Here is a 57,671-nt window from a genome sequence, read left to right as displayed (position 1 = left end):
CGGCTACAGCGTGCTGCTGGTCGACGAGCGCGACACCGGCAAGCCGATCGTCGGCAACTCCGATCTGGACACCTTCACGCTCGACAACGTGCCGCTGTCGCTGCAGAAGGCGGTCAACAAGAAGCAGCCGGTGGAGGCGGGCAACAAATACGAATACCACCTGTTCTGGCAGCGGGTCAGCATCCGCGGTACGCCGTATCTGGTGGGCGGTACGAAGATCATCGGTGGCGGGCCGGCCGGTTACATGCTGAAGTCGCTCGACCAGGAGCGGCAGGATCTGAACTCCCTGGCCTGGTCGCTGGGGATCGCCACCGGGCTCGCCCTGATCGGCTCGGCGCTGCTCGCGCAGGCCGCCGCGACGACCGTGCTGCGGCCCGTGCAACGGCTCGGTGACGCCGCGCGCAAGCTCGGCGAGGGCAAACTCGACACCAGGCTCGTGGTGTCCGGCACCGATGAACTCGCCGATCTCTCCCGTACGTTCAACAGGACCGCGAGTTCGCTGGAGAAGAAGGTCGCGGACATGAGCGCGCGGGACGAGGCGAGCCGGCGGTTCGTCGCCGACATGTCCCACGAACTGCGTACCCCGCTCACCGCGCTGACCGCCGTCACCGAAGTACTGGAGGACGAGGCGGACAGCCTGGACCCGATGATCGCGCCCGCGGTGCATCTCGTGGTGAGCGAGACCCGACGCCTCAACGACCTGGTGGAGAACCTGATGGAGGTCACCCGCTTCGACGCGGGTACGGCCCGGCTCGTCCTCGACACGGTCGATGTCGCCGACCAGGTCACCGCCTGCATCGACGCCCGCGCCTGGCTGGACGCGGTGGATCTGGACGCCGAGCGCGGCATGATGGTGCGTCTCGACCCGCGCCGGCTCGATGTGATCCTGGCGAATCTGATCGGCAACGCGCTCAAGCACGGCGGTTCGCCGGTACGGGTCTCGGTACGGACCGAGGGCGACGAACTCGTCATCGAGGTCCGCGACCACGGCCCCGGTATCCCCGAGGACGTCCTGCCGCACGTCTTCGACCGGTTCTACAAGGCCAGCGCCTCCCGGCCGCGCTCCGAGGGCAGTGGTCTCGGTCTGTCGATCGCCATGGAGAACGCGCACATCCACGGCGGTGACATCACGGCCGCGAACTCGCCGGACGGCGACGGCGCGGTGTTCGTACTGCGGCTGCCGCGCGATGCCGAGCCGCTCACCCGTTCCGCCGGGGATCACGACGCGGGGGTTCAGGACGAGGAGGGCGACGCGACGTGATGGGCAGCAACCGCCGGGCACACCGTTCGGCCGTCGCGCTGGCCGGTGCCGTGATCACGGCCGTGCTGGCCGCGGGCTGCGGGATCAGGACCACCTCCGTGCCGGTGGACGCCGGGGCCGCACCGTCCCAGGTGCCGTGCTCGATGTCCGCGGAGGACGTCACCACCCAGGCCCTCCAGGGCATCCCCGTACAGATCTATCTGGTCTGTTCCTCGCAGCTGGTCACGGTGGACCGCACGGTGCAGGTCGGCGATACGAAGTCGGACCGGGTCCGGATCGCGCAGGCGCTCCTGGACGAGCTGGAGCAGAAGCCGCCCGCCGACGAGCGTCAGGCCGGGTTCTCCACGGCCGTCCCGGCGACGCTGCAGATCAGCGCGGCCCGCCGCGGCGACCGGCAGGGCACGCTGCGGCTCAGCGAGCAGCCGGAGGACCTGCCGTCCGAGGCTCTGGCGCAGATCGTGTGTACGTACGCGGAGAGCGAGTCGCTCGCCCCGGACGGCACGGTGGTGCTGGGCGGGCCGGGGAACTATGCGCCGCGTGGGTATCTGTGCACCTCTGAGACGAAGGCCAGACCGAAGGCGGCACCGACGCTGGGGGCGGGGACGGGGGCCTGAGCGGGGTTCGGGGGCGGCCGGGCGGCCGGTCCTGCTGTCCTCAAGCGCCGGACGGACCGGGTTGTCGCGCGATCCCGGCTGAGTTGTCGCGCCGTTCCGGCCGAGTCTGTCGCCGTCACGGCCGAGTCTGTCGCCGTCACGGCTGAGATCCGGGTTCATCGGGCCGGGCGGAACCGATCCTGCCGCCCGGCGCGTCTTGGGGGGCGTGCGTCAAGGTTCGGGCAGTCAAACTGTCATCCGCTTCCGCGCGGCCGGGGTATCCCTCCTCCTCGCGCATCTGCTGCTTGTCGGGTGGCTGACGCTGCGCCCGCTCGATGTGCCGTGGACGACCGCCTCGAATCTTCAACCGCTCGCCGGCATCAGAGCGGACCTGTCCCTGGGCCCGGTCGAGGCCGCCCGCCGGATCGGTGAGGGGCTGCTGCTGCTCGCCCCGCTGGGCGTGCTGCTGCCGGTGGCCGGCGGCCGGCTGTTCGTCTCCCCCTGGGCCTCGCTGGCCCGTACCGTCGCGGCGGGGGCGCTGATCTCGCTGGCCATCGAACTGGCGCAGACCGGGGTGCCGGGCCAGGTCGTCGACGTCGACTCGCTGCTGCTGAACACCGCCGGTGTGGCACTCGCCCATCTGCTGGTCGTGCCCATGTGCCGGGCGCGGCTGCGCCGCAGGAACCAGCAGCGGGTCAGGGTGCTGCCCCATCCCAGGGACGAGGCGGCTCAGGGGCCGACCCCGACGATTCCCAGGGTCGGTATCGCACCGTAGAGCGACGCTTTGCCCCTGTTCGCCGGGCGACCATGGATGCATCGGGAGCACGAAGGAGCTGCTCCCTCAGCAACGGTTCACGAAGGAGCCCACCATGGCCGCACTTGCCCGCCCCCGTGACGGACGCATGATCGGCGGAGTGTGCGCAGCGCTGGCACGGCGTTTCGGCACCTCCGCGGGAACCATGCGCATCATCTTCCTGGTCTCCTGCCTGCTGCCGGGGCCGCAGTTCCTGCTCTACCTGGCGCTGTGGGTGCTGTTCCCGTCCGAGAAGACGTCGTCCGCCGCCTGGTGACCCGCGTACGCACCACACGCCTGTGGGGCGGACACCCGGTTCGGGTGTCCGCCCCACAGGCGTGTGTACGGGGGATCAGCCGCCGAGCGGGAGACCGTTGGACGACAGGCCGCTGGCGTTCAGGCCGCCCGCGGGCAGACCACCGATCAGACCCTTGACCGGGGTGGTGGCGTCGCCGACGACCTTCTGCCGGCCGGTGCCGAGCAGCTTGGTGGCCGTGTCCTGGGCCGGCAGGGTCCGGGTGGTGTTCTCCAGCGCCGAGCCGGCGACCGGCAGGGCGGTGGCCGCGGCGTCGGCCGGCAGCACGGTGGCGGATGCGGTCCCCGCGGCGGCAGCGGCGAAAGCGGCACCGAGAGCGGCGACGCCGAGAGTCCTGGCAGCAGACTGCTTCATGTGAAATTCATCCTTGGGGAAGGGGATGTGAGCAGCTCTGAAACGTAGTCAGCCCCCTACCCGTCCCGCAAACACGCCGACACGCGGAAGACGGCCGGGATCTCGCGGTCCCGGCCGTTTCCCGCGGAGGTGCGATTCAGCCCGCGGAAGCGGAAGGCACGCTGGTCGCAGCGGTCTGCTCGAAGAGCCACTCGGACTTCAGCTCGGCATATCCGGGCTTGATCACGTCATTGATCATCGCCAGACGTTCATCGAAAGGAATGAATGCCGACTTCATCGCATTGACGGTGAACCACTGCATGTCATCGAGCGTGTATCCGAAAGTCTCGGTCAGCTTCTCGAATTCATGACTCATGCTCGTACCGCTCATCAACCGGTTGTCCGTGTTCACGGTGGCCCGGAAATGCAGCTTCCGCAGCAGCCCGATGGGGTGGTCGGCGTACGAGGCGGCGGCGCCCGTCTGGAGGTTGGAGGTCGGGCACAGCTCCAGGGGGATGCGCTTGTCCCGTACGTAGGAGGCGAGGCGGCCGAGCTTCACACCGCCGTCCTCGGCGACCTCGATGTCGTCGATGATGCGGACGCCGTGGCCGAGCCGGTCGGCGCCGCACCACTGGAGCGCCTGCCAGATCGACGGCAGGCCGAAGGCCTCACCCGCGTGGATGGTGAAGTGGTTGTTCTCGCGCTTGAGGTACTCGAAGGCGTCGAGGTGCCGGGTGGGCGGGAAGCCGGCCTCCGCGCCCGCGATGTCGAAGCCGACGACACCCTGGTCCCGGTAGCGGTTGGCGAGCTCGGCGATCTCCAGGGAACGGGCGGCGTGCCGCATCGCGGTGAGGAGGGCACCCATACGGATGCGGTGCCCGTCCAGACGGGCCCGCTGCTCACCCTTGCGGAAGCCCTCGTTGACCGCCTCGACGACCTCTTCGAGGGTCAGCCCGGCTTCCAGGTGCTGCTCCGGGGCGTACCGCACCTCGGCGTACACGACACCGTCCGCGGCCAGGTCCTCAGCACATTCGGCAGCCACCCGGACCAGCGCGTCGCGGGTCTGCATGACGGCGCAGGTGTGGGCGAACGTCTCCAGGTAGCGCTCCAGCGATCCGGAGTCGGCCGCCTCGCGGAACCAGATGCCGAGCTTGTCGGGCTCGGTCTCGGGAAGTCCGTCGTAGCCGCTCGCGAGGGCGAGGTCGACGATCGTTCCCGGACGCAGGCCGCCGTCGAGATGGTCGTGGAGAAGAACCTTGGGGGCACGCCGGATCTGGTCCTGGCCGGGCACATGGAGGGTCGGGCTCATCATCTGGGCACTCTAACGCCTACGCGCGTAGATTGTCGCTTGCCGATACGTAACAGTGACCGCGAATACGGGTGGAGTACACCTGTCCTTCTGACACTGTTCTGTCGTGACTCCACCCACGCGTAAACGCGCACTCCCCCTGCCTGCTGCGAGGCTGGGACGGGCCGTCAGGACGGCCGGAGCACCATCTGCGGTCAGCGGCGTGGTTCTGCTGCTCCCGGACGGCGAGACCGACTCGCACCGCCGCCCCTCCCCTCTCTCGTACGCCCTGCAACTGCCACTGGCCCGCACCCTGGCCCGCGCGGGCCAGGAGGACGGGCTCACCGCGCATGTCGTGCGCTACCGCTGTCGCGGCTGGAACGCGACCGACGCACAGCTCGCGGCGGATGCCCGATGGGCGGTGGACGAGGTCGTACGACGCTACGGCGACATCCCCATCTGCCTCGCCGGCCACGGCATGGGCGGCCGGGCCGCACTCCGCGCGGGCGGCCATGATGCGGTCGGCTCCGTTCTGGCGATGGCCCCTTGGCTGCCCGACAGCTCGACGGACGAGCCGGAGCCGGTGAAGCATCTGCTCGGCCGGCAGGTTCTGCTCGTCCACGGCACGAACGACGCCCGCTCCGACCCCGAACTCTCCTTCCGCCTGGCCGAACGCGCCAAGAAGGCCAATCGCGACACCTGCCGCTTCGAGGTCCACTCGGACGGCCACGGCCTGCGCCAGCACCGGGCCGAAGTAGCGGCCCTGGCAACGGACTTCGTCCGCGGATCGCTCTTCGGCCGGGCATACGCCCGCCCGGTCGCCGACGCCCTGGCGGCGCCGCCACCACTGGGGCTGCGGATGCCGCTGGCTGCGGGGTTCGGGAAGTCGCTGCGGGGGTGAGGGGGCGACCCCGCGAGAAGGCTCCGTCGCAGGCGCCGCCCACCGTTGGCCGCCCGGACAAGTGAAAGCAGGAACTACCGAATGTTCTTTGAGCAGTCCGGCCCGTCCCGCCGTGCGTTGCTGTCAGCAGCAGCGCTCCTGCCGCTGGCGGGGTGCGACGCAGACGATCGCTCAACCTCCGGGTCGTCCCCGGCGCCGAGTCGCCGCTCTGCCGGCTCCCGGGACAGTGCGCAGTTCGCGGCTCTCGAACGCAAGCACGGTGCCCGTCTGGGCGTGTACGCCCTGGCAACCGGTAGCGGCCTCTCGGTGGCCTATCGTGCGGACGAGCGTTTCGCGTTCTGCTCCACCTTCAAGGCCCTCGCCGCGGCGGCGGTCCTGCACCGGAACCCGCTCAGTCACCTGGACACGCGCGTCACCTATACCAAGGCCGACGTCAACTCCATCTCGCCGATCACCAAGGATCACATCGCGACCGGAATGACCATCAGGCAACTGTGTGATGCCGCCATCCGCTACAGCGACGGCACGGCCGGCAACCTGCTGATGCGCGACATCGGCGGCCCGGCGCAGCTGACCGCCTACCTGCGCGAACTCGGAGACACCACCAGTCGCATGGACCAGTACGAGCCCGAACTGAACAGAGACCGCCCGGAAGACCCGCGCGACACCACCACTCCGCGGGCGATCGCAGCCGACTACCGGAAGCTCGTACTCGGCGACGCGCTGACCGCCGGCAGACGCGCGCTGCTCAAGGACTGGCTCGAACGCAACCTCACCGGCGCCAAACGCATCCGGGCCGGGCTTCCCGAGGGATGGGCAGTGGCCGACAAGACCGGAACCGGCGACTACGGCAGGGCCAACGACATCGCCATCGTGTGGCCGCCTCACACCACCCCGCTCGTGGTGGCCGTCATGTCCGACCGTCCTGGATACGACACCCCGCCCAAGGACGCCCTGATCGCCGAAGCCACCACGCAGATCGTCGCGGATCTCACCTGACCTGCTCCACCACCTCCCGGCAGGAAATGAATCCGGGCTGCGAGCCGGCCGCCTGGACCCCAATCGCACTCTGTGGCGGCCACCGTGACAGCAGAGGACCCCGGCGGGCACCGAACCGGATGTGCGGCAACCGGAGTTGAGTACGAACACTCATACCGCTTCGTCGCCGTGACTCATAGGTTGATCACACGATGAACAATCATGAACACCGACAGCGTGAGGGGGCTCATGGGCGCCGGGGTCTGCAGCGCGAGTGTCGGCGCTTCCGGGAGGTGGTCGACGGTCCACCCGGTGGCGGTGGCCGTGCCGGCCGCGTCGGGCCTCCTGATCAACGCGTTCGCGTTCGGCATGTCCGTCTTCGCGACGGACAGCTGCTCGGCCGGGGGTGCGGTGTACGCGGCTTCGCCCGGCGGGCCGTGGCTGGTGGGGCGGTCGTGACCGTGGTGCGGGTACGTGTGCTGGAGGGCCCGCTACTGGTGCAGTGGCTGTGCGCCGAAACGGCCTTCACCTGGGTTTCCGTCACCGTCGCGGGTGTCTTCGGTGCGTTGGGGGACCATCCGACGGCGTGGTACATCCCCGCGTGCCTGCTGCTGCCGGTCGTGCTGCACTTCGCGCTGCGGGGCCGGTTCGCCGTACGCCTGGACGACGCCGGGATCACGGTCGTCCGGCCCTGGAACCGCCGACGTGCGGCCTGGGCGGAGGTGGGCGGGGTCCGCTTCGCTCCGCTCCCAATCGGTGAGGACGACATCGCCAGGTGGGCGGTGACGATGACCGTGGGGACCTCGCGCACACTCCCCCTGACAATCGTCGACGACACCGACGACCCGCCCTTCGGCACACTGCTCCGGCACGGTCGGCTGTTCCGGCCGTTCGCCGACCGCGGCCTCGGTCTCCTCGGCGCGCCGGAAGGCTCGCGCGAACGCGAGTACTTCGAGCGGGCCGTACGCGCGGCCGGCGGCAGGGCGTACGGCGCACGGTGACGCCGCCGGCGATACCGAGGAGGGTGCCGAACGCGGCAACGCTCACCGCCGCGATCAGTGCTGGGGGTGCGGTTGAGAGCGGAACAGAGGCTGCCGCTCGGCAGCGGTGCCCGAAGCGAGACGGCCGACTTCGATGCGCATCCTGATGGCGTGGAACACCTCGATCACGCCGAGGACGATGGCCATGATGCCCGCCGTCAGGGTGAGCGCGCCGATCGAGGCGAACGGCGAGACGATCAGCACGATGCCCGCCAGCATGCCGATGATCCCGGTGAAGAGCATCCAGCCTCGCGCCGGCGTGTCCGGGGTTGAGGCCGCCGTGGCCGTCACCATGGTGCCGCGCAGCAGCCAGCTGAAGCCGATCCACAGGGCGAGCAGCAGGATCGACTGCATGGTGCCGCGGAAACAGATCAACCCGAGCAGTACGGAGAGCGCACCCGTGAGGAAATGCAGCGCCCGAAGATGCCCGGGGACATGCGTGCCGAAGGCGGCGGCCAGCTGGAGGACACCGATGACCAGCAGATAGATACCGAAGAGCACGCCGACGACACGCAGCGTCTCCGCCGGCCAGGCAAGGACCACGACGCCGAGGGCGATGGCAGCCAGGCCCGTGGTGAGAAGGATCTGCCAGCCCATGTTCGCCAAGGCCGCCATGCTTCCGCCGAGGGAGGCGTCCTGTGGCTCGGTGCCGTGCTGGGGCGCAGTGTCGGCACCTGATGGGGAATCGGAGGGAAATGTCATACCAGCTCACCCTTCCGGAACAGCGGGGGCGGATCGGTTTCCCCTCCATCGTCACCCCGCCCGGCCCCGTATCGCCTGGCGAGGACGGAGGTGGTCAGTGAGACCTGCTGTGTCGGTGCCGTCGCCGAGGGTGCCGCTTCGCGCGATCTCCGTGCGTTGCTGACGGCTTCGTTCGAGCAGGGAAGGCCCCACGCAAGACTTCCGGACACCTTGCGATCGCACGCACCCTGCCCCCGTGCCTTCGCCGGGCGAACTCCCGATTCCTCCCTCACTCTGGACAAGGACAAGGGGTGAGGCGACGAAGGGAACAGTGGAATGCGGACCGTTGTGGACCTCACGCGCTGCCAGGGCTATGCGCAGTGCGTGTTCCTCGCGCCGAAGGTGTTCCAGCTCCACGGGGAGGAGGGACTGCTGTACACCCCGGCCGTCCCTGACGACCAGTTGGAGCGCGTGCGCCAGGCCGCGGCGGCGTGCCCGGTCCAGGCCATCCTCGTGGGCGAGGAGGTGAGCACCGGTGGCCGGTGAGCTTCGGGACGGCCGGATCGTCATCGTCGGCGCGTCGCTGGCCGGGCTGCGGGCCGCCGAGAAGCTGCGCGAGGAGGGCTTCACCGGCTCACTGACCGTGGTGGGGGACGAGCCCCATCCGCCCTACGACCGGCCCCCGCTGTCCAAACAGGTTCTGCTCGGCCACGCGGCGGCGGACACCACCGGGCTGCCCATGCGCCGGGATCCGGACGCGGAGTGGCGGCTGGGTACCGCCGCCACCGGACTGGACCCGGTCGGGAAGCGGGTGGTGCTGGCCGACGGCGAGTCGCTGCCGTACGACCGGCTGCTGATCGCCACCGGGACCCGGGCGCGGCCCTGGCCCAATCCGGAGGAGGGGGCCTTGGACGGCGTGTTCACCCTGCGCACCCGGGAGGACGCCGCGGGGCTGGCCGAGCGGCTGGCCGCCGGGCCGCGAAGGGTGCTGGTGGTCGGTGGCGGCTTCACCGGCTCGGAAATCGCCTCGGGCTGCCGGGAGCGGGGCATCGAGGTCACGGTCGCCGAACGCGGCCCCGCACCCCTGGTGGGCGCGCTCGGCGGCACCCTGTCCAAGCTCGCCGCCGCCATGCATCGAAACCACGGCGTGGACCTGCGCTGCGGGGTGACGGTCACCGCCCTGCGCGGGGACGGCAACGGCCGGTTCACCGGCGCCGAGCTCTCCGACGGCAGCCGTGTCGAGGCGGATGTGTGCGTCGTGGCGCTGGGGGCGGTCCGCAACGTCGAGTGGCTGGCCGACGCGGGACTGGCGGCCGGCCCGCGCGGCATCACCTGCGACGCCGGGTGCCGGGCCTTCGACATGTACGGGATCGTCACCGACGACGTCTTCGTAGCCGGCGACGTCTCCCGCTTCCCCCACCCGCTCTTCGACTACCAGCTGCTCTCCCTGGAGCACTGGGGCAACGCGGTCGCCCAGGCCGAGGTGGCGGCCCACAACATGGTCAGCACCGGGCCGCTGCGCCGCCCGCACCTCGCCCTCCCTACATTCTGGTCGACCCAGTTCGGGCTCAACATCAAGTCGGTGGGCGTACCCACCTTCTCCGACCACGTCGTCCTCGCCCAGGGCTCACTGGAGGAGCGCCGGCTGGCGATGGTCTACGGCTACAAGGGCCGGGTCACCGCCGCGGTCACCGTCAACATGGCCAAGTCTCTGGAGTACTACCAGCACCTGATCGAAACCGCGGCCCCGTTCCCGCCCGTGCCCGGCGCGTCCGACCGCCCGCTCGCGGCCGAAGTCCCGGTTCCCTCCGATGTGCCGGACCCCAAGGGGCTCTCCCACGGCCCCACCGTGGCCCTCACCGGTCACCTGCCCGACCGCCGGCTGATCACGGTGGCGGCCACCGGCTGACCCGCTCACCCGCCCGACCCCGAGGAGCCGAACCCATGTCTGCCGAGACCCTGCTGCAACGGATCACCGACTACGCCAACCGTCCCAACCCCTACCCGCTGTACGCGGAACTCCGCGAAGCCGGTCCTGTCGTGCAGCAGGCGGACGGCAGCTACCTTGTCGGCAGCTACCACCACATCGCCGCTCTGCTCCACAACCCGCGGATCAGTGCCGATCCCGGCAGCCTCACCGACTCGACCGAGGAGGCTCCGAAGCCGCCGTTCCTGCGCCTCGACGACCCCGAGCACCACAGGCTGCGCACCCTCGCCATGCGGCCGTTCGGGCCGCCGCACAGCCCCGGCCGGATCGACGCCATGCGCGGCCAGATCACTGAAATCACCACAGAACTGCTCGACGGGCTCCAGGACCGCACACAAATCGACATCGTCGACGACTTCGCCTACCCACTGCCCGTCACCGCCATCTGCCGACTGCTCGGCGTCCCGCGCGAGGACGAGCCGCTGTTCCGGGAATGGTCCGACGCCGTGGTCGCCTCCGCCGACGTCAGGGCCGGCGAGGACATCACCGAGCAGGACCGGGCCGGCTACCAGGCACGCATCGAAATGGGCCAATACCTGGTGAACCTCGCCGAGCAGCGCCGCGGCCACCCCACCGGCGACATGCTCTCCGCCTTCATCAACGAACCGGACCCGCACAACCAGCTGACCCGCGAGGAACTGGCGGAAACCGGCGTGCTGCTGCTCATCGCCGGACACGAGACCACGGTCAACCTGATCACCAACGGCGTACTCACCCTGCTGCGCCACCCCGACCAGCTCGACCGACTGCGCCGCGACCCCGCCCTCCTCCCCAGCGCGGTAGAGGAACTGCTGCGCTACGAACCCCCGGTCCACATGCGCCAACGCATCCCCCTCGCCGACGTGGACATCGCCGGCACCACCCTCCCCAAGGGCACCTCCGTCGTCCTCGCGCTGGCCTCAGGCAATCGTGACCCCGAACGATTCCAGGACCCCGACCGATTCGACCCCGGCCGCACCGACAACCAGCACCTCGGTTTCGGCAGCGGCATCCACCTCTGCTACGGCGCACCGCTCGCCCGCATCGAAGCCCAGACCGCCCTCGGCGCACTGATCCCCCGCCTCACCACCGCAACCCTTCTCCAGGACCCGCCCCCCTACCGGCAGAACGCCATGCTGCGCGGACCCCGCCACCTCCCCATCGAGCTGCGACAACCGGCCTGACTCCTGCGGAGACCGAAGAATTTTCGAGCCGTTGCCGCTACAGTCCGCCCGCTTCACCTGGCCACTGGGCAACCAAGCACCACCTGATACCACCGGATACAAAACCCGCCGAGGCCGGCGCGGCGCTCCGGGATCACTGAACCTGACCGGACATCAGGCACCACACCGACTCAGGAGTCAACCCCCGAAGGACTTCCGAAGCCTGGAGCCCCGCCCCGCTCAGTCCGGCAGCAAATGCCCCCGCCTCGACAGCAGGAAGCGTTTGAAGGCGGCCACCGGCGGGGTGTCCGGGTGGCCGTCCAGCCAGGCGACGCCGATCTCGCGGGCCGCCCTCGGTGCCGTGACAGTGAGTTCCACGACGCCGGGGCGGGCCACCGCGGGTGGTGGCAGCAGGGCCACGCCGAGGCCGGCCGCGACCAGGCCGCGCAAGGTCTCCGCCTCCTCGCCCTCGAAGGCGACACGTGGCGCGAAGCCCGCCTCCGCACACAGGTCGTCGGTGATCCGCCGCAGGCCGTATCCGGGTTCGAGGGTGACGAACTTTTCGTCGGCGGCCTCCGCCAGCCGGATGCGGCGGCGCGAGGCCAGGCGGTGGTCCTCGGGGACGACGAGGCGCAGCCGCTGTTCGTCGAGGCGGCGGGCGACCAGATCGGGGGCGTCCGGGACGGGTGAGGTGAGGCAGAGGTCGAGGCCGCCGGACCGGAGGCGTTCGATCATCGCCTCGCCGTAGTTCTGCACGAGCTGGAAGCGGACCCGGGGGTGGTCGGCACGGAAGGCTCGGATCAGGGCGGGCACGGTCTCGGAGCCCATGGTGTGCAGAAAGCCGAAGGCGACCTTGCCGGTGGCCGGGTCGGCGTCCGCCCGTACCGAGTCGGCGGCCTTCTCGACCTCGGCGAGGGCCCGCTCGGCGGAGCCCAGGAAGGTGCGGCCCGCGGGGGTGAGGGAGACGGTTCGGCCCTTGCGGGCGAACAGGGCGACTCCCAGGTCCTGTTCGAGCCTGACCATCGCCCGCGAGAGCGTCGACTGCGGGACGCCGAGCTCGTGCGCGGCGCGGGTGACGTGCTCGTGGCGGGCCACCGCCTCGAAGTGGGCCAGCCTCGGCGCGAGGACTGCGCGAATGTCTTCTTCGTAACTACTGGGTGACAGCCGGGGCTGCGAGCTGCGTTCATGCACCATGGGAACGATTATGACGAGTTCATGCATTGGACGCATGAAACACGTGGTCCTACTTTTGAACCATGCCTCCTGCCAGTACCGGGGCGTCCACCCTCACCGTGGCCGCCTCGCCCCAGCCGTCCCCCGTCGCCGCCGCTGTCGCCACCGCCGCCCCTGCCGCGCCGGACCGTCTCGAACCCGGCCGCCCCGGCTACCGCCGGATGAGCTTCGCGCTCTTCGCCGCCGGTGTCGCGACCTTCGCTCTCCTCTACTCCACCCAGGCCCTGCTGCCCGCCGTCTCCGCCTCCCTCGGCGCCACGGCCGGACAGGCCAGCTGGACCGTTTCCGCCGCGACGGGCGCGCTGGCGCTGTGTGTGCTGCCGATGAGCGCGCTCTCCGAGCGGTTCGGGCGGCGGCAGATGATGACCGCTTCGCTGACGGTCGCGGTACTGGTCGGGCTGCTCGTGCCGTTCGCACCCTCGCTGGGCTGGCTGATCGCGCTGCGCGCCGTCCAGGGCGCGGCACTGGCCGGACTGCCCGCGTCCGCGATGGCGTATCTGGCCGAGGAGGTACGGCCGAAGGCGCTGGTCGCCGCGATCGGACTGTTCGTGGCAGGCAACAGCATCGGCGGGATGAGCGGCCGTATCCTCACCGGCTGGGTCGCCCAGCTGTGGGGCTGGCGGGCGGCGCTCGGCGCGGTCGGGCTGCTGGCCGTGGCCTGCGCAGTCGTCTTCCACTTCATGATCCCCCGGGCCCGGCACTTCACCCCCGGTTCGCTGAACCCGAAGGCACTCGCGAAGACCGTGGGCGGGCACCTCGCCGATCCGCTGCTGCGCCGGCTGTACGCGATCGGCGCGCTGTTCATGACGGTGTTCGGCGCCGTCTACACGGTGATCGGCTACCGCCTGGTGGAGGCGCCGTTCAACCTCCCGCAGGGGGTCGTCGGCTCGATCTTCCTGGTCTATCTCGTCGGTACGGTCTCCTCCGCCGCGGCCGGCCGGCTGGTCGCCCGGCTCGGCCGACGGGGCGCGCTGTACCTGGCCGTCTCCACCACGGCCGCCGGTCTGCTGCTCTCGCTCGCCGACCAGCTGGCCGCCGTACTCCTCGGGCTGGTCCTGATCACGGCGGGCTTCTTCGCCGGGCACGCGGTCGCCTCGTCGTCCGTGAGCCGTACGGCGACGAAGGGCCGTGCCCAGGCTTCGGCGCTCTACCAGTCCGCGTACTACCTGGGCTCCAGCGCGGGCGGCACGCTCGGCGCGGTCGCCTTCCACGCCGGTGGCTGGGCCGGAACCGTATCGCTGGGGCTGCTCGCGGTCCTCGGCGTCGTCTCGATCACGCTGTACGGCACGCGGGCCGCACGCGCCGAGCGCCGTCGGCTCGTACCGGTGGCGTCCCTGCAGAACTGAGCCGGGCGTCCGTACAGAACTGAGACATACGACGCACAACCATCCACTCCCCGACGCGCGTCTAGCAGGCGGAAGCACCTCACGGCGCGCGAAGGAGAGTTGGCGTACATGAGAGTCGCAGGGAACATACGAGGGGTCCGGGCGCGGCGCGCACTCGCGCTGTCCGTCGCCGGTCTGACGGCGGCGCCCGCCCTCGTCCTGGGCACCGGCGGATCCGCGCAGGCGGCGTCCTGCACGACGTCCACGGGGCCGTACCAGAAGCAGGTCGAGAACTATCTGCACCGGCCGGTCGACGGCAAGCAGTCGGCCGCCGACTGCAAGGCGATCCAGTCGTTCCAGCGCACCTACGGGGTCACCCCGGACATCGGTTACGCGGGGCCGGTCACCTGGCGCACGATGAAGACGCTCACGGCCCAGAAGGCGGCCGGCAAGAACCCGAACAAGGCCAAGAAGTGCCCTACCAACAAGGGGCGCATCGCGTGTGTGGACCTGACCCGGCAGCTGAGCTGGATCCAGGACGGCAGCAAGCTGAAGTTCGGTCCCGTGCCGGTACGGACCGGGCGGGACAAGTACGAGACCCGCACCGGGTCCAAGAAGATCTACATGCGGCACATCAACCACGTTTCGTCGATCTACCACGTGTCGATGCCGTACGCCCAGTTCTTCGACGGCGGACAGGCGTTCCACTCGGTGGGCCTGAAGATGTGGAACCCGCCGGGGTCGCACGGTTGCGTCAACATGCGGGACGCCGACGCGAAGGCATATTGGAATCTGCTGAAGAACGGCGACGACGTATACGTGTACGGACGCAAGCCCGGAACGTGACCGGAAGGTGTGCCGCTACGGCACTTCCCGCCTCCGTTGTCAGTGCCCTGCGGTAGCTTCCGAAGTGCTGAAGTGAGTGGCGTCACAGCGCAACAGGGGTGGAGCGATGAGTGATCAGACAGCGACGGCGGACATCGAGAGCCGGCTGGAGGGGCACCGCGTCGAGCTGACCGGCTACTGCTACCGGATGCTCGGCTCGGCCTTCGAAGCGGAGGACGCGGTACAGGACACGCTGGTGCGTGCCTGGCGCAACTTCGAGAAGTTCGAGGGGCGTTCCTCGTTGCGGTCCTGGTTGTACCGCATCGCCACCAACGTCTGTCTGGACATGCTGAACGCGGGCAACAAGCGGGCCCGTCCCGTCGATCTGACGGGCCCGACGCCGCTCGCCCGGGCGGCGCTCAACCCACTGCCGGAGAACACCTGGCTGGAGCCGATGCCGGACGGCCGGATCCTGCCGTCGGTGGCCGACCCGGCGGAGGCCGCGGTGGCCCGGGAGTCGGTGCGACTCGCGTTCGTCGCCGCGTTGCAGCATCTGCCGCCCAAGCAGCGGGCCGTACTGATCCTGCGCGAGGTGCTGGCCTGGAAGGCGAGCGAGGTCGCCGAGCTGCTCGAAACCTCGGTCGCCTCGGTGAACAGCGCCCTCCAGCGGGCGCGCGCGACCCTCGCGGACCGCGAGAATCCGACCGCCGTCACCGCCGATCCGCTCGACGAGGAGCAGCGCAAGCTCCTCGATCGGTACGTCGCGGCCTTCGAGGGGTACGACATGGCGGCGCTGACCGCGCTGCTCCATGAGGACGCCGTGATGACCATGCCGCCGTTCGACCTCTGGCTCCAGGGGCACGCCGACATCACCGGCTTCATGCGGACCATCGGTGCGAGCTGCGAAGGCTCACGGCTGGTGGCGACGGCGGCGAACGGCACCCCGGCGTTCGCGCACTACAAGCCGGATCCGGACGGGCCGGGGTTCGTGCCGTGGGCGGTGCAGGTCATCGACATCTCGGAGGGCTCCGTCACGGGGATGCACTGCTTCCTGGACACACCCCGCTGGTTCCCGCTGTTCGGTCTGCCGGATCATCTCGACGCCGACGCGGTATGAGGCGCAGCGTACGGAACGTGCTGGTGGCGGGCTGGGTGGTGCTCGCGGCGGGCGGCTGGGGACTGACCCGGTGGCTGGGTGAGCCCGTCGCCACCGACGGGCTCACGCCCTCGACCGCCCGCACTCCGAATCCCGTCCCTGGCGGCGGACCGGGTCCGCAGCCGGGGCACGAGTGCGACAGCGACAGTCGCGCGTCGAGCCTGTCCCCGGCGGTGTCGCCTTTCCCCACAGGGACGGCTGTCCCGGACAGCGGCGTGGCCAGAGTCTCGGTGCGGTTCTGCGCACGGTTGGAGGGAAGGAGCCTGGAGGGCCCGAGCGGGGACTGAACGTCGGGCGGCGGGCGGACGGGCGGCATGTGCTCCCTGAAACGCCGCCCCTTCAGGCCCCGTTCCCGACGGCCCCGCCCCCGGTCCCGCCCCCCACGTCCACCACATCGGCCAGCCCGACCAGGTCGAGCAGGCGCTGCAGTTCGGGTGGCACATTGCGCAGCCGCAGCCGTCCGCCGCCCGCACGGCGTGCGACGAGCCCCAGCCGCGCCACCGCCTCGACCAGGGCCAGGTCCGCCTGTACGACCCCGCCCACGTCGCAGTCCACCCCGGCGCCCGGGTCGCGGAGGGTGCCCTCGGGGTCGTACAGCAGCGACTCCAGCTCGGCGCAGAGTCCCGGCACCGCGGCCCGAGTGACGCGGCCGGTGACGACGAGAACGATCGGGGTCATGGCTTCCACATCGGGGAGACCGGTGCGGCGGCCGAAACTCATCGCTGTGCGCATCCACAATTCCCCGACGCCCCCGGCCCGGTGCACGCCCGTACCCGCCCAGTAGCTGTTCCCACCCGCCCCTCACCCGTCCCTCGGGCACCCGGCCGGTACGGACGCCAATCGACTGACTTCCGTCAACTCCCGCCACCTGTGCGATTTTTGTGAACCCTTTCGCTCAACTTTCCCTCTAGGTACGTGAACCGGTCGGCACCGGCGTCCCATCGGTGCCGACTGACCAGTGGCCCCCTCAGAGGGGCCGCCTGATTCTCCAGGGGGAGAGTTGCGCAGACACGTGAGAAGCGCGTGTGTTTCGACCATCGCCACGGCGGCCGCCGTGGCGCTCGCAGCCGGGATGACCACCCCGGCCGTGGCACAGCCCGACACCGCCCGGCCGACAGGCGCCAAGTCCCTGTCCCAGCACCGGCTGACGCTCATCACCGGCGACCGCGTCACGGTCGACGCCAAGGGCCGGGTCGTGACCTTCCGGCCCGCCGAAGGGCGCGAACACATACCCGTGCAGCGTCAGATACGGGACGGGCACACCCTGCTCGTCCCGGCCGACGCGCACCGGCTGATCAGCTCCGGAAAGCTGGACCGCCGGCTGTTCGACGTCACCGAGCTGAACCGTGCGGAGAACCGCAGGGCCCAGAAGGCGGGCCTGAAGCTGATCGTCGCCTACCGGGGCGCCCGGGCGGCGGCCGCGAAGGCGGAGGTCCGTGACGCGGGCGCCACCCGGGTCGACCGTGCCCTGAAGTCGCTGGACGCCGAGTCGGTGACCACACCGGAGCGCGACGCCCAGGACATCTGGCAGGCACTCACCAGCAAGCCCTCGCACGGTACCCAGCGCACCACGGCCGCCGGTATCGACCGTGTGTGGCTGAACGGCATACGCAGGGCGAGCCTCGACAAGAGCGTGCCGCAGATCGGTGCGCCGACCGCCTGGAAGGCCGGATACACCGGAAAGGGCGTCAAGATCGCCGTTCTGGACACCGGTGTGGACGCCACCCACCCCGACCTCCAGGGCCAGATTCTCGGCACGAAGAACTTCACCGCGTCGCCCGACACCAAGGACCGTGTCGGGCACGGCACACATGTGTCCTCGATCGCGGCCGGTACGGGCGCCAAGTCGGGCGGGAAGTTCAAGGGCGTCGCCCCGGACGCCAAGCTGCTCGAGGGCAAGGTGCTCGGCGACGACGGCTTCGGCGACGACGCCGGCATCCTGGGCGGCATGGAGTGGGCGGTCGCACAGGGCGCCGACATCATCAACCTGAGCCTCGGCGGCAGCGACACCCCCGAGGTGGACCCGCTGGAAGCGGCGGTCAACAAGCTGTCGGCCGACAAGGGTGTCCTGTTCGCCATCGCGGCGGGCAACGAGGGCGACGCGGCCGGGACGGTCGGCTCACCGGGCAGCGCGGACGCCGCGCTGACGGTCGGCGCGGTCGACGACAAGGACCAGCTGGCCGACTTCTCCAGCCGTGGCCCGCGCATCGGCGACGGTGCGATCAAGCCCGATGTCACGGCCCCCGGCGTGGACATCACGGCGGCGGCCGCGCCCGGCTCCGCCATCGACCAGGAGGTCGGGCAGAACCCGCCCGGCTATCTGACGATCTCCGGTACGTCGATGGCGACCCCGCATGTCGCGGGCGCCGCGGCACTCCTCAAGCAGCAGCACCCGGAGTGGAAGTACGCCGAGCTCAAGGGCGCGCTCACAGCCTCGACGAAGCCGGGCGCGTACACACCGTTCCAGCAGGGCTCCGGCCGGATCGCCGTCGACAAGGCGATCGCCCAGACCGTCGTCGCCGACCCGGTCTCGATGAGCTTCGGTGTGCAGCAGTGGCCGCACACCGATGACACCCCGGTCAGCAAGAAGCTGACGTACCGCAACCTCGGTACGACGGACGTCACCCTCGACCTCGCGGTCACGGCCACCGGCCCGGCGGGCAAGCCCGCCCCGGCCGGCTTCTTCGGCCTCGGCGCCGACAAGGTGACCATCCCGGCAGGCGGCACCGCGGACGTGCCGCTGACCGTGAACACCAAGCTCGGCGGTACGGCCGACGGCACCTACTCCGCGTACGTCGTCGGGACGGGCGGCGGCCAGAGCGTCCGCACCGCGGCCGCGGTCGAGCGCGAGATCGAGTCGTACGACCTCACGGTCAGGACGATCGGGCGCGACGGCAAGCCCGCCGAGTTCGCCGACACCGACCTCTACGGAATCTCGGGAACGGCGCTCGGCCAGTGGCTCTCCCCGACCAGCACCGCCGGCACGGCCAAGGTCCGTCTCCCCAAGGGTGGTTACATACTGAACGGGGCTGTCACCGTCGACCCCGAGGACTACGCCAAGGGCACCGACTGGCTGACGCAGCCGAAGCTGGACGTCACCAAGAACCTCACCGTGACACTCGACGCGCGCAAGGCGAAGCCGGTGAACATCACCGTGCCCGCCACCGGGACGAAGTCCCTGCTGGCCGCGCCCGACCTCCAGCTCACGACCGATGACGGCGGCTACACCTACGGCTGGATCCTCGACACGTACAAGAACTTCCACACCGCGCACTTCGGTCCGAAGGTGACCGACGGATCGCTCTCCCAGCACTGGCTCGCCAGCTGGAGCAAGGGAACCTCGACCCGGTACGACATCGCGGCCGGCGGTCCGGTGACCCGGGCGGCCACCGGTTTCGAGCGGAAGTACACCGCCGGCCAGCTGGCCAAGGTCGGTCTCTCCCTCGGCTCGCCCGCCAAGGGCAAGACCGGTGAAGTCGCCGCCTCGGGCTCGCTGCCCGGCTGGGACGGCGGCTGGGCAGCCCCGTCCCTCCACAAGATCCCCGGCAGCGTCACCTCCTACGTCTCCACCTCCGACAAGGCGACGTGGAGCTTCGACTTCGCCCAGGACGGCGGAGTCGACGAGGACGGCTACCCGGTGACCGAGGCGTTGTACTCCCTCGGCGCCCCGCAGAGCTTCAAGGCGGGCAAGTCCTACACGAAGAAGGTCAACACCGCGGTGTTCGGCCCCGCGGTCAGCTCCGAGTACGGCATCCTCCGCGACGGCGACAACATCGTCGGCATGCTGCCGCTGGTGGCCGACGGACACGGCAACCCCGGTGATTCCGCCTACAGTTCGGCCAAGACGGTCCTGTACCGCAACGGCAAGAAGTTCGCCCAGAACGAGGACCCGCTGACGGGCCTGGCCCCCCTCGCCGTGCCGTCCGCCGCCGCCGACTACCGGCTGACGACCTCGATGCGGCGCAGCACCGCACTGTCCCCGGTCTCCACCCGGATCGACGCGAGCTGGACCTTCCGCTCCAAGCGGACCTCGGGCCCGGCCATGCTGCCGGTCTCCACGGTGCGGTTCACACCGAACGTCACCGCGGACAGCAGGGTCACGGCCGGCCGGACCGCTTCCGTGCCCGTGACGGTGCAGGGCGCGGCCGCCGGGAAGAACCTCAAGTCGTTGACGGTGTACGTCAGTTACGACGCCGGCAAGACCTGGAAGAAGTCCACGGTCAAGGCGGGCAAGCTCTCCGTGAAGAACCCGGCCAAGGGGAAGTCCATCTCCTACCGGGCCGATGTCACAGACAAGAAGGGCAACAAGTCGTCGGTGTCGATCTACAACGCGTACTTCGGCAAGTGAGCGCATAGCCACCCCGACCGCACGACGGCGGCCCGCCGGGACGGATTCCTCCGCCCCCGCGGGCCGCTCTCTCGGGTGCGTCCGTCTCCTCCCGGATCCGGACGAGGTCGCCCCACTCCTGGCCACTGCCCGGCTCGGGATCGACGGTGAGTGCGCCCATGGCGGTCCCTCCCCTGTCGGTGCGTCACCGGGTCCGGCATGCCGAACGGGACCGGCGGCAGTCCACCGATCCCGTTCACCCGTACGAGTAAGCCGCAGGTCAGGCGATACGTTCCCGCACCACGGGGGTGGCCGTGAACTCCGTGCCCTCCGGGGCGATGTCGTACGCGGAGGGCAGGGCCTTCAGCGCGTAGTCGAACTTCTCCGGGGTGTCGGTGTGCAGCGTCAGCAGCGGCTGTCCGGCCGTGACCGTGTCACCGGGCTTGGCGTGCAGCTCGATGCCCGCACCCGCCTGCACCGGGTCCTCCTTGCGGGCCCGGCCCGCGCCGAGGCGCCAGGCGGCGACGCCGATGTCGTACGCGTCCAGACGGGTCAGGACGCCGCCGGACGGGGCCGTCACGACGTGCTGCTCACGGGCGACCGGAAGCGTGGCGTCCGGGTCGCCGCCCTGGGCGGAGATCATCCGGCGCCAGACGTCCATCGCGGAGCCGTCGGCGAGGGCCTTCTCCGGGTCGGCGTCCTTGAGCCCGGCCGCGTCCAGCATCTCGCGGGCGAGGGCCAGGGTGAGGTCGATGACGTCCTTCGGGCCGCCGCCGGCCAGCACCTCGACCGACTCGCGCACCTCCAGGGCGTTGCCCGCGGTCAGGCCGAGCGGGGTGGCCATGTCGGTGAGCAGCGCGACCGTCCGAACTCCGCTGTCGGTGCCGAGCGCGACCATGGTGGAGGCCAGCTCGCGGGCGTCCTCGATGGTCTTCATGAAGGCACCCGAGCCGACCTTGACGTCCAGGACGAGTGCGCCGGTGCCCTCGGCGATCTTCTTGGACATGATCGAGCTGGCGATCAGCGGGATGGCCTCGACGGTGCCGGTGACGTCGCGGAGCGCGTACAGCTTCTTGTCGGCGGGGGCGAGCCCGTCACCGGCGGCGCAGATCACGGCGCCGGTGGTGTCCAGGACGGCCAGCATCTCGGCGTTCGAGAGGTGGGCGCGCCAGCCGGGGATGGACTCCAGCTTGTCGAGCGTGCCGCCGGTGTGGCCGAGTCCGCGGCCGCTGAGCTGCGGCACGGCGGCGCCGCAGGCGGCGACCAGCGGGGCGAGCGGCAGGGTGATCTTGTCACCGACGCCGCCGGTGGAGTGCTTGTCGGTGGTGGGGCGGGAGAGCGAGTCGAAGTTCATCCGCTCGCCGGAGGCGATCATGGCGGCGGTCCAGCGGGCGATCTCCGTACGGTTCATACCGTTCAGCAGGATCGCCATGGCCAGCGCGGACATCTGCTCGTCGGCCACCTCGCCGCGGGTGTAGGCATCGATGACCCAGTCGATCTGTTCGGGGGTCAGCTCGCCCCGGTCGCGCTTGGTGCGGATGACGGAGATGGCGTCCATGTCCTGGGAGTCCTTCCGGCCGGTACGTACGCAAGAGTCCCGAATGACTCTACGCGCATAGAGGGTGGATGCGGGTGTGGCCCTCCCAACGGACGGGAGGGCCACAGCAGTTCTACTTCAGATGGTGCGGTCCGAACGCCTGCGGCAGCATCTCGTCGAGCGTGCGCAGGCCGTCCGGCGTCTCCAGGATCAGCTCCGGTCCGCCGAACTCGTACAGCAGCTGCCTGCACCTGCCGCACGGCACCAGGATCTCGCCCGCCCCGTCCACACAGGTGAAGTGGGTCAGCCGCCCGCCACCGGTGGCGTGGAGCTGGGAGACCAGGCCGCACTCGGCGCACAGCCCGATGCCGTACGAGGCGTTCTCGACGTTGCAGCCGGACACCGTACGCCCGTCGTCGACACGTGCCGCCGCACCGACCGGGTAGTGCGAGTAGGGAACGTATGCACGTGTCATGACGGACCGTGCGACGCTCCGCAGCGCCGCCCAGTCGACCTCCGCGGCGGCCGTCACTTGCCCTGGCCCTTGCGGTAGCGCATGCCGTCCGCCTTCGGCATCCGCAGCCGCTGCGCGGAGAGCGAGAGGACGAGCAGCGTGACGATGTACGGGGTGGCGCTCACGAACTCGGTGGGCACCGTGTCCGTGGCGAGGTACCAGACCAGCACGGCGGCGGCGATGACGGCGCTGACCGCACCCTGGACGAAGCTCTTGCGGTAGAGCTTCCAGGCGGCGAGCGCGGCCAGCACGACCACGAGCAGCAGGAGCAGCGCGTGGACGGACTCGCCGCCGTTGCGCAGCTGGAGCGCGTCGGCGAAGCCGAACAGGCCGGCGCCCATGGCGAGCCCGCCGGGCCGCCAGTTGCCGAAGATCATCGCGGCGAGACCGATGTATCCGCGACCGCCGGTCTGACCCTCGTTGTAGATGTGCGAGGTGACCAGGGAGAGGAAGGCACCGCCGAGGCCGGCCATGCCGCCGGAGACGATCACCGCGATGTACTTGTAGCGGTAGACGTTCACACCGAGCGACTCGGCGGCGACCGGGTTCTCGCCGCAGGAGCGCAGCCGCAGCCCGAACGAGGTCTTCCACAGCACGAAGAACGTGAGGGCGAAGAGGGCCACGGCCACGATCGTCAGCAGCGACACATTGGTGACCAGACCGCCGATGACGCCGGCCAGGTCGGAGACGAAGAACCAGTGGTGCTTCTCGATGGAGTGCAGCCAGTCGGAGAGGCCCGGGATCGTCACTGAGGTGATGTCGTCGGCCGGCGGGGACTGCTTGGGGCTGCCGCCCTTGGCCGCCGCCTCACCCGTGTTGAACCAGAGCTTGGCGAAGTAGGTGGTGAACCCGAGCGCCAGGATGTTGATGGCGATACCGGAGATGATGTGGTCGACGCCGAAGGTGACGGTCGCCACGGCGTGCAGCAGCCCGCCGAGCATGCCACCGATGACCCCGGCCAGCACACCGAGCCACGGGTTGGTCTGCCAGCCGGCCCAGGCGCCGAAGAAGGTGCCCAGGATCATCATGCCTTCGAGACCGATGTTGACCACACCGGCCCGCTCGGCCCACAGGCCGCCGAGACCGGCGAGCCCGATCGGCACGGCCATCGCGAGCGCCGCGCTGATCTGCCCGGCAGAGGTGACGTCCTGCGCGCCGGTGATGGCGCGCACCGCGGACAGCGCGAGCAGCGCGCCCGCGACGATCAGCAGGACGACGGGGAAGGAGAGGCGGGTGCGGCCGCCCTTGCCGCCGGAGACCTTGGGGGCCGCGGGGGGCGGGGTGGAAGTCGCCGTGACGGTCACGCCGACACCTCCTGCTGGTCGGAGTTACGGGCGGCCTGTGCGGCGAGTTCCGCGCCGACCTTGCTCTGCTGGCGCTTGAGTCCGTAGCGGCGGACGACTTCATAGGCGATGACGACGCACAGGACGATGACGCCCTGGATCACGCCGACGATCTCCTTGTCGTACCCCTCGAATTCGAGCTTGCCGGTGCCGCGCTCGAGGAAGCCCCAGAGCAGTGCGCCGAGCGCGATGCCGATGGGGTGGTTGCGGCCGAGGAGGGCGATGGCGATACCGGTGAAGCCGATGCCGACCGGGAAGTCGCCGCTGTACTCGAAGCTGTCGTTGAGGAGGGTCGGCATACCGACCAGACCGGCCACGGCACCGGAGATCAGCATCGAGGTGACGACCATCTTCTTCACGTCGACACCGCTGGCCTCGGCCGCGGAGCCGGACTGGCCGACGGTGCGCAGGTCGAAGCCGAACCGCGTGCGCGAGAGCGCGAACCAGTAGGCGATGCCCGCGACGACCGCGACCACGATGAAGCCCCAGACGGGCGTCGGGGTGGTCGGGAACTCGAAGAAGTGCGAGGACTCCGGGAGCGGCTTGGTGGAGATCTTCGTGCCGGCCTCGTCGAGGTGGCCGAGGCGGCCCTGCTGGAGCAGGTAGCCGATGATGGCCGTCGCGATGGCGTTCAGCATGATCGTCGAGACGACCTCGCTGACGCCCCGGGTGACCTTGAGGACGCCGGCGATACCGGCCCACATCGCGCCGACGATCATCGCGGTGAGGATGATCAGCGGGATCTGCAGGGCGCCGGGCAGGGTCAGCGCGCCGCCGACCGCGGCGGCGAAGAAGGCGGCGAGGCGGTACTGGCCGTCGACGCCGATGTTGAAGAGGTTCATCCGGAAGCCGACGGCCACCGCGAGACCTGCGAGGTAGTACGTCGTCGCCTTGTTCAGGATGTAGACCTGGCTGTCCGACTTCATCCCGTAGTCGAACATGATGCCGAAGGCGCTGAACGGCTCCTTGCCGGTGGTGGCCAGCACGAGTGCGGTCACCAGGAAGGCGACCACGATCGCGAGTACGGGGGCCGCGATCCCCAGGAGCAGCCGCTCCTTGTCGATCTTCTTCATCGGTCCTCTCCCCCGTTCCGGGGGTCGGTGTCGGTGCTTTCGGCACCGGAGTCGTCCGGCGCAGCTGTCTCGTCCGGCGCTTCGAGGTGACCGGTGGCCGCGCCCGTCATCGCCGAGCCGAGCTCCTCCGGGGTGATGGTCGCCGGGTCGGCGTCCGCCACCAGTCGGCCGCGGTACATGACACGCAGGGTGTCGGAGAGCCCGATCAGCTCGTCCAGGTCGGCGGAGATCAGCAGCACCGCCAGTCCTTCTCGGCGTGCCTCGCGGATCTGGTCCCAGATCTGCGCCTGGGCTCCGACGTCCACGCCCCGGGTGGGGTGCGCGGCGATCAGGAGCTTCGGGTCGTGGCTCATCTCACGGCCGACGATCAGCTTCTGCTGGTTGCCGCCGGAGAGGGAGGCCGCGGTGACCTCGATACCGGGGGTGCGGACGTCGTACTCGCGCACGATCCGCTCGGTGTCGGCGCGGGCTCCCTTGAGGTCGAGGAACACGCCCTTGCTGTTGGGGCGTTCGGTGACATGGCCGAGGATGCGGTTCTCCCAGAGCGGGGCCTCCAGCAGCAGTCCGTGCCGGTGGCGGTCCTCGGGGATGACGGCCATGCCGTCCTCGCGGCGCTTGCGGGTCGGCGTGCGGGAGATGTCGACGCCGTCCAGGGTGAGTACGCCGGTGTCGAGGTGGCGCATGCCCATGATCGCGTCGACCAGTTCGGACTGACCGTTGCCCTCGACGCCCGCGATGCCGAGGACCTCGCCCTTGTGGATGGTGAAGTCGATGCCGTCGAGCACCGAACGCACCACGCCGTCCGGGTCGGTGGCGGTCAGCCGCAGCCCCTCGACGGTCAGCATCGGTACGTCGGTGACGGTCGACTCACGGGTCTCCGGCGACGGGAGTTCGCTGCCGACCATCAGCTCGGCGAGCTGTTTGGTCGTCGTGTGTTTCGGGTCGGCGGTGCCCACCGTCGTGCCGCGCCGGATGACGGTGATCTCGTCGGCGACCGACAGGACCTCGCCCAGCTTGTGCGAGATGAAGATGACGGTCAGGCCCTCGGCCTTGAGCTCGCGCAGGTTGTCGAAGAGCGCATCGACCTCCTGCGGTACGAGGACGGCGGTGGGCTCGTCGAGGATCAGCGTGCGGGCGCCGCGGTAGAGGACCTTGAGGATCTCCACGCGCTGCCGGTCGGCGACCCCGAGGTCCTCGACCATGGCGTCCGGGCGGACACCGAGTCCGTAGGCGTCGGAGATCTCCTTGATCTTGGCGCGGGCCCGGTCGCCGATCCCGTACAGCTTCTCGGAGCCGAGGACGACGTTCTCCAGGACCGTGAGGTAGTCGGCGAGCATGAAGTGCTGGTGCACCATGCCGATGCCGCGGTCGATGGCGTCGCCGGGGTTGTGGAACGAGACCTGCTCGCCGTCCACCGCAATGGTGCCCTCGTCCGGCTTCTGCATGCCGTACAGGATCTTCATCAGAGTGGACTTGCCGGCGCCGTTCTCGCCGACGAGAGCGTGGACGGTGCCGCGGCGCACGGTGATGTCGATGTCGTGGTTGGCCACGACTCCGGGGAACCGCTTGGTGATACCGCGGAGTTCCACGGCATGAGGACTGCTGGACGCGTTGATGGCGCACTCTCCTTGGCAGGAGCGGAGGGCGGAGGCGATGGGACGGAGGCGGTGGGGGCGAAAAAAGGTACCGCGCCCGGCGGACGCTACGCGCGTAGCGCCGCCGAATCGTTGGCCACCTGATAGCAGGTGGCAGACAGTGTGCGTACGGCTACGGCGATGCAACCGGAAGCCGTACGTGAATCGGGGCCCGCGTGAAGCCGAAGCGGCTCACCCGGGCCCCGATCGACGGACCGGATCAGGTCGTGGTCTTGACCGTGATGGTGCCGTCGACGATCTTCTTCTTCGCCTCGTCGAGCTGGGTCTGGATGTCCTTGAGGTGGTCACCCGTGGCGGTCAGGCTGACGCCGCCCTTGGCCAGGGAGTACGCCTGCGTGCCGGTCAACGGCTTGCCGTCCTTGACGGACTTGACCAGGTCGAAGACGCCGGTGTCGACGTTCTTGACGACGGAGGTCATGATCGTGTCCTTGTACTTCGACAGCGCCGGGTCGAGCGCCTGGTCGGAGTCGACGCCGATGGACCAGGCGCCCTTCTTGCCGGCGACGGCCTCGATCGAACCGGCACCCGAGCCGCCCGCGGCGGCGAAGATGACGTCCGCACCCTTGTCGAGCATGCCCTTGGCGGCTTCCTTGCCCTTGTCGGGGCTGCCGAAGCCGGACAGGTCCGAACCGGTGGACAGGTACTGGATCTGCACCTTGGCCTTCGGCTTGGTGTCCAGGACGCCCTGCTGGAAGCCGGCGGCGAACTTCTTGATCAGCGGAAGGTCCACACCGCCGATGAAGCCGACCTGGCCGTCCTTCGACTTCAGCGCGGCGGCGACACCGGCGAGGTAGGAGCCCTGCTCCTCGGTGAAGACGATGCTGTCGACGTTCTTCGCGGCGGCGACCGAGTCGACGAGACCGAAGCTGACCTTCGGGTACTTGGCCGCGATCTTGTCGACCGCGTCCTTGTACGCGAACCCGACCGCTATGACCGGGTTGTAGCCGCCCTCGGCGAGCGACTCCAGGCGCTGCTCACGGTCGGCAGGGGTCTCACCGTTCTTGGCGGTGAGCTCCTTCGTCTCGGCGCTGAACTCGGACTTGGCCTTGTCCAGACCACGCGCGGCGGAGTCGTTGAACGAGTTGTCACCACGGCCGCCCACGTCGTAGGCCATGCCGATCTTCATCTTGCCCTTGTCGGAGCTGGGGCTCTCGGTGGACGACTCGCCACACGCGGTGGCGGTGAGCGCGAGGGCCGCAGTGACAGCACACGCAGCGGTGATCTTGGATACCCGGCGCAAGGGAAGGCTCCTTCAAACCTGACCGAAGCGCCTCTTCCGGCGCTGGTTTCGCGGCGATCGTAACGCGCGTAGATGTCAGATAAAGCCCTGTACGGAAGCCGTTATCGGATCGTCGCGAACGGGGGGCGACGCGTCCGGTTACGGATGGTTGCCGTCGGGCAACGCGGAGGCAGCGAAGAGCTTCGCGGCCATCGCGGCGGCCTCCCCATCGGCGTCGAAATCACCGCGATGCAGGTCAAGTCGGGCAGCTCCGTCGGAGGTACGGACCCCTTGCCGGGCCATGGCTCAGGCGGAGCAGCCATCCAGAAGTGCCGACGCAGTGAACAGCTCTACGCCCACCGTGATCGCCTCCTCGTCGGCGTCGAAATCGCCACGATGCAGGTCGAGCCGGGCGGTGTCGCCGGGGGTACGGACCCCGAGCCGGGCCATGGCTCCGGGGACGTGCTCCAGGTACCAGGAGAAGTCCTCGCCGCCGAGGCTCTGCTCGGTGTCCTCGATCGCATACGACCCGCGGCGGGCGGTCATCGCCCCGGCGAGCAGGTCGATCACGGCGGCGTCGTTCACCACCGGCGGGACGCCCCGGACGTAGTTGATCACCGTCTTGGCCCCGTGCATCCCGGCCACCTCGTCGATCGCCGCGTGCACCAGGTCCGGCGCCTCCCGCCAGGCCGCCAGGTCCAGGCAGCGCACGGTGCCGGAGAGCTCGGCGTGCTGCGGGATCACGTTGCAGGCGTGCCCGGCCTCCAGCCGTCCCCAGGTGACGGCAAGCCCGGCCCGTGCGTCGACCCGTCGGGCAAGCAGTGCGGGCACCTCGGTGGCGACCTTGGAGGCGGCGGTGACCAGGTCGGTGGTCAGATGCGGCCGGGCGGTGTGCCCGCCGGGGCCGTCGAGGCTGACCTCCAGCCGGTCGCAGGCCGAGGTGATCGCCCCGACCCGCAGCCCGATCCGCCCCACGTCCACCTTCGGGTCGCAGTGCACTCCGATGATCCGCCCGACGCCCTCCAGGGCCCCGGACGCGATCGTGTCGGGCGCGCCGCCGGGCAGTACCTCTTCGGCCGGCTGGAAGATCAGCCGCACCGGCCGCGGCAGCAGCCCCTGCCGGTCGAGCTCGGCGAGCACCAGCCCGGCGCCGAGGACCGAGGTGGTGTGGATGTCGTGCCCGCAGGCATGCGCCCGGTCGGGGACGGTGGAGCGGTACGGGACGCCGGCCTTGGTGTCCGGGATGGGCAGTGCGTCGATGTCCGCGCGCAGAGCGAGCATGGGCCGCGGGTCGCCGCTCCGGCTTCCCACGTCACAGATGAGCCCCGTCCCCGTGTCGAGCACCCGGGGTTCGAGCCCCGCCTTCTCCAACCGGGCCTTGATGGCCGCGGTGGTACGGAACTCCTGATTGCCGAGCTCCGGGTGCATGTGCAGGTCGCGCCGGAAGGCGATCAGTTCGGCACGCAAGGGCTCGGGCAGGGTGCCGGGCAGCGCCTCGTCCCCGGGCAGCTGGGCATCGGAATCACGGGACATCAACTGGTTCACCTGGTGAAGAGTAAGGCCCTTGCCCCCTCAACTGACCACAGATCAACAAAAGTTCAGCCGCATAGACGAACAAAATGTGGCGTCGGAGCGTGTGACGTGAGACGGAGGTGGGTAAACTCACCCATTTTCTACCGGCTACGGCGCACCGGCAGCAGCGCCAGACCGATGCACAGGGCACCGATCGGCAGCAGATCCAGGTTCATGGCCGTCAGCACGACCCCGGCCAGCACCGCGACGGGAGCCCACGCCCGGACCAGGTCCCGGCGGAAGAACGCGAGCAGGGTGACGAGGGCCAGCAGCCCGAGCCAGAACAGCATCGGCACCACGGTGTAGACCAACGGCATCACACCGGGTATGTCCTGCACCCGCTCGAAAATCTCGCCCATGGCGCGCTTGTCCGCCGCGACGAACCCGACCACCAGGTCGATCACCGCCTGCACCGCCACCGCCACCGCACCGAGCAGCCCGGTCCAGGCGGCCACCGCGACGGCGACCCGCTTGCCCGCGCGCTCCCCGGCGAGCCTCCGCAACCCCAGGAACACCGGCACGAACGCGAGCACCCCGGCCAGGAACAGCAGGTGCGCCAGCGACCACCACATCCCGGGCCCGTAATCACTGACGGCGCGACCGATCAGCCGCACCACTCCGTACGCGGCCATCAGGGCCGGTCCCGCGAGAAACACCGTCCCGGCCGTGGCACCCTGTCGCTCCGTCGCCATCCGCATCGTCGTCATGCGCCGATGCTCGCGCCCGGCCGACCCTGCCCGCTATCGGGGCCTTCCCCCAACAAGCCCTGATTACAGGCCCGTTCCGGGTCAGGGTGGGGCTCCGGCACGTCCCCTGCTACGCCTCCGTGATCGCCGTCGCCCGCCAGGGCGCCAGGCGCTGTACGTCGCGGGCCGTCTCCGTGACGCCGCTCAGGAACCCCTGGGCGCGCGGCGACGCCGTGTCGCGGAGCCATTCCGGGGCGATGTCGCAGACCGCGACCTTGACGTCCGTACCGACGAGGGCGAGGGGCAGGGTGTGGACGACCGTGGAGGGGAAGCTCAGGACCGTACGGCCGATGGGGCCGCGGCGGGCGATGAGTTCCAGGGGGAGGTCGGGGCGGACGATCTCCAGGCCGATGGCGGCCTCCAGGGCGTGGAGCTTGTCGGTGGACTCGCGGCGGTGGGCGAAGTAGCGGGTGGCCCCATGGGTGCGGGCCAGGGCCGCGACGGCCTCCAGGTACTGGGCCTGGTCGACCACGCCCGTCTCGACGAGCGAGGTACCGACCAGGTCCGCGCCCTTGGTGAGCAGCGGCGGGCCGAATCGGGCGCGGGTCCAGGCGAAGGTGTTGGGGGTGACGGTGACGCCGGGCGGAGCCTCGACCGGCATCGCCGTGAAGACCTCGACCGTGCGGGTGGCGGACGGGGTGAAGCGGCTGCGGGCGCGGGCCGTGACCGGGGCCAGGACCAGTTCGCGCGGGCCCGAGCTTCCCTTGCGGTGCCAGCGCACCAGGCGTTCGCCACGGGCCAGTTGGGCGACGAACTCCATGGTGGCCGTGCCGTCGTCGACCACCGTGAGGCGGCGGGCGCGGACCATGGTGAGCAGGAGCTGGACGTAGCGGGAGAAGGGGTCGCCGATGACGATCCGCTCCGCTCTGCGCAGCAGTCCGGCCAGTGAGCGCAGGGTCTTCAGGGGCGCGCCGGCGCCGCCGCGCGCCTCCTGCCAGCGGACGTTGACGCCCTCGTCGCGGGCCAGCTCCGCCATCCGGCGCAGCTGGCCGCGCGACATCGGGTCGACCGGGGGGAGGACGACGACCGTGATGTCCGTGAGGACATGGTCGTCGCCTCCCTCTGTGTAGGCCCACTCCAGGACGTTCAGGAGCTGGACCGGGCTCTCGACGAAGGCGAGGTTCACCGGTCGGCCCGTCAGACCGCGACCGGCTCGGCGGCCGGAGCCGTCTCGGCGCTCTCGGCGACGACGCCCGCGACCCGGCGGAGCTTCTTCATCGGGCCGAGCTCGGACTCGTACACCTTCTTGATGCCGTCGCCGAGCGAGGCCTCGATGGTGCGGATGTCGCGGACGAGGCGGGTGAGGCCCTGCGGCTCGACGGAGGCGGCCTGGTCGGAGCCCCACATGGCGCGGTCGAGGGTGATGTGGCGCTCGACGAACGCGGCGCCGAGGGCGACGGCGGCGAGGGTCGTCTGGAGGCCGGTCTCGTGGCCGCTGTAGCCGATCGGGACGTTGGGGTACTCCTGCTGGAGGGTGTTGATGACCCGGAGGTTCAGCTCCTCGGCCTTGGCCGGGTACGTCGACGTGGCGTGGCAGAGAAGGATGTTGTCCGATCCCAGGACCTCTACCGCGTGGCGGATCTGGCGCGGGGTCGACATGCCGGTGGAGAGGATGATCGTGCGGCCGGTCGCCCTCAGGGCACGCAGGAGTTCGTCGTCGGTGAGGGAGGCCGAGGCCACCTTGTGGGCGGGGACGTCGAACTTCTCCAGGAAGGCGACGGCCTCGGTGTCCCACGGGGAGGCGAACCAGTCGATGCCGCGCTTGGCGCAGTGCTCGGAGATGGCCTGGTACTCGGCCTCGCCGAACTCGACGCGGTGGCGGTAGTCGATGTACGTCATCCGGCCCCAGGGGGTGTCGCGCTCGATGTCCCACTGGTCGCGCGGGGTGCAGATCTCCGGGGTGCGCTTCTGGAACTTGACGGCGTCGCAGCCGGCTTCGGCCGCCACGTCGATCAGCGCGAGGGCGTTGTCGAGGTCGCCGTTGTGGTTGATGCCGATCTCACCGGTGACGTAGACGGGCCGGCCCGGGCCCGCGGTACGGGTGCCGAGGGTGCGCAGACGGGAGGTGCTCATGAGGTGCGTTCCTTACTTGGGGGAGGTGCTAGGGGGACTTGGGGGGGTTACTCGGGGGACTTCGTGAGGGTGGGGCCCAGCAGCCAGGCCGCGATCTCGCGGATGGCGCCGAAGCCGCCAGGGGTGGTCGTGACGGCGCGCGCCGCGGCACGTACCGAGTCATGGGCGCTCGCGACCGCGACGGGCCAGCCGGCCAGCGCGAAGCACGGCAGGTCGTTGACGTCGTTGCCGACGTAGAGGACGCGTTCCGGAGCGATGGACTGTTCGTCGCACCACTGCTTGAGCGCCAGGTCCTTGCGGTCGATGCCGTGCAGGACCGGGATGCGGAGCTTGTGGGCGCGGGCCGCGACGACCGGGTTCTGTTCCGTGGAGAGGATCAGCAGCGGCATTCCTGCCTTGCGCAGGGCGGCGATGCCCAGGCCGTCGCCGCGGTGCACGGCGACGATCTCGCGTCCGTCGGCGTCGATGAGGACCCGGTCGTCGGTCTGCGTGCCGTCGAAGTCGAGGACGACCGCGTCGATGTCGTCCCGGGTGGGCAGCGGTGAGGGGTCCAGGAGCGGCGCGAGGGCGCGGGCGCGGGCCAGGTCGTGCGGGTCGTCGACCTCCAGGACCCGGGCGGCGTCGGTGCGCACCAGAGCGGTGTGGCCGAAGAAGCGGTGGCGGTGGATACGGAAGCCCGCGGCGTTCATGGCGTACGCGGTGCCCGTTTCCAGCAGGTCCTCGGGACGGTCCTGGCGCATCTGCCGGACGGACTTGTCGTGGTTGACGCCGTGGTTGTCCTCCTCCAGGGCACTGCCGTCGCGCCAGAGGAAGCCGTGGAACGGGGCGACCGTGACCGCCGTGTCGGCGCCGTCGCGGGCGACGGCCGCGGCGACGCCGTCGATGTCCTCCCGCACGACGAAGGGGCTGGTGCACTGGACCAGCAGCACCACGTCGGCCTTCCGGTCGCGCATCGCCTCGTATGCGTCCAGGGCGTGCAGCACCGCGTCCTCGCTGCTCGCCCTGTCCCCCGCGATGGCCGCCGGACGCTGGACGATGTGCACCCGCTCCGGGGCGCCCAGCGTGTCGCCGGCGGCGCGGGCCGCGTCGGCGATGGCCGCGTCGTCGGTCGTCACGACGACGTCCGTGACCTCACGGGAGGCCAGGCAGGCGCGTACGGCACGGGCGACCAGCGGTACGCCGCCGACCTGGGCGAGGTTCTTGGCCGGGACGCCCTTGGATCCGCCGCGGGCGGGGATCACGGCGAGCACGGTGGGCGGCGTCATCGCTGCTCCTGGTGTCGTGGTGGAAGTGGAGGTGTTCACAGCTCGCCCATCCGCCGGATGACGGGGGCGACCCGCTGGACGCCCTGCCGGTACGCGCCCCGCGCCGCTTCGCGTACCGCGTCGCGGACCGCGCCGCGCACTCCGCCGGTCTCGCGCGGCCGGTCGGTGCCCGGCAGCGGGTGGCCGTCGGGGGCCAGGTGGTGGCGGGCGAGGATGCCGGGGAGGTAGCCCGGGGCGGTGGCGGGTGTGTAGTACGGGGCGAGGTCGGGCAGCCGGGCGGTGGCGAGCAGGGCTTCGACACGTGCGCGGGCGTTGTCGTAGGCCGTGGCGTACGTGCCGTCGGCGGCGACGCCCTGGCCGGCCAGCCATGCGCCGTCGGGCTCCGGGCGGTGGCCGCCGTCCAGGTGGTCCCAGGAGGTGAGCAGTCCGGAGCCGATGAAGTGGTGGTTGCCGAGGGCCTCGCGGACGCCCAGGTCGGTGAGGATCGCAGTCGGGATGCGCCGGTGCAGGGACTCCAGCGCGGCGGTCGAGGAGACCGTGACCAGCAGGTCGGTGCGGTCCAGGACCTCGCCCATGTGCCCGTACACCAGACGGAAGTTGGGCGGCAGTCCGCCGGGCAGCCTCTCCGCGAGCCGTTGGTACGGGAGTTCCTCGATGTGCGTGGTGTGCTCGCCGGGCTTGGAGCGCAGCTTCAGCAGCACCTCGCGGTTCGGGTGCAGCCTGGCGTGCTCGACGAGCCTGCGCAGCAGATACGTACGGTCGGCGCGGGAGGCCGGTACGGACGGCTGGGCGGCGAAGACGACCGTGTCGCGGCCCGCCTGCGGGCGGTGCGGCTCGCCGCCGAGGAACGGCAGCGCGGCCTCCGTGACGGCCGAGGCATCGGCGCCCACTCCCTCGTACACCGCGCGGAAGCGCTCCGCGTCGTGGCGGGAGTTGGCGAGGACGACGTCCGCGCCGTGCCGCAGCAGCAGTCCGTCGGCGAGCTTCTCGTAGACGACGCCGACATAGCCGGTGACGACGACGGGTCTGGCGGGCAGCTGCAGCGCGGCGAGGCCGTGCAGCATCGCCTGGACGGCTCCCCCGACGAGGGCGAGTACGACGACGTCGTATCCCTCGTCCCGGACCGTGTGCAGGAATTCGACGGCCGTCACCTCGCGCACCCGGTCGGCGTCGATACCGACGTCGCCGACCTCGGCGAGCTGGCGCGGGGTCGGGGTGGCCCGGCCGCGCAGCAGCAGCCCGCTGATCTCGACGCGCTGCGCCGACGTCCCGGACGCGCCGGCGGTGAGGCGGCGCGCGGTGAGCGCGCCCCATTTCCAGCGGGTGTCGGAGTCGGCGAGTACGGCTACCCGGAGGGCGGTCGTCTTTTCGGTACGTGGGGGCACGTCCCAGAACTTAGGAAGGCATTTTGATTCGCGGCCCAACGTGACGGCAACAGCTGGTTAACAGCCCGACGACGCTTGGCGAATCGCCCGCGCAAAAGCCCCGCACGAGGCAAGGGATCGACCGGTTCACCATTTCGACATCCTTCGTTCACCTGTCGTCCTTTCCGGGGTCAAGGCAAAAGCCGGGCCTCCGCCTAGCGTGTGACGCGTGGTTAAGCTCTCCGTCATCGTGCCGTTCTACAACGTGCGGACATATGCCCCCGATACCTTGCGAAGTCTGCGGGCCAATGCCCGAAATGATTTCGAATTCATCTTCGTCGACGACTGTTCGACCGACGGGACTCTGGAGATCCTCCGGCGCGCCGAGCGCGAGATCCCCGGTGCCGTCCTGGTCAGACACGAGAAGAACGGGGGCCTGGCCACCGCACGCAACACGGGAATCGATGCGGCGCGCGGCGAGTACCTCACCTTTCTCGACGGCGACGACTGGGTCGTTCCCGGCCACTACGAGCGACTGCTGGCCGCCATCACGGATCTGGGGTGCGACTTCGTCCGTACGGACCACGTGCAGTTCACGGACCGGACGCGCACCGTCCACCAGGTCCCGCACGGTCTGCGCAACACCGTCATGCGGCCGCGCGACGTAATCCTGCCGTCCGACCGGTCGACGCCCGTGGACTACGCCTACGCCTGGGCCGGTGCGTATCACCGCAGGCTCGTGGAGTCGGGGCTGCTCCGCTTCCGGGACGGGCTGCGCACGGCCGAGGACCGGCCCTGGATCTGGCGCCTGCACCGCGAGGCCGAATCGTTCGCGGTGGTCGGCCTGCCGGGGGTCTTCTACCGGCGCGGGGTGGCGTCGTCACTCACCCAGATCGGCGATGTGCGCCAGCTCGACTTCATCCGGGCCTTCGACCAGGTGCTCGAAGAGACGGCGCGGGACCCGGAGGCGGACCGGCTGCTACCGAAGGCGGTGCGCACCTATTGCGCGGTCATGGCGCACCACTTGGAATCCATCGAAAGGTTCGAACCAGCAGTGGCACGGAAATTGCGCTCCATGAGTGCGGCTTCTCTGCGGCGCATGCCCCAGAATATTCTTACCGATACGCTGAATTCGCTGGGCGACCGCCGTGCGGACCAGCTGCGCCGAGTACGCCGCCGTTCCGTTTCCCGGGAGGTCGCGGCCTGATGTCCGGCATGTACACCGCGCCGGTCAGCCGGTCCACCACCCAGATTTTCTCCGCGTGCACGCAGTACGCCGCCGCCACACTCGTCGCGGCATTGCGCGCGGGCCAGTTCGGTCCGCGCTCGGAGCACCGGCGCATCCTCGTCGTGAGCGACACCTCGCCTTCTCCCGAACTGGGCACACCGCTCCATCGCAGGCCCGGATTCGAGAAACTGGAGTCCGAATTCGACACGGTGCATTCCTGGAACGACTTCATCCGGCCGTTCCACCCGGCGGGCTGGTCGCCCCGGGAACAGGACGCCTCGCTGTGGGAGCGGGCTGTACGCCGGGCGTGGCACCTCGGCGACGAACCGGTCGAGATCGCCTGCGAGTCCATCCAGGCCAACCCCTCCCAGGCCCTCGCGGTGATCTTCGGCGACAGCCCGGTGCACATCTACGCCGACGGGCTGATGAGCTACGGGCCGACCCGCAGCAAGCTCGACCAGCTGGTCGGCACCCGCATCCGCCGGCTGCTCCACCTGGACCTGGTGCCGGGCCTGCGGCCACTTCTGCTCACCGAGTTCGGCGTCGAGTCGGAGATCGTACCGACCGATGTCTTCCTGAAGGTGCTGGACGAGCTCGCCGGATCGGCGGACGTCCCCGGCCCCGACGGCGGCCCCGCCCCGGCCCTGCTGCTCGGCCAGTACCTCTCCACGCTGGGCATTCTCACGCCCCAGCAGGAGGAGGACCTGCATGCGCGGATGCTGCGCGGCGCCGTCGCCCTCGGCCACACCCGGGTCGTCTTCAAGCCGCACCCCAGCGCGCCCGCCCACTGGGCGCGGTCGCTGGAGCAGGAGGCGGAACGGCTCGGCGCGGACCTCACCGTTCTCGACAGCCCGGTCCTCGCCGAGACGCTGTTCGAAACCATGCGTCCCGCCCTGGTCGTCGGCTGCTTCTCCACCGCGCTGCTGACCGCCGCCTCGTTCTACGGGCTCCCGGTCGCCCGCGTCGGCACCGGCCCCCTGCTGGAGCGGCTCGCCCCGTACCAGAACAGCAACCGCATCCCGCTGACGATCGTCGACGCGCTCCTGCCCGACCTGGAGGACACGTCCGCGGTCACCGAATGGTCGCTGCCCTCCGCCGAAGAGGTCCGGGGCGAGCCGACCGGCCTGGTCAGCGCGGTCGGCTACGCCATGCAACCGCAGATCCAGGCCGCACTGCGCCCTGAGGCCGAGCGGTATCTCACAGGGCACCGCGACAACCTCTGGCGATACTTCAAACGGCGTCGGCTGACCGCGCTGGGACTGCCCGGAGCCGTACCCGCACAGCTCGCGTTCATCCCGCGCAACGCGACGGTGCGCCGGATCGCCCGCAAGGCCCGCACCCTGAAGCGGGCGGCGGCGGGCTGACCCGCCCTGCCGTCGGACGACGTGGCCGACGGGCCGTCCATGCTCCGTCGCCGCGATGACGGCGATCCTCCGGCCGTCCCCGGCACGGCAGCAGGCCCGGCCGTCCGCGCGAGCGGCCCGGGGCGGCCGGTTCCAGTTTCCACACGTCCCGGTCCGTTCCGGGAGAGGAGCATCACCGTGGCCGAAGCGCCCACGACAACCCGGTCCGCTGCGGCTGCCGCGATACCCGCCCCGTCCGCGCCCCCCGCCCTGCGCAATCCGCGCTCCGGCGCAGGCGCAGGCCGGATGCGGGCCCTGGACGGACTGCGCATCCTGGCCGCCCTCATGGTCTGTCTGTATCACTTCGCGGGGAAGGACGGCCCGGTCGCTCAGTCCTGGGGGCAGTCGCCGGGCCAGATGTTCCCGACCCTCTCCCAGGCGGCCGTCTACGGCTGTCTCGGGGTGCAGTTCTTCTTCGTCATCAGCGGCTTCGTCATCTGCATGAGCAGCTGGGGGCGCTCGCTGGGCGACTTCTTCCGGTCCAGGGTCGCCCGCCTCTACCCGGCGTACTGGGCCGCGATCATCCTCGTGACGGCGGCCGCGATCGTCCTGCCGGTCGTCGTGAAGCCACTGCGCCCGGACGAACTGCTGCTCAACCTGACGATGCTGCAGCAGCCCATGGGCGCGGACCGGGTGCTGGGCGTGTGCTGGACGCTCTGGGTCGAGCTGCGCTTCTACGTTCTCTTCGCGCTCTTCGTCGTCTGGCGCGGCGTCACCTACCGCAGAGTGGTGGCCTTCTGCTGCCTGTGGACGTTCGCGGGGGTGCTCGCCCGGGTCGCCCAGACCCCCCTGACGGACGAACTGGTCATGCGCGACCACGCGCCGTACTTCATCGGCGGCCTGGCCCTGTACCTGATCCACCGGTACGGCAGTGATCTGCTGCTGTGGGGCATCGTCGTGATGAGCTTTCTCCTCGGCCAGCGCTACTCCGTGACCGCGCTCTGGCACCCGGGCATGGACGGCGACTTCCACCGCTCCCCGTACGTGATCCAGCTGATCGTCGCCGCCGCGTTCCTCTCGGTCGCCGCGGTGGCACTGGGGTGGCTGCGCTGGGCGAACTGGCGCTGGCTGACGGTCGCCGGCGCCCTGACCTACCCGTTCTACCTGGTGCACGAACATCTCGGCTGGTTCGCCATCCGGGTCCTGCACCGCGGCTGGGGCCTGCCTCCGATCCCGACACTGCTCGGCGCGGTCGGCTCGCTGCTGATCCTCGCCTGGCTGATCCACCGGTACGTGGAGAAGCCGGTCGGCCCGCGCCTGAAGCGAGCCATGACCACCCAGAGCGCCCGGCTGCACGCGGCGTTGCGCATGGGGGAGTGAGCGCAGGCGCGCCGGGGTGGCCGTGCCGGCGGGGCGCCCACCCCGGCGTGGCGAACCGGGCGCGAGCGGTCCGACTTCCACAGCGCCGACAGGCCGCCACCTACGCCGGCTCGGCCAGCCAGGGGGCTTCTTGGGCCCGGCTCCCGCCCTCGTCTCCGTTCACGACGTAGGCCAGAGCTTCGGAGAAACTTGAGCCCAGGTCCCACATCACCATCGGCCCTACGGCGACCACCCTCCCGGACTCCCCTACGTAGGACCTGAACTGAATGGACCACATCCCGAGAGGGGAGAAGTTCTCGCCGAACCGCCGGGCCAATCGTTTCGCCTCGTCGAGCGAATCGATGCAGGCATCCATCGGCTCCACGTACAGCGAAGAAGCGGGGGTGCGAGCTGCGGAACTGGCGATCTTCAACCCACCGAACTCCTCCCAAAGGCGGAGGGCCAGGGGATTCGGTGCGAATCCTGCCGCTCCCAGAGCTTCGATCCAGGCCGAGCAGTCGAAGCGCCTGCCCTCGAACCACCCTGCTGCCCGCAGGGCATCGAGTACCGACGACCGGCCGCCCTGCGCCGCTTGGCTAGAAAGTTCCAAAGGTCTTCCTAATGACGATCTTGCATGACTCTTCACACGGATCGAACGGAACCCCGCTTTCCATTGGGGAACCCAGAGGTCTCACACGCAAAGTCTTGAAATGCCCTCCAAAGATGGCCGAGTCTCCCTCAGCTTTCTGGGCTTCGTTCAAAGCGCAGATCTCCGAACACGTGCGACGCCCATTGGCACCCAGGACATCGTCCAGAGCCGAACCCGGTTCGATTTCGGTGTTGCCCTGCGTACGGCCGTAATACCTGTTCCCGGAAGGTGAAGTGTATTCCGTGACGAAGTCGGGCGTCGTGGCTTGGTTCCTTCCGCGATTCGCAGCGGCGTATCCCTCAAGCGTGGAGCCCTTTGCCGCCCGCCCCGGCGCTGCGCCACAGTTGTGAACCAGGACCGGAGTGGCCCCCGCCGTCACGAAGTACGTATGCGCCCGGTCGACGCTCAGGTTGTAGACCGCCGCCGCCTGTGTCCAGCCGCGGACCGCTTCCACCTGGACGTGGGTGCCTGAGCCGGTCTCCAGCCACTGGCCGGGCTTCAGGTCCTCGGCCTTCAGCCACTTGCGTGCGGACGGGACCCAGAACGGGTGGCCGGCGGTTGCGGTCAGGGTGTCGGTGGCGGTGCCCTTGGGGCCGTCAGTGTCGAGGGTCAGGCGGACCAGTTTCTTCAGGCCCTTGCCCTTGATCGTGGCGGTGACCTCCTGGGTGGAGGTCTTGCCGGTGGTGGGATCGGTGGCCCGGACCTTGTCGCCCGCCTCGACCTGTTCGATCGGTCGGCGGCTGCCGTCGGCCATCACCACTTCGGTGCCCGGTACGAAGCTGTTGCCCACCAGGTCCGAGGCGAGCTGGACGCATTCGACCGCCGACTCGACCCGGTCGAGTGTCTCGTCGGCCTTCTTGGCGGCCTTCGCGATGTCGTCCGCGTACTTCGCGGCCTTCACCGTCATCCGGCCCGCCTTGGCCGCCCGGACCGCGCCCGCGCCGACGCCGCCGAGGGCCACACCGGCCACCGTCGCGACGGCCCAGGCGCAGGCCTCCATGTCGCCGGTGGTGACGCAGTCCCTGATGTCGTTGAAGCCGGTGACATCGCCGACCACGTTGCCGACCGTCTTGACGCCCTCCCACACCGCGCCCCAGTCGACGGAGTCGCGAACCGTCTCGACGACGGCGCCGACCTGCTCGACCACCGCCTCACGGATGGCGTCCGTCGCCTTCGCCACGTCCGCGATCACGTCCTTGGCCGCGCCGACGAGGATCGCCGGCAGATTGGGATCGGCCGTCACCACCGCCTTGGCCACCGCGATGAGCGGCCGGGCCGCGGCCACGATCTCGGGGATCGGGTTGTGCTTCGCGACGAAGGCGGCCGCCTCCCGGGCCTTGCGGCTGACCGCGGCCCGGGTCTCGTGGTAGATCCTGCGCGCCTCGGCCGCCTTCTCCCGGGCCCATTGGGTGAACCCGGTACTGTTTCCGACGCTCTTCGCGATCCGCACGCCGGCGTCGACGATCCGCTTGAGGCCGGACTTGCGGTAGATGTAGCTCGCCGCCTTGCCCGCGTAGCTGAGGGCCTTCTTCAGTGCGGAGATGGGGTGGCGGACCGTGTAGACGACCGCCTTGACGATGTTCTTGGCGGTCTTGACTGCGGCACGGACGTACTTGTTCTTCTTGATCTTGTTGTACGCCTTCTTGCACCAGCCACAGCTGGGCCAGTGCCCGTCCGGGTCGGTGAAGTCCATCGGGGAGCCGGCACCGTAGGTGTAGCGGTTCGCGAGGATCGAGGCTCCGGAGGCGTACGTGTAGGAGTCCCGGGAGTCGAAGACCCCGGTGCCCGGGTCGTACCAGCGCGCCCCCATGTTCACCTGTTCGGTGTCGGGGTCGGTCCAGTCGCCCTGGTAGCCGGCGTTGCCCGCCGTGCCCGGCTGTGCGTCGCTCGACGCGGACGGCTGCCCGAACGGGTCGAAGGCCGTGGAACCGGTCAGCGCGGTGGCCGCGCCGTCGGTCGCCGACATGTCGCCGACCACGTCGCCGTGCTTGTCCGTCACCGTCAGCTGCGCCGCGCCGGTGCCCTCGGCGACCGAGAGCAGTTCGTCGGACGCGCCCCTGCCGTACGTGGAGTTGTTGTCCTTGACCGGGTCGGGGGCGAGGCCCGCGTAGCTGAAGTCCGCCTGGTTGCGGGAGGCCACCCGGTCCAGGGAGTCGTAGGTGTACTCCGTCCCGGACTCCCCCGCCTTCGTCAGCCGGTCGAAGGCGTCGAAGGTGAATTCCTCGGTCATCCCGGAGCTGGTCCGGCCGGCCAGGGTGCCGCGCGGGGTGTGGTCGTAGGTGTAGTCCCCGTCGGACAGCAGCCGGTTGCGTTCGTCGAAGGTGGCTGTCTTGTCGCCGTTCTTGACCCGGTTGCCGCTCTTGTCCCAGCCGTACTCGGTGGTGGTGCCGTTCTCCGTCCAGGAGGTCAGGCGTCCGGCCTGGTCGTATCCGTAACTGTTCTCACCGGCCTTGGCCGTTCCGGTGGTCTTCTTGGAGGTGAGGTGGTCGTCGGAGTCGTAGCCGTAGTCGGTCGACGCGATGGTGGCGCCGCCGCTGCTCTTGATGGTGTCCGTGTCGATCCGGCCCAGATCGTCGTAGGCGAAGCTGCGCGACTGGCCGGCGCCGTAGTCGATCTCCTTGACGGAGCCCGCCCCGTCGTAGCGGTAGGTCTGGTTGGCGCCGGTGAGCGGGTCGGTGGCGGAGGTCAGCTGCCTGCGGGCGTAGCCGAAGTTCGCCGTGCCGGCGGCGTCGGCGCGGGAGGTGAGCAGACCGTCGGCGTCGTACTCGTACGTCGCGGTGCCGGACGGCCCCTTCGCCTCGATCAGCGAGCCGCGGTCGTTGTACGCGTAGGTGTTGTCGCCCTTGGGGGACGAGGTCTTCGTCAGCCGGCCCGAGGAGTCGTAGCCGAAGTTCTTCTCCGCGGTGGCGGCCTCGGCGCCGCTGCCTCTCTCGTGGACGAGCAGCCCGGCACGGTCGTAGCCGCGCTCGCGGACCACGCCGCCGGGCGCGCTGAGCTTCACCGGCCGGCCTGCGGCGTCGTACGCGGTGGTCCAGGTGCGGTCCTGCGGTGCGGGGTCGCGGCTGGTCGCCGGTTCGACGACCGACTCGGCCAGGCCGAGGGTGTTGACCGTGTAGAGGGTCTTGTTGCCGCGGCCGTCGGTGTAGCGGGTGCGGTTGCCCAGGGCGTCGTACCCGAAGGAGGTGGTGACGGACTCGGTGTCGGAGACGGGTTCGGTCTGCCCGGTCAGCCGGCCGAGGGCGTCGTAGTCGTAGCGGGTGGTGCGGCCCAGCGGGTCGGTGGAGGTGGTCAGATTGCCGGCCGTGTCGTAGCCGTAGTCGACCTTGCGCAGCAGGCTGTTGGTCGCGTCCAGGTCGGAGTCCCGGACCAGTTGGCCGAAGGCGTCGAAGAGCTTGGCCGAGGTACGGCCCATGCCGTCGGTGCTGCGGACCTCGCGGCCGCTCATGTCGTAACCGAACTGGGTGACCACACCGCCCGGGTCGGTCGCCCGGGTCAGCTGGCCCAGATTGTCGTAGCCGTACAGGCTGATGCCGCCGCCGGGTTCGGTCTGCTTGACCACGTTGCCCGTGTCGTCGTACTCGTTGCGGGTGGTGAACGCGGCGGGCAGCGGCTTACGTTCGATGCGGGTGGTGGTGACGGGCCGGTCGAGGTCGTCGTACGTGGTCTCGGCGCGCGCCCCGGACGGGTCGGTGACCGACAGGAGTTCGCCGGTGCGGGTGTAGGCGTACGACCACCGGGCGTGCTCGTCGTCCTTGCCGACGGGTACGTCCTTGTCGGTGAGCCGGTTCTGCCGGTCGTAGTGGAACTCGGTGACCTGGCCGAGCGGGTCGGTCGCGGTGACCACGTTGCCCAGCGCGTCATAGCTCCGGGAGGTCGTCGGGGTGACGGTCTCGGTGGAGCCGGGGGCCCGGTAGCCGGGGGCGGTGGCGGTGAGGGTGCGTCCCAGCCGGTCGTAGGTGGTGCGGTTGGTGTTGCCGAGGGCATCGACGGATTCGGTGACCGCGCCGAAGCTGTCGTAGCCGGTGTAGGTGGTCGGGCGGGAGGTGACGGGGTCCGCGCCGCCGGACTCGGTCGCCACGGAGGGCGAGGTGGCCGACAGCGGGCGGCCGACCTCGTCGTAGGCGTAGTCGGTGCGGTTGCCCGCCGGGTCGGTGCGGTAGGTGACGAGGCCTCGCTGGTCGTATCCGTAGACCGTGGTGCGGCTGTCGGTGCCGTTCTGGACGATCTCCTGCTGGGCGTTGCCCGCGTCGTCGTAGACGTACCGGACGGTCTCGGGTGTGACGCTCGTGGGCCACGGCACGTTGGAGGGGGCGCCGTTGGACGTGGTGGTCTCCACGTTGCCCGCGAGGTCGTAGGTGTACGTGGTCCGGCGGGCGAGCCCTGCCGGGTCGGTGACCTCGGACTTGGTGCGGCCGACCGCGTCGTAGGTGTACTCGGTGACGAGCTTGCCGTTGTTCGCCTTCTCGGTGAGGACGTTGCCGGCGCCGTCGTAGGTGTTGGACTCGACGACGATGTCCCGGCGGGTGCCGTCGGGGTTGTGGAATCCCTTGAGGGTGAGGGACTTGAGCAGGTCGTCGCCGAAGTACTCGTAGACGAGGTCGCGTCCCATCGCGTCGGTGTTGCGGACGACCCGGCCGCCCATGTCGTACGCGTACGACTGCAGGACGGTGTACTCCGGGTCCCCGCCGTCGTCGTCCCAGTCGCGCATCCGGGTCTCGGCCATCATGTTGCGCGCGGTGTACACGTAGTCGAAGTGGTTGCCGTTGGCGTCCACCATCGAGGTCTTGTTGCCGAGCGTGTCGTAGCCGTAGGTGGTCTCGCCGCCCTCGGCGTCACTCACCTTCTCGGGCCGGCCGTACGCGTCGTACTCGAAGGTCATCACCCGTGCGGGATCACCGCCGAGCACGTCGCCGACCTCGGTGCGCACGGTGTTGCCGTCGGCGTCGTAGCCGGTGGCGGTGCGCTGCTGGTGCTTGGAGAGGGTGACGACGTTGGTGGCGGCCGGTTCGGTGGTGGAGACGAGCCGGGACAGCTTGTCGTAGGCGAGGGTGATGGTGGCGCCGGACGGCTGGGCGTCCGAGATGGCGGTCTCGGTGAGTTTGCGGCCCAGCGCGTCGTAGGTGAACTTCGTGACCAGGCCGGAGGCTTCGGTGACCTGGGCGAGGTCACCGCTGGTGAAATACAGGTAGCGGGTGACCTTGCCGCGCGGGTCGGTGGAGGTCAGCGGCAGCCCGGTGGGGGTGTTGCCGCCGTTGACGGCGGGTTCGGCGCCCGTGGTGTAGGTGTTCTTTACGGTGCCGCCGTCGGCCGCCGTCTGCTGGGTGAGCAGCCCCCGGACGTCGTACTGGTACTGGGTGCGGAAGCGGGTGTCGGTGGGGCCGGAGGACCGGCCGTCGAGGGTCTGCGAGGGCTGGTCGGCGCGCAGGTCGATGTCGCCGGCCGGGGTCGGGTAGGTGGTGTACGAGGTCTGGCAGTCGTCCTTGGCCCGGCAGGTGGTGCGGCTGGTGACGTTGCCCCGGTCGTCGTAGCCGAGGGTGACCCGGTCGCCGTTCTCGCTGATGATGCCGGTCTGGAAGCCGTTGTCGTCGTACTCGAAGAGACGGATGGCGACACCGTCGGCGGGGTGCCGGATGAAGTCCGGTTCGCCGCCGCCGTCACCGGGCGGGTTGGTGCAGAACGCCGGGTCGCCCGGGTCGGGCTCGGTGCAGACCTCCTGCGGCGGGTCGGTGTCCGACGGACTCGGTGCGGGGTTGGAGTCGCGGGCGCCGAGCGCCATCGGCTCGCCGTAGCGCAGCATCCGCGAGGTCAGGCCGTCGTACTCGTAGAAGTACGGCGAGTCGACCGGGTCGTGGACCTCGACGGTGCGGCGCAGGTCCGTGTCGTTGCCGAAGACCGCGGGCGTACTGATCTTCCAAGTGCCGCCGTTGCGGTCGGTGTACTCCTGGACGCGGTCGCGGGCGGTGTCGTACGTGACCTCGGAGGCGGTGCGGCCCGACGGCAGCGTCGTCCGGGTCAGGACGTCCGCGGTCCGGGTGCCCTCGCGGTAGTGACCGGCGACGGCCGTCGCACCGAGCGGATGGTGGTAGACGGCGACGTCGTCGATGGTGCCGGCGAAGGAGCGGGGCCCGGTGCTGCCCCAGCCGGGCCAGGAGGCCGGGGTGGTGGCGTGTGCGGCGCCGATCTGGTTGTAGGTCAGGTCGCCGGCGACGAGCTGCTTGCCGGTGAGGGTGCCGGAAAGCTTGCCGTCCAGGTAGAGGCTCTGCGTGGAGCCGGACGCCGAGAGCACGGCGTGGTGCCACTTGCCGTCGTTGACGTTCTTGGTGATGTCGGTGATCGGGGCGACGGTCCCGGTCCAGAACTGGCCGCGCAGCTTGCCGTCGTTGCCGACGTACAGGGCGGGCACACCGGCCTGGGGCGCGGTGCCCCAGGCCTTGTTCTGGTAGCCGACGAGCGGGCCGCCGACGCCGGTCGCGGGCGTCTTGAACCACACCTCGACGGCCGTGTCGCGGCTCTTCTTGAGGGTGCCGGAGGGCAGCACGATGCGGGAGGTGTTGCCGTTGAATCCGGCCGCGGTGCCCGGGTCGCCGGAGATCGCTCCGGCCGCGCCGAGGGTGACATCGGTGGAGGTGCCGCGGTCCTTGCCGAGGTTGGCCTCGACGGCGCTGTCGGCGGCCGTGCCCTCGGCCTCGCCCAGCTTCCAGTAGGACTCGGGGCGGGAGTCGAGCACCGTACTGCCGTAGTGGCTGCCCGCCCCGTACTCGTACCGGGTGCAGCCGCCGGTCGGGTCGCAGACCTTGTCGAGCAGGTCGCCGGTGTAGGTGTACGACCAGGTCAGCGGGGCGCCGTCGACCGGGTTGGTCGACACCGCGGTGACGTGGGAGCCGGTCCAGGTGAAGTTCAGCGCGCGGCCGCTGCGGGCGTGCGCGGCGCTCTGGATCTTCCCGCCGGACCAGGTGTAGGTGACCACGTTGGACGAGGCGTCCGTGATCTTCGTGAGCAGGCCGCCGGTGCTGAAGTCGTAGCTGGTGCCGGACTTGTCCTGGAGCCGGTAGGTGCCCGCCGTGGCGTCCAGTGTCAGCTTGGCGTACCGGCCGGGCGGCGGGGCGAAGGTGCCGTCGGGGTTCTTGCCGAAGCGGACGTCCTGGCCGTCGGGGTAGCGGATGACGACGTTGCCGCTGCCGTCGTCGTCGGCGGTGAGCCGCATGTCGTACCGGGTCGACCAGCCGGCCCCGAAGGCGAGGTCGCGCCGCGGGTCGAGGCTGTTGTACGTGCGGACGAGGGTCAGGTCGGGCCCGGTCGTGGTGAGCGACGCGTCGATGGCGGAGGAGGTGAAGTTCCCGACGTTCGGGTCGAACTCCTTGCCGGGCGCCTCGGACAGCCGTGAGGTGATCTCGGGCTGCGGCACGGCGGCGACCAGCGCGAGCTGCGCGGTGGGCACCTCGTTGGACGCGTCCTTGACGAAGCCGCGCCACAGGTAGGTGGTGCCCCACTTCAGCCGGCCGGCCGGGACGGGGTAGGCGGACGACGTCTGGTAGGCGGAGGTGGTGCAGCCGGTCGGCTTGCCGTCCTTGCCGGCCTCGCAGATCTCGTACTTGTACTGGAGGGCGGAGCCGGGCGGGGCGTCGATGTCGACCCCGGCGGCCCACAGCTGCGGGGTGAGGGTCTGGGCCTGGTAGCCGTTGGGCGGGAACTGTTCCTTGACCACCGGGGCGATGTCGAAGACCTGGAGGGTGAGCCGGCCGGGCGGGACCTGTTCGTCGGTGAAGACCTTGCCGCCGGTGCGCACCATGGTGAAGTCGAGCAGGTAGGTGCCCGGCGGCAGGGCCTTGATGGTCGCGTCGAGGGTGGTCTTCGCCCCGTGCGCCACGTTGCCGGTGAGGTTGGCGGACCGCTGCTGGGTGACCAGCTTGCCCTTGGCGTCATAGGCGCGGTACGCGAGGTAGTAGGTGCTCGGGGTCCAGGTCTCGGCCCCCGTGTTCGTCACCGCGACCTTGACCTTGCCCGCCTGGTTCTGCAGCACCGGCGGGTCGGGGACGGGCTTGGGGAAGGCGTACGTGGCGCTGTACGGGGAGTGCGTGACGAACAGCTTCGGCGGGTTCGCGGTGGCGTGGCCGGTGAGCTTCTTGAAGGAGAGCGTGTCGGTGGCCGAGGCGCGCAGCGACAGGCCGTTGTTGGGCTGGGTGCCGTCGGCCCAGCGCTGGACCAGGTCGCGGCCGCCCTTGCCGAGGTCGAAGAGTTCCCCGGCCGCGGGGCAGTTGGACCGGGAGGCGCCGAAGGCGACGTGCCCGTACGCGAACGACCTGGTGGCCAGCGCCCCGCCGACCGACGGACCCGGGTAGGCAGTGCTGGTGCCCGCGGTCCAGGACTGGGTGACCGGGTGGACGGAGACCGGTCGCGCCTTGCAGGAGGCGGAGTCGAAGTTCACGATCTGGAGCTGCGCCCCGAAGATCCGGTGGTTGCGCAGCCGGTCGTCGAGGCCGGGGAAGCCGAGGTAGGAGTAGGTCGCGCCGGACGGGCCGCGGCCGACCTGGAGTTCGTCGGTGCCGACCACGGACGGGCCGCCGTCCCGGACGTACATGGAGGTGGACGCGGCGCCGGTCTCGACGGACGGGTCGACGCGGACGGGGAAGGCTCGGTCCGGGTCGGTGAGCCAGCCGCGGTCGGCGTTCACCTTCAGGGCCGGGCGGCCGTCCCGCTCGACGAGGGTGTAGCGGACCGCGTACGAGGTGGCGCCGCGGGCGTCCGTCATGAACCCGGCCGGGATGACGGCCCTGGTGCGGCCGTCGGACCCGGTGAGCACGATCGAACCGTCCCGGACGGCGGCGTCGAGGCCGTCGAGCGCGAGCGGGAAGACGAACTCGGCGGGGGCGGACGCGGAGTGCAGGACCAGGGTCTCCTTGACCCCGCCGGCCTGCGAGTCCAGCCAGAGATCGGTGCCGGGCAGGACCTGCTCGTAGCTGACCCTGGTGCCGTCCGCGCTGCCCGGCACGGGAGCGGCGCCGCTCAGCCCGTACGAGAAGGACTCACCGGACGGGAGCGTGAGGGCGGCGAGCTGCGGGGCATCGGCACGGGCGGCCAGGTCGAGGCCGACCGAGTCGGCGGTGTTGGCCCACCCGGCGGCCCCCGCACCCGCGCGGGCGGTCCGGGCGGAGTTCTCGCGCCCGGTCAGCTTCGCGTCGATCGGGTGCCAGTCGCCCTTGTCGTCACGGTAGTTGATGGGCGTGGTGGAGATCTCGGTGGTGCGGGTGCCGTCCTGGTTGGCGTAGGTGCGGCTGCGGGCATCCCGCTCGGAGACGAGCTCCGTGCTGGTCGCGCGGTCGAATCCGGTGGTCCGGGCGGCGGGCGGTGCGGTGACCTCGGCGATGTTGGGCCGGACCGCCGGCCGGGCCGACTGCGGTGGTTTGAGCGGGTACTTCGCGCGCACCGAGGTCGGCGACTCGGTGTTGCCAGGGCCGCCTCCGACGTGGCTGCGCCCTTCGGCGCTCCCCCAGCGCTGGCCGGGGCCCTTGGCTGCCTCGGGCGCATCCGGGAAAAGCGGGAAGCCGGTTCCGGCCAGGGCCAGCGAGCCGACGGCCAGCGTCACGACGACGGCCAGACCGACGACCCGGCCCCAGATCCCGCGTACCGCGCGAAGCATCAGCAGACGTCGCGCGATTCTTCGGTACGCAGGCACGGAACCCCCAAGTTCTTCACGGAATGGACCAGTTGATGTTGAGGACCGTGAGGGATACGTGTCGAGAGATCCGTCGAGTGTTCATGTACCCGTCAATCAGGAACGCGCTTTCTTCACCCGGTTGATACCGCACCGTTCACCACTGCTCGCCTAGCGTCCGACCGCATGACGTCCCACTTCATTCCGCGCACCGCCCGTCGGCTGGCGGCCCTGACCGCCGCCGTCGCCGCAATCCCGCTGCTCGTGGCCCTGCCCGGCACCGCACACGCGGCGGAGGCCGCCACCTGCACCACCACGGGCCCCGTGTACGCCCTGGACTCCGCGGGCAAGCTGCTGCGTTACGACATGCCGACCCCGGTCAGCGGCGGCAACCTGACCTCCCCCAGCACGATCGACACGACCTGGAGCGGTTACGGCCGAATGCTGGCGGGCCAGGGCGCGCGCTTCTACGGAATCAAGTCCGACGGCCTCTACCTGAGCCACCGGGTCAGCTCGACCGGCGCCTGGGACATCCACCACAAGAAGATCAGCCCCAACTTCGGCTGGCTGACCAAGGCCGAGGACCGCAACCAGATCACCATCGACCGGGGTGACCGGATCTGGGTGCTGGACAACGAGGGCGCGCTGCGGACCTTCAAGTACGACTCCGCCGCCGACACCTGGAGCGCCGACAGCGGGAAGATCATCGACCAGGGCTGGGAGCGCTACGACCTGATCGTCGCCGCCGATTCCGGCGTGGTCTACGGACGTTCGGCGACCGACGGCCGGCTCTACCGCTCACGCTACGACTTCACCAGTCAGCGCTGGCTCGAGCGGCACGTGGTGGAGAGCCTGGCCGACTGGCACCAGTACTCCAAGGGCATCACCTCGATCGGCGGTGACACCCTGGTCGGCGTAACCGGGACCGGCGCCGCCGACTACTACCGCTTCGACGAGAACATCCGCGACTTCCCGGTCTACAACAAGACCGTCGGCAACTCGGGTTGGCAGAACTACTCCAACGTCGCCGGGGCCCCGGACGCCTGCCGCATCACCGCGAGCCACACCCCCGTCTCCCCCGCGGTACCGCTGGAGAGCTTCACCCCGGCCGCGGTGACCCAGTCGTCCACGGGGTCCCTGGAGTTCGCGTACACGGACAACATCGGCCGGCTGGTGCACGGCCGGATGGCGGACGCCTCGGACTACAACGGCGTGCAGTGGACCACCGTGTCCGGCAACGAAGCCTTCACCGGACGCCCCGCCCTCGGCGAGCACACCGACGGGCGCGTCGTCCTCACCGCACAGAACACCTCCGGCAGTATCTGGCAGCGCAACCAGACCGCCAAGGCCTCCGCGGACTGGAACGACTGGATCGACCTGGCCGGCGCCATGGCCCACGCCCCGGTCACCGCGAAGACCCCCGGCGGGCTGCTCGTCCAGTTCGCCGTCGACGGCAACGGCAAGCCCTGGTACCGCATCCAGCAGCGGGCCAACGTCGACTTCATGAGCTGGATGCCCCTCACCGGGTCCGGCCTCGGCGGCACCCTCCAGGCCGTCACCGTCCGCGACGGCATCCAGCTCTTCGCCACCACCAGCGGCACGCTGACCACTGCCCGGTTCACCGAGAACGGCAGCATCTCCGCCTGGTCCGGCCTCGGCGCGCAGAACGTCAGCGGCGCGCCCTCCCTCGTCGTCTACCCGGGGTACCGCATCCGGGTGTTCGCCAACGACGGCCAGGGCCACATCATCACCGCCGCCCAGTCCGCCGAGAACGGTGCCTACGGTTCCTGGGAGACCGTCGACGGGCTGACCGCCGAAGGTGAGCCGAGCGCCGTCATCTCCCCGCTGACCGGCCTCATCGAGATCACCGCGCGCGGCACCGACGGCACCATCCACAACACCGGCGAGACCACCCAGGGCAGTGGCACCTGGCGCCCCTGGCAGCAGCCGTCGTCCGAGGCCGCCGCCACCGTGCCGACCACCTTCACCTACACCACCAGCAACGGCCCGACCTGGGCCTACACCTTCCGTACCGCCGACAACCAGACCCGCATCTACCAGGTCCGGCCGAGCTTCGCGCGCACCGCCGCAAGCACCGCGCAGGACGCACCCCGGTTCCAGGCCCGGGCCCTGCCCAGGCCGTCCGACAACTGATCCGAGGCGTGGGGGCGGGGCCGAGAGGGTGGCGCCGTCCCCGCCGTGACCGTCTGTGCCGGGACGCGGAGGCCCGCAGCTACCCGTTCGGCCCGCACACCCGCAGCGTGAAGAACCTGGGCAAGTGTCCAGGAGGCGTCGGACAAGCACCTGGAGAGCAGGGGGCCGGCGCCTCGTCGACATCTTCCGCGGCCCGCACTTCACGCTGCCGGCGGTCGGCACGGACACCGAACTCCCGGCATTCGAACGGCGACCTGGTCCGCGTGCACCGCACAAAGGCTATGAGGCCTACGGAAAGGGCCTGTTCCTCATCCGCCCCGACGGCTGCATCGGCTGGGCGGGCGAGGACACCTCGGGCCTGGCGCAGTAGCTGGCACCGCTGGGCTTCGCCGCGGTCACACGCTGCTGAGCGAGAGCTTCGCCGCGAACCCCAGGAACAGCAGACCGGCCGCCGAAGTGGCTCCCGCCGACAGCCGCTTGCGGCGGCGGAACGCGGCGGACAGGCGGGTGCCGCCGAATATCAGCATCGACAGATAGAGGAAGCTGGCGATCTGCAGCAGAGTGCCCAGCACCAGGAAGGACAGCGCCGGATAGGCATAGCCGGGGTCGACGAACTGCACGAAGAACGAAATCAGGAACAGGATCGCCTTCGGGTTGAAGAGGCTGACCACCAGAGCCCGCCGGTACGGCCGCTCCATCGCGGCGGCGGCCTCGGGTCCGGCACTCTCATCGGTCAGTTCGGCCACCCGCCGGTGCCGCTCGCGCCACATGGCCACCGCGGCCCGCAGCATGCCGATCGCCAGCCAGGTCAGATAGCCCGCGCCCGCGAACTTGACGAAGGCGAACAGCACCGGCGTCGTCTGCAACAGCGACGAGGCCCCCAGCGCGGACAACGTCATCAGCACGGTGTCCCCGGTCCACACCCCGGCCGCCGCCACATAGCCGGTCCGCACACCGCGCCGGGCGGCGACGGACAGCACGTACAGCGAATTCGGCCCCGGCAGAAGAACGATCAGCACCAGGCCGGCGAGATAGGTCGGAAGATCGGTGACACCCAGCATGAAACGGAGTGTCGCACGCGGGTACGACACTCCGTTCGGGGGGTTCGGAGAAATCCGGGGTCAGTCCTCGTCGCCGTCCAGGAGGCGGTCCACGGAGAGCTTCATCTCGACACCGACCACGTCCGGCACGGTGAACGACGTCCCGCGCTTGTGGGGCACCTTGTTCTTGTATTCGCCGCCCCGCGGGTCACTGCAGAGCAGCACCTGGTCATGCTTGCGGTCGACCACGACGTAGACCGGAATGCCCGCCTGAGCGTAGTCCTCGACCTTGGGACCGAGGTCGTCCGCCCAGTTGGTGGAGGTCACCTCCACCACCATGCGGAAGGCGTGGGCTGCGTAGCAGTTCTTCATGACGTGTGCGTCCTTGATGTCGGCCTCGACGACCGACAGGTCGGGAATCGCGTAGTCCTCCGGCCCGGAAGGCAACCACAGCCCGACCCCCTGGACGAGTCTGAGCCCCGCCGTGCGCGCTCTGGCGCCGAATTCCTCGCTGAGCCAGGACAGCGCCAGAGCATGCGATACGTCCGCCGGCGGTGTCACAGTGAGCCTCCCCTGGAGAATCTCCACGCGATGCCCAGGCAGCGAGCGTGCGAGCTGTTCGGCTGCCTCGCCGAGCGTCAGCTCGGGCTGCTCCCGCGCCTGCTCCTCGTGCTGTATTACGGCCACGGCATCCTCCTTTCGGGGACCACTGTTCACGACCTTATCCGGGGCCATGGACATTCGGCGAGAGATCACCCCCGCGGGTGGACATCACTTCAGAACACGTCCGACGGCACGTAAGCCCCCCACACCTCCCGCAGCGCATTGCACACCTCGCCCACCGTCGCCCGTGCCTTGAGGGCGTCCTTCATCGGGTACAGGACGTTGTCCGTGCCCTCGGCCGCCTTCTTCAGCCGGCCCAGTGCCTCGTCGACCGCGCCCTGGTCGCGCTCGGCCCGCAGCTTCGCCAGTCGGGCCGCCTGCTGAGCCTCGATCGCGGGGTCGACGCGCAGCGGCTCGTACGGCTCCTCCTCATCGAGCTGGAAGCGGTTGACGCCGACCACGACACGCTCGGCGCTGTCGGTCTCCAGGGCGATGCGGTACGCGCTGCGTTCGATCTCGTTCTTCTGGAAGCCGCGCTCGATCGCGCTGACCGCGCCGCCCATGTCCTCGACCTTGAGCATCAGCTCCAGGGCTGCGGCCTCGACGTCGTCCGTCATCTTCTCGACGACGTACGACCCCGCGAACGGGTCGACGGTCGCGGTGACGTCCGTCTCGTACGCCAGGACCTGCTGGGTGCGGAGCGCGAGGCGGGCGGACTTGTCGGTCGGGAGGGCGATCGCCTCGTCGAAGGAGTTGGTGTGCAGCGACTGCGTACCGCCGAGGACCGCGGCCAGGCCCTGGACGGCGACGCGCACCAGGTTGACCTCGGGCTGCTGGGCGGTGAGCTGGACGCCCGCCGTCTGGGTGTGGAAGCGCAGCATCAGCGACTTGGGGTTCTTCGCGCCGAACTCCTCCTTCATCACCCTCGCCCAGATCCGGCGGGCGGCACGGAACTTGGCGACCTCTTCGAGAATCGTCGTGCGGGCGACGAAGAAGAAGGAGAGGCGGGGGGCGAAGTCGTCGACGTCCATGCCGGCCGCGACGGCGGTGCGTACGTATTCGATGCCGTCCGCGAGGGTGAACGCGATCTCCTGCGCGGGCGAGGCCCCGGCCTCCGCCATGTGGTAGCCGGAGATCGAGATGGTGTTCCACTTCGGGATCTCGGCCCGGCAGTACCTGAAGATGTCGGCGATCAGCCGGAGCGAGGGCCCCGGCGGAAAGATGTACGTGCCGCGGGCGATGTACTCCTTGAGGACATCGTTCTGGATGGTTCCGGTGAGCTTCTCCGCCGGGACGCCCTGCTCCTCACCGACCAGCTGGTACATGAGGAGCAGCAGCGCCGCGGGCGCGTTGATCGTCATCGAGGTGGAGACCTTGTCCAGCGGGATTCCGCCGAACAGGACCCTCATGTCGTCGACCGAGTCGATCGCCACCCCGACCTTGCCGACCTCGCCGGACGCGATCGCCGCGTCGGAGTCGTGGCCCATCTGGGTGGGCAGGTCGAAGGCGACGGAGAGGCCCATCGTGCCGTTGGCGATCAGCTGCTTGTAGCGGGCGTTGGATTCCGTGGCCGTGCCGAAACCCGCGTACTGGCGCATCGTCCACGGCCGGCCGGTGTACATCGACGGGTAGACACCGCGCGTGTAGGGGTAGGCACCCGGCTCTCCCAGCTTGTCGTCGGGGTTCCACCCGTCGAGTGCGTCCGGCCCGTACACCGGCTCGATGGGCAGTCCCGACTCCGACTCGCGCGTCATCTGCTGTGCCTCCCGCTGAAGCTGCTCGGTAAAGCTACTTACTGGTAACCAAGGATTCCCGCGACGGACTGTAGCGGCGGGCGCGAGACCGGTGGAGACGCATGGGCTGGGACCTTGCTCACAGCCCTCCCCCACGGCCCTCGCCGCCGCTCTCCCCATCATGCGCGGGCTTTGGCAACCGGGCAGAGCGGGAATCCGTCCAATGGGACACCGGAGAAACCCGGAGAAGCAGGGGGCCGAGATGATACGCAGCATCACCGGAGGCACGTCACGGCGCAGGGGGCGGGTCAGGACACGGGGTTGGGCGGGGACCACGGCCACGGCGGCGCTCACCGTTCTCGCCATGACCGCCGGCTGCAAGGCGCAGCCCGCCGACAGCGCGTCCGCGGCCCCGTCGTCACCGCCCCGGGCCACGGCGACCGACGACGCCAAGCCCCCGGCGGCGCAGTCGCCCCCGCCGGACGCACCGTCGTCGTCCCCGAAGGCCACCGCGACGCCCGCACCGAAGCCGGACACGCAGGGCACGACGCTGATGGCGAGCGGCTCCCAGGGCAAGCAGGTGCGGGAACTGCAGGCCCGGCTGCGGCAGATCGGCCACTTCGACCGCTCCCCCACCGGCTACTACGGCAGCGTCACGGTCGCCGCCGTCCGGTCCTTCCAGGGCAAGCGCGGCCTCTCCCGTACAGGCAGGACGGACACCGTCACCTGGCAGAAGCTGCTCGGCATGACGCACGAGCCGACGGCCGCCGAGCTGAATCCGCCGACCAGCCTGCCCGTCACCAAGCCGGACAAGCGCTGCATGACGGGCCAGGTGCTCTGCATCAGCAAGAACAGCCGGACGCTGTCATGGATGATCGACGGCCGCGTCGTCTCGTCGATGGATGTCCGCTTCGGCTCGCAGTACACGCCGACCCGGGAAGGCACCTTCTCCGTCTACTGGAAGTCACGGCACCATGTGTCGACGATCTACCACACGGCCATGCCCTACGCGATGTTCTTCAGCGGCGGTCAGGCGGTGCACTACTCGGCGGACTTCGCGGCCCGTGGCTACAGCGGCGCCTCGCACGGCTGCGTCAATGTCCGTGACGAGGGAAAGATCGCTTCGCTCTTCGCCCAGGTGAGGACGGGCGACAAGGTCGTCGTCTACGGGTAGGGCCTGTCCGGCCGGACGGAAAGCGGCGCGGACGGGACCGGGGGAACGTGTCCCGCCCGCGCCAATGCGCTGAGCCGTAGGTACGGGGGGAACCCCGGCTCTGTGCGCTGCCGATGACCAGTCGGCTCATTCTGTACTGCGCCGTGGCCTCGAAAAACGTCACACCTTGTGGCGACGGCTTGAAAGGGACTGGCGCGCACGGCTCTCAGCCGGGCGATCCGACGGCGCCGAGGGACGCCCGGTCGGCTGCCGGCGAGGAGGCCGGGGTCGAGGGCGAAGGCGAAGGCAACGGCGTGGTGGTGAACCGGATTGACGGGAGCGTGTTGGAGCCGTCGCCGTCCCCGTTCGAATCGCCGTCTTCGCCCTGCTCGCCTTCGCTGCCGCTGCCGCTGCCGGGGCTGTTCTGGCCGTCCGTGTTCTTGGCGATCATGCGGTCGCAGAACCGGTCCAGATTGCGGGCGCCCTTCGCCAGCGCTTCGAGATACCGCCTGCGGTCGTCGTCCAGCTTGCCGTCGCGGTAGTCGCGGCAGGCCTTGAGCGCCTTGGCGTACCAGTTGCCCGAGGTGCCGTTCCCGGAGCCGTCGGACTGCTTGCCGTTCTCGGTGCCGTTCTCGGTGCCGTTCGGGGTTCCGTTCGTGGTGCCGCCGGGCTTCCGGTTGTCGTCCCCCTTGCGGTCCTCGCCCTTGCCGGTTCTGCCGTTGCCCCGGTCACCGGTGGGGGCGGAGGGATCCGCCGGAGGTGTGGAGGGCCCCGTCTCCGGGGAGGCGGGCGGCTGCGCGGACGGGCTCTCGTCGGTGACGGGCCCGGAGCCGAGCTCCTCGGGCGTCGCCGCGGCGGAGACGGAGGTCGCCGGTACGGGGGTGCGTCCGCCGAACGGTCCGGGGAGCATCCCGGTGCTCGCGGCCACGGCCACCCCGCCGAGCGCGCAGCCCGCGAAGGAGGCGACCAGGCCGAAGCGGATGGGCCGGCTCCAGCCCAGGGAGCGGGTACGGCCGGAGCCCGCGGAGGAAGAGGGGCGGTGCGGGGCGAAGCCACCGGAGGCGGGCCGGATGTGCACCGGTTCGAGTATGCCGTCCGGTGCCGGTTCGGCCGTCTTCTCGGCGTACCCCTTCACCTGCGGGTTCGCCGCCCGTGTCCGTGCGCGCGCGGATTGCGCGGCGGTGCGGAAGGCGGCCAGTGCCGCGGCCTCGCCCGGCAGTTCGCCGGTGGCCGGGCGGGCAGCCCGCGCGGCGGCGTCCAGCGCTGCCGCGAGTCTTTCCGCTTCTGTACGCGACTGACCGCCCACGGGATCGACCGGTTCGCGGCGGAGCAATCTCTCCGCCGCGTCCTTGTCAAGCCATTCGTAGTGCTCGTCGGCCATCACATGTCCTTCTGCGTCCACGGACGCGAATGCGTCACACCGGCCGGCGCCGCCGAACCGTTGTGGGAGGGGCGCTGGGCGGGCACGGCGCCGAGTTCCGCCGTCCGACCTGCCGTGCTTGTGCGAGGGGCGGGAGGATCCGCCGGATCGCCCGCGGGAGCACGGTCCGCGGCAATGCCCGTGCCGCCTGCGACACGGCCGTCGCCGCCCTCGACGTCCCCGTCACCGGGACGGCCGCCGGCATGGTCCGCGTCGTCCGTGCGCAGCAGCTCGGCCAGCCGCTTCAGTCCCCGGTGCGCCGCGGTGCGTACCGCCCCCGGCCTCTTGCCCAGCGTCTGGGCCGCGCTCTTCGCGTCCAGGCCGACGACCACCCGCAGCACCACGGCCTCGGCCTGGTCCTGGGGCAGTTGGGCGATGAGCGACATCGTGCGGCCGGTGGCCAGGGCCTCCATCGCCTCGTCGGCGGTGTCGGACTCGGCCGGCTTCTCCGACAGTTCCGACTCGTCGCCGCCGATCGCGGGGCGCCTGCCGCGCATCCGCAGATGGTCCAGGGCACGGTTACGGGCTATCCGTGCCGCCCAGCCGCGGAAGCGGTCGGCGTCGCCGCTGAAGCGGTCGAGGTCGCGCGCTATCTGCAGCCAGGACTCGGACGCCACGTCCTCGGCGTCCGGATCCCCCACAAGTGTCCGTATGTAACCCAGCAGTCGCGGCTGTACAGCGCGGTACACAGTACGGAAGGCGTCTTCGTCCCCGTCCTGCGCCGCGAGCACCGCGGCAGTGAGCTCCGCGTCGTCCCCCAGCACTCCCTCAACCTGCCCTGCTGTCCCGAATCGCAG

Annotated in this window: 45 protein-coding genes (1 of these 45 cut by a window edge); 21 read left to right on the top strand and 24 right to left on the bottom strand. The window is 70.2% G+C overall.

Translation table 11 applies throughout. The annotated features are described in order from the left end of the window. From GA0115254_RS40200 to GA0115254_RS40185, 4 genes are all read left to right on the top strand, one after another. Positions 1 to 1,261, top strand: partial view of a sensor histidine kinase gene (locus GA0115254_RS40200; protein WP_093900200.1) — the 3' portion only. 278 nt of this gene lie to the left of the window's left edge; 1,261 of the gene's 1,539 nt are visible here — the last part of the coding sequence; its start codon lies beyond the left edge, outside the window; its stop codon occupies positions 1,259 to 1,261. After that, a complete protein-coding gene (locus GA0115254_RS40195) occupies positions 1,258 to 1,875 on the top strand; it encodes a GerMN domain-containing protein (protein WP_093900199.1) in 618 nt (205 codons plus the stop codon). The genes GA0115254_RS40200 and GA0115254_RS40195 overlap by 4 nt, the downstream gene beginning before the upstream one ends. A gap of 205 nt (positions 1,876 to 2,080) precedes the next feature. Beyond that, complete coding sequence (locus tag GA0115254_RS40190; protein ID WP_093900198.1) at positions 2,081 to 2,629, top strand: VanZ family protein; 549 nt, start codon at positions 2,081 to 2,083, stop codon at positions 2,627 to 2,629. 94 nt (positions 2,630 to 2,723) lie between these two features. Further along, the gene (locus GA0115254_RS40185) at positions 2,724 to 2,924 is read left to right on the top strand and encodes a PspC domain-containing protein (RefSeq protein ID WP_093900197.1); all 201 of its coding nucleotides are present in this window, start codon (positions 2,724 to 2,726) and stop codon (positions 2,922 to 2,924) included. A gap of 75 nt (positions 2,925 to 2,999) precedes the next feature. Here GA0115254_RS40185 and GA0115254_RS40180 read toward each other — a convergent pair whose 3' ends face one another. Further along, positions 3,000 to 3,317 carry a hypothetical protein gene (locus GA0115254_RS40180; protein ID WP_093900196.1) on the bottom strand — a complete coding sequence of 106 codons (318 nt, stop codon included), beginning with the start codon at positions 3,315 to 3,317 and terminating at the stop codon, positions 3,000 to 3,002. A 136-nt stretch (positions 3,318 to 3,453) separates the two neighbouring features. Beyond that, entirely contained in the window at positions 3,454 to 4,608 is a 1,155-nt protein-coding gene (locus GA0115254_RS40175; protein ID WP_093900195.1) for an adenosine deaminase, read from the bottom strand. Between the two features lie 199 nt (positions 4,609 to 4,807). On the opposite strand from GA0115254_RS40175, the gene GA0115254_RS40170 reads away from it, so the two are divergent. The 4 genes from GA0115254_RS40170 to GA0115254_RS40155 all read left to right on the top strand — a co-directional run bounded on the left by GA0115254_RS40170 (position 4,808) and on the right by GA0115254_RS40155 (position 7,464). Next, positions 4,808 to 5,485 (top strand): alpha/beta hydrolase, encoded by a 678-nt coding sequence (locus GA0115254_RS40170; RefSeq protein ID WP_093900194.1) that lies wholly within the window; start codon positions 4,808 to 4,810, stop codon positions 5,483 to 5,485. An 81-nt stretch (positions 5,486 to 5,566) separates the two neighbouring features. Continuing rightward, positions 5,567 to 6,484, top strand: coding sequence for a class A beta-lactamase (gene bla / locus GA0115254_RS40165; protein ID WP_093900193.1), 918 nt, complete (start codon positions 5,567 to 5,569; stop codon positions 6,482 to 6,484). 201 nt (positions 6,485 to 6,685) lie between these two features. Then, positions 6,686 to 6,922, top strand: a complete 237-nt coding sequence (locus tag GA0115254_RS40160; RefSeq protein WP_093900192.1) for a hypothetical protein — start codon at positions 6,686 to 6,688, stop codon at positions 6,920 to 6,922. Next, positions 6,919 to 7,464, top strand: a complete 546-nt coding sequence (locus tag GA0115254_RS40155; RefSeq protein WP_093900191.1) for a PH domain-containing protein — start codon at positions 6,919 to 6,921, stop codon at positions 7,462 to 7,464. Before GA0115254_RS40160 ends, GA0115254_RS40155 begins: the two co-directional genes overlap by 4 nt. Positions 7,465 to 7,518: 54 nt before the next feature. On the opposite strand, the gene GA0115254_RS40150 is transcribed toward GA0115254_RS40155, so the two are convergent. Beyond that, the gene (locus tag GA0115254_RS40150; protein WP_093900190.1) at positions 7,519 to 8,205 is read right to left on the bottom strand and encodes an HdeD family acid-resistance protein; all 687 of its coding nucleotides are present in this window, start codon (positions 8,203 to 8,205) and stop codon (positions 7,519 to 7,521) included. A gap of 315 nt (positions 8,206 to 8,520) precedes the next feature. Here GA0115254_RS40150 and GA0115254_RS40145 point away from each other — a divergent pair, with 315 nt between their 5' ends. The 3 genes from GA0115254_RS40145 to GA0115254_RS40135 are packed head-to-tail and all read left to right on the top strand — an operon-like array spanning position 8,521 to position 11,334. Continuing rightward, positions 8,521 to 8,730, top strand: a complete 210-nt coding sequence (locus GA0115254_RS40145; RefSeq protein ID WP_093900189.1) for a ferredoxin — start codon at positions 8,521 to 8,523, stop codon at positions 8,728 to 8,730. Beyond that, the gene (locus GA0115254_RS40140; RefSeq protein WP_093900188.1) at positions 8,720 to 10,093 is read left to right on the top strand and encodes an NAD(P)/FAD-dependent oxidoreductase; all 1,374 of its coding nucleotides are present in this window, start codon (positions 8,720 to 8,722) and stop codon (positions 10,091 to 10,093) included. The genes GA0115254_RS40145 and GA0115254_RS40140 overlap by 11 nt, the downstream gene beginning before the upstream one ends. A gap of 35 nt (positions 10,094 to 10,128) precedes the next feature. Next, complete coding sequence (locus tag GA0115254_RS40135) at positions 10,129 to 11,334, top strand: cytochrome P450 (protein ID WP_093900187.1); 1,206 nt, start codon at positions 10,129 to 10,131, stop codon at positions 11,332 to 11,334. 219 nt (positions 11,335 to 11,553) lie between these two features. Here the strand turns inward: GA0115254_RS40135 and GA0115254_RS40130 are convergent, their stop codons facing one another. Continuing rightward, on the bottom strand, positions 11,554 to 12,507 hold the full coding sequence (locus tag GA0115254_RS40130; RefSeq protein WP_093900186.1) for a LysR family transcriptional regulator: 954 nt from the start codon (positions 12,505 to 12,507) through the stop codon (positions 11,554 to 11,556). A gap of 62 nt (positions 12,508 to 12,569) precedes the next feature. Between GA0115254_RS40130 and GA0115254_RS40125 the strand changes: the two genes are divergently transcribed. The 3 genes from GA0115254_RS40125 (at position 12,570) to GA0115254_RS40115 (ending at position 15,813) form a co-directional block, all read left to right on the top strand. Further along, complete coding sequence (locus tag GA0115254_RS40125) at positions 12,570 to 13,892, top strand: MFS transporter (RefSeq protein ID WP_093900185.1); 1,323 nt, start codon at positions 12,570 to 12,572, stop codon at positions 13,890 to 13,892. Between the two features lie 108 nt (positions 13,893 to 14,000). Continuing rightward, positions 14,001 to 14,717 carry a L,D-transpeptidase family protein gene (locus tag GA0115254_RS40120; protein ID WP_093900184.1) on the top strand — a complete coding sequence of 239 codons (717 nt, stop codon included), beginning with the start codon at positions 14,001 to 14,003 and terminating at the stop codon, positions 14,715 to 14,717. Positions 14,718 to 14,823: 106 nt separating this feature from the next. After that, positions 14,824 to 15,813: a sigma-70 family RNA polymerase sigma factor gene (locus GA0115254_RS40115; protein ID WP_093900183.1), complete on the top strand. Its 990-nt coding sequence runs from the start codon at positions 14,824 to 14,826 to the stop codon at positions 15,811 to 15,813. A gap of 378 nt (positions 15,814 to 16,191) precedes the next feature. Here GA0115254_RS40115 and GA0115254_RS40110 read toward each other — a convergent pair whose 3' ends face one another. Then, positions 16,192 to 16,572, bottom strand: a complete 381-nt coding sequence (locus tag GA0115254_RS40110) for an STAS domain-containing protein (RefSeq protein WP_093900182.1) — start codon at positions 16,570 to 16,572, stop codon at positions 16,192 to 16,194. Positions 16,573 to 16,924: 352 nt separating this feature from the next. On the opposite strand from GA0115254_RS40110, the gene GA0115254_RS40105 reads away from it, so the two are divergent. After that, positions 16,925 to 20,200, top strand: coding sequence for a S8 family peptidase (locus tag GA0115254_RS40105; RefSeq protein WP_093900224.1), 3,276 nt, complete (start codon positions 16,925 to 16,927; stop codon positions 20,198 to 20,200). A 259-nt stretch (positions 20,201 to 20,459) separates the two neighbouring features. Here the strand turns inward: GA0115254_RS40105 and GA0115254_RS40095 are convergent, their stop codons facing one another. From GA0115254_RS40095 to GA0115254_RS40040, 12 genes are all read right to left on the bottom strand, one after another. After that, positions 20,460 to 21,737 carry a thymidine phosphorylase gene (locus GA0115254_RS40095; RefSeq protein ID WP_093900181.1) on the bottom strand — a complete coding sequence of 426 codons (1,278 nt, stop codon included), beginning with the start codon at positions 21,735 to 21,737 and terminating at the stop codon, positions 20,460 to 20,462. 112 nt (positions 21,738 to 21,849) lie between these two features. Then, on the bottom strand, positions 21,850 to 22,248 hold the full coding sequence (locus tag GA0115254_RS40090; protein ID WP_093900180.1) for a cytidine deaminase: 399 nt from the start codon (positions 22,246 to 22,248) through the stop codon (positions 21,850 to 21,852). Continuing rightward, a complete protein-coding gene (locus GA0115254_RS40085) occupies positions 22,245 to 23,534 on the bottom strand; it encodes an ABC transporter permease (RefSeq protein ID WP_093900179.1) in 1,290 nt (429 codons plus the stop codon). Before GA0115254_RS40085 ends, GA0115254_RS40090 begins: the two co-directional genes overlap by 4 nt. Next, a complete protein-coding gene (locus GA0115254_RS40080) occupies positions 23,531 to 24,646 on the bottom strand; it encodes an ABC transporter permease (RefSeq protein WP_093900178.1) in 1,116 nt (371 codons plus the stop codon). The genes GA0115254_RS40085 and GA0115254_RS40080 overlap by 4 nt, the downstream gene beginning before the upstream one ends. After that, the gene (locus GA0115254_RS40075) at positions 24,643 to 26,235 is read right to left on the bottom strand and encodes an ABC transporter ATP-binding protein (RefSeq protein WP_093900177.1); all 1,593 of its coding nucleotides are present in this window, start codon (positions 26,233 to 26,235) and stop codon (positions 24,643 to 24,645) included. Before GA0115254_RS40075 ends, GA0115254_RS40080 begins: the two co-directional genes overlap by 4 nt. Positions 26,236 to 26,500: 265 nt before the next feature. Beyond that, positions 26,501 to 27,541: a BMP family lipoprotein gene (locus tag GA0115254_RS40070; protein WP_093900176.1), complete on the bottom strand. Its 1,041-nt coding sequence runs from the start codon at positions 27,539 to 27,541 to the stop codon at positions 26,501 to 26,503. Between the two features lie 285 nt (positions 27,542 to 27,826). Continuing rightward, entirely contained in the window at positions 27,827 to 29,053 is a 1,227-nt protein-coding gene (locus GA0115254_RS40065) for an amidohydrolase (protein WP_093900175.1), read from the bottom strand. 140 nt (positions 29,054 to 29,193) lie between these two features. Then, complete coding sequence (locus GA0115254_RS40060) at positions 29,194 to 29,799, bottom strand: hypothetical protein (protein WP_093900174.1); 606 nt, start codon at positions 29,797 to 29,799, stop codon at positions 29,194 to 29,196. Positions 29,800 to 29,908: 109 nt separating this feature from the next. Then, a complete protein-coding gene (locus tag GA0115254_RS40055; protein ID WP_093900173.1) occupies positions 29,909 to 30,964 on the bottom strand; it encodes a hypothetical protein in 1,056 nt (351 codons plus the stop codon). An 11-nt stretch (positions 30,965 to 30,975) separates the two neighbouring features. Beyond that, positions 30,976 to 31,911 carry an N-acetylneuraminate synthase family protein gene (locus tag GA0115254_RS40050; RefSeq protein ID WP_093900172.1) on the bottom strand — a complete coding sequence of 312 codons (936 nt, stop codon included), beginning with the start codon at positions 31,909 to 31,911 and terminating at the stop codon, positions 30,976 to 30,978. Between the two features lie 47 nt (positions 31,912 to 31,958). Continuing rightward, complete coding sequence (locus GA0115254_RS40045; RefSeq protein WP_093900171.1) at positions 31,959 to 33,176, bottom strand: acylneuraminate cytidylyltransferase; 1,218 nt, start codon at positions 33,174 to 33,176, stop codon at positions 31,959 to 31,961. A 35-nt stretch (positions 33,177 to 33,211) separates the two neighbouring features. Continuing rightward, positions 33,212 to 34,561: a DUF6716 putative glycosyltransferase gene (locus GA0115254_RS40040; RefSeq protein ID WP_093900170.1), complete on the bottom strand. Its 1,350-nt coding sequence runs from the start codon at positions 34,559 to 34,561 to the stop codon at positions 33,212 to 33,214. A 208-nt stretch (positions 34,562 to 34,769) separates the two neighbouring features. Between GA0115254_RS40040 and GA0115254_RS40035 the strand changes: the two genes are divergently transcribed. The 3 genes from GA0115254_RS40035 (at position 34,770) to GA0115254_RS40025 (ending at position 38,491) form a co-directional block, all read left to right on the top strand. Further along, positions 34,770 to 35,747: a glycosyltransferase family 2 protein gene (locus GA0115254_RS40035; protein ID WP_093900169.1), complete on the top strand. Its 978-nt coding sequence runs from the start codon at positions 34,770 to 34,772 to the stop codon at positions 35,745 to 35,747. Next, positions 35,747 to 37,132 carry an alpha-2,8-polysialyltransferase family protein gene (locus tag GA0115254_RS40030; RefSeq protein ID WP_256103024.1) on the top strand — a complete coding sequence of 462 codons (1,386 nt, stop codon included), beginning with the start codon at positions 35,747 to 35,749 and terminating at the stop codon, positions 37,130 to 37,132. Before GA0115254_RS40035 ends, GA0115254_RS40030 begins: the two co-directional genes overlap by 1 nt. A gap of 285 nt (positions 37,133 to 37,417) precedes the next feature. Next, the gene (locus tag GA0115254_RS40025; protein ID WP_176740490.1) at positions 37,418 to 38,491 is read left to right on the top strand and encodes an acyltransferase family protein; all 1,074 of its coding nucleotides are present in this window, start codon (positions 37,418 to 37,420) and stop codon (positions 38,489 to 38,491) included. Positions 38,492 to 38,591: 100 nt separating this feature from the next. Here the strand turns inward: GA0115254_RS40025 and GA0115254_RS40020 are convergent, their stop codons facing one another. Continuing rightward, positions 38,592 to 39,116 (bottom strand): SUKH-3 domain-containing protein, encoded by a 525-nt coding sequence (locus GA0115254_RS40020; RefSeq protein WP_256103023.1) that lies wholly within the window; start codon positions 39,114 to 39,116, stop codon positions 38,592 to 38,594. Continuing rightward, positions 39,067 to 48,792: a polymorphic toxin-type HINT domain-containing protein gene (locus tag GA0115254_RS47305; protein WP_141720994.1), complete on the bottom strand. Its 9,726-nt coding sequence runs from the start codon at positions 48,790 to 48,792 to the stop codon at positions 39,067 to 39,069. The genes GA0115254_RS40020 and GA0115254_RS47305 overlap by 50 nt, the downstream gene beginning before the upstream one ends. 165 nt (positions 48,793 to 48,957) lie before the next feature. Here GA0115254_RS47305 and GA0115254_RS40010 point away from each other — a divergent pair, with 165 nt between their 5' ends. Both GA0115254_RS40010 and GA0115254_RS40005 read left to right on the top strand, forming a co-directional pair. Next, on the top strand, positions 48,958 to 50,925 hold the full coding sequence (locus tag GA0115254_RS40010) for a tachylectin-related carbohydrate-binding protein (RefSeq protein WP_093900166.1): 1,968 nt from the start codon (positions 48,958 to 48,960) through the stop codon (positions 50,923 to 50,925). A gap of 124 nt (positions 50,926 to 51,049) precedes the next feature. Further along, complete coding sequence (locus GA0115254_RS40005) at positions 51,050 to 51,295, top strand: hypothetical protein (RefSeq protein WP_176740485.1); 246 nt, start codon at positions 51,050 to 51,052, stop codon at positions 51,293 to 51,295. 25 nt (positions 51,296 to 51,320) lie between these two features. Here GA0115254_RS40005 and leuE read toward each other — a convergent pair whose 3' ends face one another. From leuE to GA0115254_RS39990, 3 genes are all read right to left on the bottom strand, one after another. Then, complete coding sequence (gene leuE, locus GA0115254_RS40000; RefSeq protein ID WP_093900221.1) at positions 51,321 to 51,986, bottom strand: leucine efflux protein LeuE; 666 nt, start codon at positions 51,984 to 51,986, stop codon at positions 51,321 to 51,323. A 60-nt stretch (positions 51,987 to 52,046) separates the two neighbouring features. Then, positions 52,047 to 52,652: a Uma2 family endonuclease gene (locus GA0115254_RS39995; RefSeq protein WP_093900165.1), complete on the bottom strand. Its 606-nt coding sequence runs from the start codon at positions 52,650 to 52,652 to the stop codon at positions 52,047 to 52,049. Between the two features lie 89 nt (positions 52,653 to 52,741). Then, complete coding sequence (locus GA0115254_RS39990; RefSeq protein ID WP_093900164.1) at positions 52,742 to 54,322, bottom strand: acyl-CoA mutase large subunit family protein; 1,581 nt, start codon at positions 54,320 to 54,322, stop codon at positions 52,742 to 52,744. Positions 54,323 to 54,563: 241 nt separating this feature from the next. Here GA0115254_RS39990 and GA0115254_RS39985 point away from each other — a divergent pair, with 241 nt between their 5' ends. Further along, a complete protein-coding gene (locus tag GA0115254_RS39985; RefSeq protein WP_093900220.1) occupies positions 54,564 to 55,475 on the top strand; it encodes a L,D-transpeptidase family protein in 912 nt (303 codons plus the stop codon). Between the two features lie 205 nt (positions 55,476 to 55,680). Here the strand turns inward: GA0115254_RS39985 and GA0115254_RS39980 are convergent, their stop codons facing one another. After that, positions 55,681 to 56,835 carry a hypothetical protein gene (locus GA0115254_RS39980; RefSeq protein WP_093900163.1) on the bottom strand — a complete coding sequence of 385 codons (1,155 nt, stop codon included), beginning with the start codon at positions 56,833 to 56,835 and terminating at the stop codon, positions 55,681 to 55,683. Beyond that, positions 56,835 to 57,638: an RNA polymerase sigma factor gene (locus GA0115254_RS39975; protein WP_093900162.1), complete on the bottom strand. Its 804-nt coding sequence runs from the start codon at positions 57,636 to 57,638 to the stop codon at positions 56,835 to 56,837. Before GA0115254_RS39975 ends, GA0115254_RS39980 begins: the two co-directional genes overlap by 1 nt. Between the last annotated feature and the right edge of the window lie 33 nt (positions 57,639 to 57,671).

The organism is Streptomyces sp. Ncost-T10-10d (assembly GCF_900091955.1).
Taxonomy (GTDB): Bacteria; Actinomycetota; Actinomycetes; order Streptomycetales; family Streptomycetaceae; genus Streptomyces.
Note: the sequence above shows the minus strand (reverse complement) of the source record. Positions and strands in the feature narration are given on the sequence as shown.

Bases quoted from the DNA above. Each gene is read 5' to 3' on its own strand.
- GA0115254_RS40185 (WP_093900197.1), top strand. From the start codon at position 2,724: ATGGCCGCACTTGCCCGCCCCCGTGACGGACGCATGATCGGCGGAGTG.
- GA0115254_RS40180 (WP_093900196.1), bottom strand. From the start codon at position 3,317: ATGAAGCAGTCTGCTGCCAGGACTCTCGGCGTCGCCGCTCTCGGTGCC.
- GA0115254_RS40175 (WP_093900195.1), bottom strand. From the start codon at position 4,608: ATGATGAGCCCGACCCTCCATGTGCCCGGCCAGGACCAGATCCGGCGT.
- bla (WP_093900193.1), top strand. From the start codon at position 5,567: ATGTTCTTTGAGCAGTCCGGCCCGTCCCGCCGTGCGTTGCTGTCAGCA.
- GA0115254_RS40160 (WP_093900192.1), top strand. From the start codon at position 6,686: ATGAACACCGACAGCGTGAGGGGGCTCATGGGCGCCGGGGTCTGCAGC.
- GA0115254_RS40150 (WP_093900190.1), bottom strand. From the start codon at position 8,205: ATGACATTTCCCTCCGATTCCCCATCAGGTGCCGACACTGCGCCCCAG.
- GA0115254_RS40145 (WP_093900189.1), top strand. From the start codon at position 8,521: ATGCGGACCGTTGTGGACCTCACGCGCTGCCAGGGCTATGCGCAGTGC.
- GA0115254_RS40135 (WP_093900187.1), top strand. From the start codon at position 10,129: ATGTCTGCCGAGACCCTGCTGCAACGGATCACCGACTACGCCAACCGT.
- GA0115254_RS40130 (WP_093900186.1), bottom strand. From the start codon at position 12,507: ATGGTGCATGAACGCAGCTCGCAGCCCCGGCTGTCACCCAGTAGTTAC.
- GA0115254_RS40125 (WP_093900185.1), top strand. From the start codon at position 12,570: ATGCCTCCTGCCAGTACCGGGGCGTCCACCCTCACCGTGGCCGCCTCG.
- GA0115254_RS40120 (WP_093900184.1), top strand. From the start codon at position 14,001: ATGAGAGTCGCAGGGAACATACGAGGGGTCCGGGCGCGGCGCGCACTC.
- GA0115254_RS40115 (WP_093900183.1), top strand. From the start codon at position 14,824: ATGAGTGATCAGACAGCGACGGCGGACATCGAGAGCCGGCTGGAGGGG.
- GA0115254_RS40110 (WP_093900182.1), bottom strand. From the start codon at position 16,572: ATGAGTTTCGGCCGCCGCACCGGTCTCCCCGATGTGGAAGCCATGACC.
- GA0115254_RS40105 (WP_093900224.1), top strand. From the start codon at position 16,925: ATGACCACCCCGGCCGTGGCACAGCCCGACACCGCCCGGCCGACAGGC.
- GA0115254_RS40095 (WP_093900181.1), bottom strand. From the start codon at position 21,737: ATGGACGCCATCTCCGTCATCCGCACCAAGCGCGACCGGGGCGAGCTG.
- GA0115254_RS40080 (WP_093900178.1), bottom strand. From the start codon at position 24,646: ATGAAGAAGATCGACAAGGAGCGGCTGCTCCTGGGGATCGCGGCCCCC.
- GA0115254_RS40065 (WP_093900175.1), bottom strand. From the start codon at position 29,053: ATGTCCCGTGATTCCGATGCCCAGCTGCCCGGGGACGAGGCGCTGCCC.
- GA0115254_RS40060 (WP_093900174.1), bottom strand. From the start codon at position 29,799: ATGACGACGATGCGGATGGCGACGGAGCGACAGGGTGCCACGGCCGGG.
- GA0115254_RS40050 (WP_093900172.1), bottom strand. From the start codon at position 31,911: ATGAGCACCTCCCGTCTGCGCACCCTCGGCACCCGTACCGCGGGCCCG.
- GA0115254_RS40045 (WP_093900171.1), bottom strand. From the start codon at position 33,176: ATGACGCCGCCCACCGTGCTCGCCGTGATCCCCGCCCGCGGCGGATCC.
- GA0115254_RS40030 (WP_256103024.1), top strand. From the start codon at position 35,747: ATGTCCGGCATGTACACCGCGCCGGTCAGCCGGTCCACCACCCAGATT.
- GA0115254_RS40025 (WP_176740490.1), top strand. From the start codon at position 37,418: ATGCGGGCCCTGGACGGACTGCGCATCCTGGCCGCCCTCATGGTCTGT.
- GA0115254_RS40010 (WP_093900166.1), top strand. From the start codon at position 48,958: ATGACGTCCCACTTCATTCCGCGCACCGCCCGTCGGCTGGCGGCCCTG.
- leuE (WP_093900221.1), bottom strand. From the start codon at position 51,986: ATGCTGGGTGTCACCGATCTTCCGACCTATCTCGCCGGCCTGGTGCTG.
- GA0115254_RS39990 (WP_093900164.1), bottom strand. From the start codon at position 54,322: ATGACGCGCGAGTCGGAGTCGGGACTGCCCATCGAGCCGGTGTACGGG.
- GA0115254_RS39985 (WP_093900220.1), top strand. From the start codon at position 54,564: ATGATACGCAGCATCACCGGAGGCACGTCACGGCGCAGGGGGCGGGTC.
- GA0115254_RS39980 (WP_093900163.1), bottom strand. From the start codon at position 56,835: ATGGCCGACGAGCACTACGAATGGCTTGACAAGGACGCGGCGGAGAGA.